At 33.6% G+C, this 55,527-nt stretch carries 66 protein-coding genes (1 of these 66 only partly in view); 35 read left to right on the top strand and 31 right to left on the bottom strand.

The features are described 5' to 3' along the window. On the bottom strand, positions 1–524 hold the start of the coding sequence (locus tag BLT46_RS09590; protein ID WP_090409644.1) for an acyl-CoA carboxylase subunit beta. It extends 1,105 nt beyond the left edge of the window; 524 of the gene's 1,629 nt are visible here — the first part of the coding sequence; it begins with the start codon at positions 522–524; its stop codon lies beyond the left edge, outside the window. 173 nt (positions 525–697) lie between these two features. Here BLT46_RS09590 and BLT46_RS09585 point away from each other — a divergent pair, with 173 nt between their 5' ends. Next, positions 698–1,342 (top strand): DUF47 domain-containing protein, encoded by a 645-nt coding sequence (locus tag BLT46_RS09585; RefSeq protein ID WP_090409640.1) that lies wholly within the window; start codon positions 698–700, stop codon positions 1,340–1,342. A gap of 19 nt (positions 1,343–1,361) precedes the next feature. Beyond that, complete coding sequence (locus BLT46_RS09580) at positions 1,362–2,459, top strand: inorganic phosphate transporter (RefSeq protein WP_090409638.1); 1,098 nt, start codon at positions 1,362–1,364, stop codon at positions 2,457–2,459. Positions 2,460–2,532: 73 nt separating this feature from the next. Here BLT46_RS09580 and prfB read toward each other — a convergent pair. Then, a protein-coding gene (gene prfB / locus BLT46_RS09575) for a peptide chain release factor 2 (protein ID WP_143021889.1) occupies positions 2,533–3,631 on the bottom strand; the annotation gives its coding sequence in 2 pieces (ribosomal slippage) (positions 2,533–3,567 and positions 3,569–3,631; 1,098 coding nt in all). Positions 3,632–3,678: 47 nt separating this feature from the next. Here prfB and BLT46_RS09570 point away from each other — a divergent pair. Together BLT46_RS09570 and BLT46_RS09565 are read left to right on the top strand one after the other, a co-directional pair. After that, positions 3,679–4,704 (top strand): threonine aldolase family protein, encoded by a 1,026-nt coding sequence (locus BLT46_RS09570; RefSeq protein ID WP_090409634.1) that lies wholly within the window; start codon positions 3,679–3,681, stop codon positions 4,702–4,704. 100 nt (positions 4,705–4,804) lie between these two features. After that, entirely contained in the window at positions 4,805–5,122 is a 318-nt protein-coding gene (locus BLT46_RS09565; protein ID WP_090409632.1) for a DUF6787 family protein, read from the top strand. Between the two features lie 63 nt (positions 5,123–5,185). Here BLT46_RS09565 and BLT46_RS09560 read toward each other — a convergent pair whose 3' ends face one another. From BLT46_RS09560 to dnaA, 3 genes are all read right to left on the bottom strand, one after another. Beyond that, entirely contained in the window at positions 5,186–5,911 is a 726-nt protein-coding gene (locus tag BLT46_RS09560) for an SAM-dependent methyltransferase (protein WP_090409630.1), read from the bottom strand. 99 nt (positions 5,912–6,010) lie between these two features. After that, positions 6,011–6,469: a low molecular weight protein-tyrosine-phosphatase gene (locus tag BLT46_RS09555; protein ID WP_090409628.1), complete on the bottom strand. Its 459-nt coding sequence runs from the start codon at positions 6,467–6,469 to the stop codon at positions 6,011–6,013. Next, positions 6,469–7,908, bottom strand: a complete 1,440-nt coding sequence (gene dnaA / locus BLT46_RS09550) for a chromosomal replication initiator protein DnaA (RefSeq protein WP_090409626.1) — start codon at positions 7,906–7,908, stop codon at positions 6,469–6,471. Before dnaA ends, BLT46_RS09555 begins: the two co-directional genes overlap by 1 nt. A gap of 188 nt (positions 7,909–8,096) precedes the next feature. Between dnaA and BLT46_RS09545 the strand changes: the two genes are divergently transcribed. The 8 genes from BLT46_RS09545 (at position 8,097) to BLT46_RS09510 (ending at position 13,230) form a co-directional block, all read left to right on the top strand. Continuing rightward, entirely contained in the window at positions 8,097–8,504 is a 408-nt protein-coding gene (locus BLT46_RS09545) for an acyl-CoA thioesterase (RefSeq protein ID WP_090409624.1), read from the top strand. A 73-nt stretch (positions 8,505–8,577) separates the two neighbouring features. Continuing rightward, positions 8,578–9,312, top strand: coding sequence for a hypothetical protein (locus tag BLT46_RS09540; protein ID WP_090409621.1), 735 nt, complete (start codon positions 8,578–8,580; stop codon positions 9,310–9,312). Between the two features lie 256 nt (positions 9,313–9,568). Continuing rightward, positions 9,569–9,784 carry a DUF6140 family protein gene (locus tag BLT46_RS09535; RefSeq protein ID WP_090409619.1) on the top strand — a complete coding sequence of 72 codons (216 nt, stop codon included), beginning with the start codon at positions 9,569–9,571 and terminating at the stop codon, positions 9,782–9,784. Positions 9,785–9,846: 62 nt separating this feature from the next. Next, on the top strand, positions 9,847–10,701 hold the full coding sequence (locus BLT46_RS09530) for a helix-turn-helix transcriptional regulator (protein WP_090409617.1): 855 nt from the start codon (positions 9,847–9,849) through the stop codon (positions 10,699–10,701). Positions 10,702–10,921: 220 nt separating this feature from the next. Next, positions 10,922–11,587: a GTPase domain-containing protein gene (locus BLT46_RS09525; RefSeq protein ID WP_090409615.1), complete on the top strand. Its 666-nt coding sequence runs from the start codon at positions 10,922–10,924 to the stop codon at positions 11,585–11,587. A gap of 5 nt (positions 11,588–11,592) precedes the next feature. Continuing rightward, a complete protein-coding gene (locus BLT46_RS09520) occupies positions 11,593–12,042 on the top strand; it encodes a hypothetical protein (protein ID WP_090409613.1) in 450 nt (149 codons plus the stop codon). A 3-nt stretch (positions 12,043–12,045) separates the two neighbouring features. Then, complete coding sequence (locus BLT46_RS09515) at positions 12,046–12,795, top strand: hypothetical protein (protein ID WP_090409611.1); 750 nt, start codon at positions 12,046–12,048, stop codon at positions 12,793–12,795. Positions 12,796–12,798: 3 nt separating this feature from the next. Beyond that, positions 12,799–13,230, top strand: coding sequence for a hypothetical protein (locus tag BLT46_RS09510; protein WP_090409609.1), 432 nt, complete (start codon positions 12,799–12,801; stop codon positions 13,228–13,230). Between the two features lie 63 nt (positions 13,231–13,293). Here the strand turns inward: BLT46_RS09510 and BLT46_RS09505 are convergent, their stop codons facing one another. The 3 genes from BLT46_RS09505 to ribD all read right to left on the bottom strand — a co-directional run bounded on the left by BLT46_RS09505 (position 13,294) and on the right by ribD (position 16,386). Then, complete coding sequence (locus BLT46_RS09505; RefSeq protein WP_090409608.1) at positions 13,294–13,950, bottom strand: DUF6266 family protein; 657 nt, start codon at positions 13,948–13,950, stop codon at positions 13,294–13,296. Between the two features lie 739 nt (positions 13,951–14,689). After that, a complete protein-coding gene (locus BLT46_RS09500; protein WP_090409605.1) occupies positions 14,690–15,316 on the bottom strand; it encodes an IMPACT family protein in 627 nt (208 codons plus the stop codon). 2 nt (positions 15,317–15,318) lie between these two features. Continuing rightward, complete coding sequence (ribD, locus tag BLT46_RS09495; RefSeq protein ID WP_090409604.1) at positions 15,319–16,386, bottom strand: bifunctional diaminohydroxyphosphoribosylaminopyrimidine deaminase/5-amino-6-(5-phosphoribosylamino)uracil reductase RibD; 1,068 nt, start codon at positions 16,384–16,386, stop codon at positions 15,319–15,321. Positions 16,387–16,430: 44 nt separating this feature from the next. On the opposite strand from ribD, the gene prmC reads away from it, so the two are divergent. Together prmC and BLT46_RS09485 are read left to right on the top strand one after the other, a co-directional pair. Beyond that, positions 16,431–17,276: a peptide chain release factor N(5)-glutamine methyltransferase gene (prmC, locus tag BLT46_RS09490; RefSeq protein WP_090409602.1), complete on the top strand. Its 846-nt coding sequence runs from the start codon at positions 16,431–16,433 to the stop codon at positions 17,274–17,276. Between the two features lie 125 nt (positions 17,277–17,401). Then, the gene (locus tag BLT46_RS09485; RefSeq protein ID WP_090409600.1) at positions 17,402–17,890 is read left to right on the top strand and encodes a hypothetical protein; all 489 of its coding nucleotides are present in this window, start codon (positions 17,402–17,404) and stop codon (positions 17,888–17,890) included. A gap of 120 nt (positions 17,891–18,010) precedes the next feature. Here BLT46_RS09485 and BLT46_RS09480 read toward each other — a convergent pair whose 3' ends face one another. The 3 genes from BLT46_RS09480 to BLT46_RS13130 all read right to left on the bottom strand — a co-directional run bounded on the left by BLT46_RS09480 (position 18,011) and on the right by BLT46_RS13130 (position 23,948). Further along, positions 18,011–19,222, bottom strand: coding sequence for an efflux RND transporter periplasmic adaptor subunit (locus tag BLT46_RS09480; RefSeq protein WP_090409598.1), 1,212 nt, complete (start codon positions 19,220–19,222; stop codon positions 18,011–18,013). Positions 19,223–19,234: 12 nt separating this feature from the next. Further along, positions 19,235–23,584 (bottom strand): CusA/CzcA family heavy metal efflux RND transporter, encoded by a 4,350-nt coding sequence (locus BLT46_RS09475; protein ID WP_090409596.1) that lies wholly within the window; start codon positions 23,582–23,584, stop codon positions 19,235–19,237. Between the two features lie 82 nt (positions 23,585–23,666). Then, positions 23,667–23,948 (bottom strand): hypothetical protein, encoded by a 282-nt coding sequence (locus BLT46_RS13130; protein ID WP_143021888.1) that lies wholly within the window; start codon positions 23,946–23,948, stop codon positions 23,667–23,669. Positions 23,949–24,233: 285 nt separating this feature from the next. Here BLT46_RS13130 and BLT46_RS09470 point away from each other — a divergent pair, with 285 nt between their 5' ends. Further along, the gene (locus BLT46_RS09470) at positions 24,234–25,634 is read left to right on the top strand and encodes an NAD-dependent succinate-semialdehyde dehydrogenase (RefSeq protein ID WP_090409594.1); all 1,401 of its coding nucleotides are present in this window, start codon (positions 24,234–24,236) and stop codon (positions 25,632–25,634) included. A gap of 95 nt (positions 25,635–25,729) precedes the next feature. Here the strand turns inward: BLT46_RS09470 and BLT46_RS13195 are convergent, their stop codons facing one another. Beyond that, positions 25,730–25,888, bottom strand: coding sequence for a hypothetical protein (locus BLT46_RS13195; protein ID WP_176770745.1), 159 nt, complete (start codon positions 25,886–25,888; stop codon positions 25,730–25,732). A 281-nt stretch (positions 25,889–26,169) separates the two neighbouring features. On the opposite strand from BLT46_RS13195, the gene BLT46_RS09465 reads away from it, so the two are divergent. Further along, a complete protein-coding gene (locus BLT46_RS09465) occupies positions 26,170–26,730 on the top strand; it encodes a Crp/Fnr family transcriptional regulator (protein ID WP_090409659.1) in 561 nt (186 codons plus the stop codon). 180 nt (positions 26,731–26,910) lie between these two features. Here the strand turns inward: BLT46_RS09465 and tpiA are convergent, their stop codons facing one another. Genes tpiA through BLT46_RS09440 form a run of 5 tightly spaced genes read right to left on the bottom strand, consistent with a single transcriptional unit; the run spans position 26,911 to position 31,035 of the window. After that, positions 26,911–27,666, bottom strand: a complete 756-nt coding sequence (gene tpiA, locus BLT46_RS09460; protein WP_090409592.1) for a triose-phosphate isomerase — start codon at positions 27,664–27,666, stop codon at positions 26,911–26,913. Position 27,667: 1 nt separating this feature from the next. Next, a complete protein-coding gene (locus BLT46_RS09455) occupies positions 27,668–28,249 on the bottom strand; it encodes a TlpA disulfide reductase family protein (protein WP_090409591.1) in 582 nt (193 codons plus the stop codon). Positions 28,250–28,272: 23 nt separating this feature from the next. Beyond that, a complete protein-coding gene (locus BLT46_RS09450; protein WP_090409589.1) occupies positions 28,273–29,349 on the bottom strand; it encodes an ABC transporter permease in 1,077 nt (358 codons plus the stop codon). Positions 29,350–29,361: 12 nt separating this feature from the next. Continuing rightward, positions 29,362–30,462, bottom strand: a complete 1,101-nt coding sequence (locus tag BLT46_RS09445; RefSeq protein WP_090409588.1) for a BT_3928 family protein — start codon at positions 30,460–30,462, stop codon at positions 29,362–29,364. A gap of 27 nt (positions 30,463–30,489) precedes the next feature. Next, positions 30,490–31,035, bottom strand: coding sequence for a DUF1599 domain-containing protein (locus BLT46_RS09440; protein WP_090409586.1), 546 nt, complete (start codon positions 31,033–31,035; stop codon positions 30,490–30,492). Between the two features lie 124 nt (positions 31,036–31,159). Between BLT46_RS09440 and folP the strand changes: the two genes are divergently transcribed. Together folP and BLT46_RS09430 are read left to right on the top strand one after the other, a co-directional pair. Further along, entirely contained in the window at positions 31,160–31,984 is an 825-nt protein-coding gene (gene folP / locus BLT46_RS09435; protein WP_090409657.1) for a dihydropteroate synthase, read from the top strand. Further along, positions 31,981–32,589, top strand: a complete 609-nt coding sequence (locus tag BLT46_RS09430; protein WP_090409584.1) for a hypothetical protein — start codon at positions 31,981–31,983, stop codon at positions 32,587–32,589. Before folP ends, BLT46_RS09430 begins: the two co-directional genes overlap by 4 nt. Before the next feature lie 34 nt (positions 32,590–32,623). Here BLT46_RS09430 and rlmH read toward each other — a convergent pair whose 3' ends face one another. Continuing rightward, a complete protein-coding gene (gene rlmH, locus BLT46_RS09425; RefSeq protein ID WP_090409583.1) occupies positions 32,624–33,097 on the bottom strand; it encodes a 23S rRNA (pseudouridine(1915)-N(3))-methyltransferase RlmH in 474 nt (157 codons plus the stop codon). Positions 33,098–33,262: 165 nt separating this feature from the next. On the opposite strand from rlmH, the gene BLT46_RS09420 reads away from it, so the two are divergent. Together BLT46_RS09420 and BLT46_RS09415 are read left to right on the top strand one after the other, a co-directional pair. After that, on the top strand, positions 33,263–33,580 hold the full coding sequence (locus BLT46_RS09420) for a rhodanese-like domain-containing protein (protein WP_090409580.1): 318 nt from the start codon (positions 33,263–33,265) through the stop codon (positions 33,578–33,580). A gap of 3 nt (positions 33,581–33,583) precedes the next feature. Further along, a complete protein-coding gene (locus tag BLT46_RS09415) occupies positions 33,584–34,198 on the top strand; it encodes a class I SAM-dependent methyltransferase (RefSeq protein ID WP_090409578.1) in 615 nt (204 codons plus the stop codon). A gap of 71 nt (positions 34,199–34,269) precedes the next feature. Here BLT46_RS09415 and BLT46_RS09410 read toward each other — a convergent pair whose 3' ends face one another. Beyond that, positions 34,270–34,566 (bottom strand): DUF6804 family protein, encoded by a 297-nt coding sequence (locus BLT46_RS09410; RefSeq protein ID WP_090409577.1) that lies wholly within the window; start codon positions 34,564–34,566, stop codon positions 34,270–34,272. Between the two features lie 191 nt (positions 34,567–34,757). On the opposite strand from BLT46_RS09410, the gene BLT46_RS09405 reads away from it, so the two are divergent. The 5 genes from BLT46_RS09405 to BLT46_RS09390 all read left to right on the top strand — a co-directional run bounded on the left by BLT46_RS09405 (position 34,758) and on the right by BLT46_RS09390 (position 38,263). Next, positions 34,758–35,159 (top strand): DUF2262 domain-containing protein, encoded by a 402-nt coding sequence (locus tag BLT46_RS09405; protein ID WP_090409575.1) that lies wholly within the window; start codon positions 34,758–34,760, stop codon positions 35,157–35,159. 700 nt (positions 35,160–35,859) lie between these two features. Then, the gene (locus BLT46_RS09400; protein WP_090409573.1) at positions 35,860–36,189 is read left to right on the top strand and encodes a nucleotide pyrophosphohydrolase; all 330 of its coding nucleotides are present in this window, start codon (positions 35,860–35,862) and stop codon (positions 36,187–36,189) included. Continuing rightward, entirely contained in the window at positions 36,189–36,440 is a 252-nt protein-coding gene (locus BLT46_RS13220; RefSeq protein WP_218127658.1) for a GIY-YIG nuclease family protein, read from the top strand. Before BLT46_RS09400 ends, BLT46_RS13220 begins: the two co-directional genes overlap by 1 nt. Then, entirely contained in the window at positions 36,386–37,372 is a 987-nt protein-coding gene (locus tag BLT46_RS09395; RefSeq protein WP_218127656.1) for a DNA/RNA helicase domain-containing protein, read from the top strand. Before BLT46_RS13220 ends, BLT46_RS09395 begins: the two co-directional genes overlap by 55 nt. Before the next feature lie 240 nt (positions 37,373–37,612). Then, complete coding sequence (locus BLT46_RS09390) at positions 37,613–38,263, top strand: hypothetical protein (protein WP_090409571.1); 651 nt, start codon at positions 37,613–37,615, stop codon at positions 38,261–38,263. 250 nt (positions 38,264–38,513) lie between these two features. Here BLT46_RS09390 and BLT46_RS09385 read toward each other — a convergent pair whose 3' ends face one another. The 4 genes from BLT46_RS09385 to BLT46_RS09370 form a co-directional block, all read right to left on the bottom strand. Then, positions 38,514–39,608 (bottom strand): hypothetical protein, encoded by a 1,095-nt coding sequence (locus BLT46_RS09385; RefSeq protein ID WP_090409569.1) that lies wholly within the window; start codon positions 39,606–39,608, stop codon positions 38,514–38,516. A gap of 99 nt (positions 39,609–39,707) precedes the next feature. Continuing rightward, positions 39,708–40,751: an SMI1/KNR4 family protein gene (locus tag BLT46_RS09380; protein WP_090409567.1), complete on the bottom strand. Its 1,044-nt coding sequence runs from the start codon at positions 40,749–40,751 to the stop codon at positions 39,708–39,710. Positions 40,752–40,831: 80 nt separating this feature from the next. After that, positions 40,832–41,557, bottom strand: a complete 726-nt coding sequence (locus tag BLT46_RS09375) for an HNH endonuclease (RefSeq protein WP_090409565.1) — start codon at positions 41,555–41,557, stop codon at positions 40,832–40,834. Positions 41,558–41,709: 152 nt separating this feature from the next. Beyond that, entirely contained in the window at positions 41,710–41,991 is a 282-nt protein-coding gene (locus tag BLT46_RS09370) for a hypothetical protein (RefSeq protein ID WP_090409563.1), read from the bottom strand. Positions 41,992–42,485: 494 nt separating this feature from the next. Between BLT46_RS09370 and BLT46_RS09365 the strand changes: the two genes are divergently transcribed. Together BLT46_RS09365 and BLT46_RS09360 are read left to right on the top strand one after the other, a co-directional pair. After that, entirely contained in the window at positions 42,486–43,031 is a 546-nt protein-coding gene (locus tag BLT46_RS09365; protein ID WP_090409562.1) for a Panacea domain-containing protein, read from the top strand. A gap of 5 nt (positions 43,032–43,036) precedes the next feature. Then, positions 43,037–43,492: a hypothetical protein gene (locus BLT46_RS09360; protein WP_090409560.1), complete on the top strand. Its 456-nt coding sequence runs from the start codon at positions 43,037–43,039 to the stop codon at positions 43,490–43,492. 36 nt (positions 43,493–43,528) lie between these two features. On the opposite strand, the gene BLT46_RS09355 is transcribed toward BLT46_RS09360, so the two are convergent. The 4 genes from BLT46_RS09355 to BLT46_RS09340 form a co-directional block, all read right to left on the bottom strand. Next, the gene (locus tag BLT46_RS09355; RefSeq protein ID WP_090409558.1) at positions 43,529–44,065 is read right to left on the bottom strand and encodes an O-acetyl-ADP-ribose deacetylase; all 537 of its coding nucleotides are present in this window, start codon (positions 44,063–44,065) and stop codon (positions 43,529–43,531) included. Positions 44,066–44,205: 140 nt separating this feature from the next. Continuing rightward, a complete protein-coding gene (locus BLT46_RS09350; RefSeq protein ID WP_090409557.1) occupies positions 44,206–44,637 on the bottom strand; it encodes a hypothetical protein in 432 nt (143 codons plus the stop codon). A 293-nt stretch (positions 44,638–44,930) separates the two neighbouring features. Continuing rightward, positions 44,931–45,746 (bottom strand): class I SAM-dependent methyltransferase, encoded by an 816-nt coding sequence (locus tag BLT46_RS09345; protein WP_090409556.1) that lies wholly within the window; start codon positions 45,744–45,746, stop codon positions 44,931–44,933. A gap of 218 nt (positions 45,747–45,964) precedes the next feature. Beyond that, the gene (locus BLT46_RS09340) at positions 45,965–46,675 is read right to left on the bottom strand and encodes a hypothetical protein (protein WP_245722973.1); all 711 of its coding nucleotides are present in this window, start codon (positions 46,673–46,675) and stop codon (positions 45,965–45,967) included. A 618-nt stretch (positions 46,676–47,293) separates the two neighbouring features. Here BLT46_RS09340 and BLT46_RS13255 point away from each other — a divergent pair. Beyond that, entirely contained in the window at positions 47,294–47,722 is a 429-nt protein-coding gene (locus BLT46_RS13255) for a hypothetical protein (protein ID WP_245722972.1), read from the top strand. 26 nt (positions 47,723–47,748) lie between these two features. Beyond that, on the top strand, positions 47,749–48,018 hold the full coding sequence (locus tag BLT46_RS13250; protein WP_245722971.1) for a hypothetical protein: 270 nt from the start codon (positions 47,749–47,751) through the stop codon (positions 48,016–48,018). A 41-nt stretch (positions 48,019–48,059) separates the two neighbouring features. Here the strand turns inward: BLT46_RS13250 and BLT46_RS09325 are convergent, their stop codons facing one another. Both BLT46_RS09325 and BLT46_RS09320 read right to left on the bottom strand, forming a co-directional pair. Then, on the bottom strand, positions 48,060–49,577 hold the full coding sequence (locus tag BLT46_RS09325; protein ID WP_090409550.1) for an RNA-directed DNA polymerase: 1,518 nt from the start codon (positions 49,575–49,577) through the stop codon (positions 48,060–48,062). A gap of 16 nt (positions 49,578–49,593) precedes the next feature. Continuing rightward, complete coding sequence (locus tag BLT46_RS09320; protein WP_090409549.1) at positions 49,594–50,097, bottom strand: hypothetical protein; 504 nt, start codon at positions 50,095–50,097, stop codon at positions 49,594–49,596. A 345-nt stretch (positions 50,098–50,442) separates the two neighbouring features. Here BLT46_RS09320 and BLT46_RS09315 point away from each other — a divergent pair, with 345 nt between their 5' ends. From BLT46_RS09315 to BLT46_RS09290, 6 genes are all read left to right on the top strand, one after another. Next, positions 50,443–50,622, top strand: a complete 180-nt coding sequence (locus BLT46_RS09315) for a DUF3853 family protein (RefSeq protein ID WP_090409547.1) — start codon at positions 50,443–50,445, stop codon at positions 50,620–50,622. Continuing rightward, complete coding sequence (locus BLT46_RS09310; protein ID WP_317040929.1) at positions 50,619–51,413, top strand: relaxase/mobilization nuclease domain-containing protein; 795 nt, start codon at positions 50,619–50,621, stop codon at positions 51,411–51,413. The genes BLT46_RS09315 and BLT46_RS09310 overlap by 4 nt, the downstream gene beginning before the upstream one ends. A gap of 3 nt (positions 51,414–51,416) precedes the next feature. After that, a complete protein-coding gene (locus BLT46_RS09305; RefSeq protein ID WP_090409543.1) occupies positions 51,417–51,767 on the top strand; it encodes a hypothetical protein in 351 nt (116 codons plus the stop codon). A gap of 109 nt (positions 51,768–51,876) precedes the next feature. After that, a complete protein-coding gene (locus BLT46_RS09300) occupies positions 51,877–52,401 on the top strand; it encodes a hypothetical protein (protein ID WP_090409541.1) in 525 nt (174 codons plus the stop codon). Between the two features lie 3 nt (positions 52,402–52,404). Then, on the top strand, positions 52,405–52,878 hold the full coding sequence (locus tag BLT46_RS09295) for a helix-turn-helix domain-containing protein (RefSeq protein WP_090409539.1): 474 nt from the start codon (positions 52,405–52,407) through the stop codon (positions 52,876–52,878). Continuing rightward, positions 52,868–53,290, top strand: coding sequence for a hypothetical protein (locus BLT46_RS09290; RefSeq protein ID WP_143021887.1), 423 nt, complete (start codon positions 52,868–52,870; stop codon positions 53,288–53,290). The genes BLT46_RS09295 and BLT46_RS09290 overlap by 11 nt, the downstream gene beginning before the upstream one ends. Positions 53,291–53,460: 170 nt before the next feature. On the opposite strand, the gene BLT46_RS09285 is transcribed toward BLT46_RS09290, so the two are convergent. Both BLT46_RS09285 and BLT46_RS09280 read right to left on the bottom strand, forming a co-directional pair. Then, the gene (locus BLT46_RS09285) at positions 53,461–54,747 is read right to left on the bottom strand and encodes an SMODS domain-containing nucleotidyltransferase (protein WP_090409536.1); all 1,287 of its coding nucleotides are present in this window, start codon (positions 54,745–54,747) and stop codon (positions 53,461–53,463) included. Further along, a complete protein-coding gene (locus tag BLT46_RS09280) occupies positions 54,710–55,318 on the bottom strand; it encodes an SLATT domain-containing protein (protein ID WP_090409535.1) in 609 nt (202 codons plus the stop codon). Before BLT46_RS09280 ends, BLT46_RS09285 begins: the two co-directional genes overlap by 38 nt. Positions 55,319–55,527: the final 209 nt, after the last annotated feature.

Raw genomic sequence — 55,527 nt, 5'->3', positions numbered from 1 at the left:
GCGGCAATTTGAGTAATCCCCATACTGCTCATAATAGCGTTGTTTCTAAATATGCGTCCGAAGTGTTCTTTATCAGGGAAAATTTCATCTTGTAGTGGTAAATAAACCCCTGCACTATCTACTAAATAGATGATTGGAAGTTTATTTTCGATGGCAATTTCTTGTGCTCTTAAGTTTTTCTTACCTGTAATTGGAAACCAAGCCCCTGCTTTTACAGTTGCGTCATTGGCAACAACGATACATTGTTTACCTTTAATATATCCAATTTTTACAACTACACCACCAGACGGACATCCACCGTGTTCTTGGTACATATCCTCACCTACGAAAGCTCCGATTTCAATACTTGAGGCTTTGTCATCTAAAAGATAATCAATGCGCTCTCTTGCAGTTAACTTTCCTTGTTCGTGTAGTTTGGCAATTCTTTTGTCACCACCGCCTTTTTTTACTTTGACTAATTTGCGTTTCAAATCAGACAATAAAAGCTTGTTGTGGTCTTCGTTTTTATTGAAGTTTATATCCATAGTTTGATCGGTTATTTCTACGCTTTTCTTTCACTTTCGCTAAAATACAAAATTATAGTTCATATAAAACATTAGGTATGATTTTTGGTCTTGACAAAAAAATAACGTCAAGGATACAGCTATAATAGTATAAATAATGTACTTTTGTCTCCGTTTTTTTATCATTATATATAATGTCGCTAAATAGTATTTTTCAGTTTTTGGTGCCAAAGGATAAAGTATTTTATCCTTTATTCGAAAAGGCATCTATTAAGATTAAGTCACTTTCACAAACATTGCACGAGGCAGTAAATGCTCCTGCAAAAGAAAGAGAGAAATTATTAAAAGATGTAGAGGTTATCAAACAAGACATCGAAGCAATTGCTCAAACGACGAGAATTGAATTAGGTAAAAATTTTATTACTCCTTTTGATAGAGAGGATATTCACAACCTAATTACAGCAGTTGACGCTGTAGCCGATCATTTATCAGATGCTGCTTCTCGTATGAGATTGTATCAAATTGATAAAATTACAAAACCATTAAGAAAGCTTACAGAAGCTAACTTAGAAGCTTGTAGTGAGGTATCTCGTGGTCTTTTAGAGTTAAAAGATATGAAGAACTTACCGGCATTGGCTGAGGTTTGTAAGAACATTTCTCGTTTAGAACGTAAAGCTGATAAGGTATTTGATAAAGCAGTAGCTGATATCTTTGAAAATGAAAGTAATGCAATAGAAATTATTAAGTATAAAGAAGTTATGTCTGCGTTAGAGACTGCTACAGATAGCTGTAGAGACGTTGCTAACGTGTTAGAGACTATCACGGTAAAATATTCTTAATTAACTATAACCATTACTTATGGAATTTTTCTATGAAATGCTAACTAATCAAAGCGGTATTATGCTGATTACGATTATCGTTTTAGCATTAGGTTTTGATTACATAAACGGATTTCACGATGCAGCCAATTCTATTGCAACTATTGTAACAACGCGTGTTTTAACGCCTGTTCAAGCTGTAATTTGGGCCGCTGCATTTAACTTCGTTGCTTATTTTATTTCTCTTTATATAATAGGGGAGTTTAAAATTGGTAATACAATTGCTAAATCCATTAATGAGAACTTCATTACATTAGAAGTGATCTTTGCTGGATTGGTAGCAGCAATTATTTGGAATTTAATGACTTGGAAGTTGGGTATCCCTTCTTCGTCTTCACATACGTTAATAGGTGGATTTATCGGTGCGGCAGTAGCTCACGCTGGTGGATTAAGTGTTGATGGAATAGATGTTATTGTTTATTCTAAAGTAGTGCCTATTTTCTTGTTTATTTTTGGAGCACCTTTCTTAGGGATGTTCTTAGCTTATTTTATCACAGTTGCTATTCTGTGGATATGTAGAAAACAAGCGCCTCATAAATGTGAGGTGTGGTTTAAACGTCTTCAGTTAGTTTCTTCTGCTTTGTTCTCATTAGGACACGGGGGAAATGACGCACAGAAAGTAATGGGTATTATTGGTGCAGCGGTTATCTTTTACCACATTAATGTAGATATGGACCCTGCTTATATGGTTAGTGGTGTTGATACATTCAAATTGTTCGTAGAACACTGGTGGTGGGTTCCTTTAGCTTCATTCGTATTCATTGGTCTTGGTACTTTATCAGGAGGATGGAAGATTGTAAAAACAATGGGATCTAAGATTACTAAGGTTACGCCTTTAGAAGGGGTAGCAGCTGAAACAGCAGGGGCAGTTGCCTTATATGTTACAGAGCACTTAGGTATTCCTGTTTCTACAACACATACGATTGCAGGTTCTATCATCGGGGTTGGGGTTACAAAACGTATCTCAGCAGTTCGCTGGGGAGTAACGATTAACCTGTTATGGGCTTGGGTATTAACCATTCCTGTTTCTGCAATTATTGCAATGGTAGTTTATTATATTATATCGCTATTTTTATAGTAGGTAGGATATATTAGATATAAAAAAACGGAGTAGTCTTTTAAAGACTACTCCGTTTTTTATTTGTACTTGCTTATTCTTCTTCTCGTTGTCCCATCATCATTAGATAAGCTTTTAAGAATTCGTCAATCTCTCCGTTCATCACAGAGTCAACATCTGTTGATTCATATTGCGTACGGACATCTTTTACAAGTTTGTATGGATGCATCACGTAATTTCTAATTTGTGAACCCCATTCAATCTTTTTCTTATTCGCTTCAATCTCATCGCGCATCGCTTGTTTTTTCTTCAACTCAATTTCATAAAGTTGCGATTTCAAAAGCTGCATGGCTTTGGTTTTGTTATCTAACTGTGATCTCGTTTCAGAGTTTTCAATGATAATTCCAGTAGGGTGGTGGCGTAAACGAACAGCTGTTTCAACTTTGTTTACATTCTGACCTCCAGCACCACTTGAACGCATTGTTTCCCATGAAATGTCAGCTGGACTAATTTCAATCTCGATTGTGTCATCCGCAAGAGGATAAACATAAACAGAGACGAAAGATGTATGTCGTTTGGCATTACTGTCAAAAGGCGAGATACGAACTAAACGGTGAACACCATTTTCTCCTTTTAAATAACCAAAAGCAAATTCTCCGTCAAACTCTAAAGTTACTGTTTTAACTCCAGCAACCTCCCCTTCTTGGTAGTTTAACTCTTTTACTTTTACGCCATTTTTTTCTCCCCACATGATGTACATACGCATCAACATAGCAGCCCAATCACAACTTTCAGTTCCTCCAGCTCCAGCAGTGATTTGCAATACAGCGCTCATACTGTCACCTTCGTCAGAAAGCATATTTTTAAACTCAAGTTCCTCAACGATTTCTCGAGTTTTATTATATTGCGCTACAACTTCTTCTTCGGTAGATTCTCCTTCAGCATAAAACTCAAGAAGTATCTGTAATTCCTCTAAATTTGCTTTAGCATTTTCATATCCTTCAACCCATTTCTTCTTGGACTTCAATGCTTTAACGATTACTTCGGCCTCTTTAGGGTTGTTCCAAAAATCAGGAGCAAAGGTCTTTTCTTCCTCGTTTGTGATCTCAATTAACTTCTTATCGACGTCAAAGATACCTCCTTAACGCACCAAGGCGATCAATAATATCCTTCTGTTGTTCTGTGGTTACCATAATTTTTAATACTTTTATAGCACAAAAATACTTATTCCTATCAATTTATGGAAATTAATTTAGTAAGTGATACAATCACTAAGCCTACGCCTGAGATGTTAAACTACATGATGAAAGCAAGGGTAGGTGATGATGTTTATAAACAAGATGGTAGTACTAATGAGTTGGAAGTAGCTGTAGCAGAGTTGTTTGGTATGGAAGCAGCACTGTTTTTTCCCTCAGGTACAATGGCAAATCAAGTTGCAATTAAGTTACATACACAGCCTGGAGATCAGTTAATCTGTGACAAAACTTCTCATATAAATCTTTTTGAAGGAGGAGGAGTTGCTGTACATAGTGGGGTTACTTGTGCTTTAGTAGATGGAGTTCGCGGTAGAATTACGGCAGATCAAGTGTTACAACACTACAATGAGCCTACTAATATTCATTTGCCAAAAACAACATTAGTAAGTTTAGAGAATACAACTAATCTTGGAGGTGGTGCTTGTTATGAAATGCAAGAGTTAGAACGCATCCGTGAGGTGTGTGATGATAAAGGATTGAAGTTGCACTTAGACGGGGCGAGATTGTGGAATGCTTTAGTGGCAAAATCACAACATCCAAGTCAGTTTGGAGCTTTATTTGATACTATTTCAGTTTGTTTTTCAAAAGGATTAGGAGCGCCGATTGGTTCTGTTTTGTTAGGATCAAAAGCAGATATTCAAAAAGCATTGCGCATCCGTAAGTTAATGGGAGGTGGAATGCGTCAAACAGGATATTTAGCAGCTGCAGCTTTATTCGCTTTAAAGAACAATGTAGGTAGATTGCAAAGAGATCATTTCAGAGCAAAGCAAATAGAGATGATTTTAAACAAGAAACTTTGGATTGGTGAGGTTTTACCCGTACAAACGAATATCGTTGTTTTTAAGCTAAAAGAACCTGTCTTAAGCAAGTTGTTTGTTGATAAGCTAAGGCAAAAAAACATATCTATTAGTGATATGGGAGGTGGATGGCTTCGAATGGTAACTCATTTAGATTACCGCGAAGTAATGCATGAGTATGTATTAGAAGCACTCTCAAAACTAGAATTATAGCATTAGAAGTCATTCCGAAAGGAATGACTTTTTTATTTAAGATAATTTAGTTTTTTACTTACACAAAATGAATTACCTTTGTTTAGAATTAAATTAAATAATGGAAAAACTTAAGCAACGTTGGGGGGTAACATCTAATTTTCAATTGACAGTTATCTTTATTGTTTTCGCAATTACTGGTTCAACATCAGCCTATATATCTAAGCCTATTTTATCATATATTGGAATAGAAAGAGATGGGATGTATCCGTTTCTTTATTGGATTTTATATTTTGTTTTGATATTACCTGTTTATAAGGTGTTATTACTTTGTATCGGAACATTGTTTGGACAACGTGTGTTTTTCTGGAACTTCGTAAAGAAAATGTTACGCAGTATGGGAATGGGCTTTATATTGCCTAAGGAGAAGAAAGAATAGGTGTTTGGTTGTAAACCACACGGAATATATACAAAAAGAGCAGCTTTTATAAGCTGCTCTTTTTTAGTTTTTATGTATGATGAAAATACACGGTCTTTTGTGTAAATCTACTTTTGTATTCTTCCATTGAGAAGCAGGTTTTGTTGAAATAAACTCTGTTTCTAATGTGATATCACAAGCTACGCAAACTAAGGTGTTTGGGTTTAAAATTTGTGCCATATCTTGTAGTAATTGGTTATTTCTATACGGCGTTTCAATAAACAATTGTGATTGGTTCTTTTCTTGTGATAATCTTTCTAAGCCTTTAAGTGCATTCTTCTTTTCTGCTTTGTCAATTGGCAGGTATCCGTTGAAAGCAAAACTCTGTCCATTCATACCAGAAGCCATTACTGATAATAAGATAGATGAAGGACCAACAAGAGGTGTTACTTTGATATTGCGCTTATGTGCTAAATCAACGATTACAGCACCAGGGTCAGCTACTCCAGGACATCCTGCTTCACTCATTACACCAATGCTTTTACCTTCTAATAATGGATTGATGTAATCTTTGTATTCACTAATCTCAGTGTGCTTGTTTAAAGGAAATAAAATAAGTTCTGATTGTTTCTTTTCTGGACAAATACTTTTAATAAAACGCCTTGCTGTTTTTTCATTTTCTACAATGAAGATGTCAAGCATTTCAATAGCGCGTTTTACTGTTTGTGGTAACACATCAAGAGGATTAGTTGTTTCTCCTAATGTAATTGGTATAAGGTATAAAGTACCTGTTGGTGATTGATTTGTCATGAATAGTGTATTCTATAAATAGTTGTACAAAGGTAAAGATAAAGAATAGTACAAAAAAGAAAAGGAAGAAAATGACTTTCTTCCTTTTACTAAATATATCTAAGATTGTAAATCTTTGGCTATTACGTTGCAAGCATCGTCTAACATTTTATAGACGTGGTAAAAACCTCCTGGACCTCCAAAGTACGGATCAGGTACTTCTTTATTTGAACCAGGGTGTAATTCATTTAATATGAGTTTTACCTTTTGTTTCGCTTCTTCATTAGGAGCTAATTTAATTACGTTGTCGTAATTTGATTGGTCCATAACGTAGATTCTGTCAAACTCAGTAAAATCAGTAATGCTAAATTGACGAGCTCTTTGGGTAGTTAAATCAATGTCATAATGCGAAGCAACTTCTATAGATCTTGGATCAGGTTGTTGTCCGATATGCCACGCACCCGTTCCCGCTGAGTCAACAAAAAAACTTTCTTTCGAAAGTTTTGATTGTAGGATACCCTCTGCTAATGGAGAACGGCAAATATTACCTAAGCAAACCATCAAAACTTTAGCTTTCATTACATACTAAATTTAAGATTAATATCGTCGTGATATTTTTTAAACTCTTTGTCTGTTTCAAGAAGATTGTCAATCGTTTTACAAGCGTGTAATACAGTTGCGTGATCACGATCTCCAATTTGAGAACCAATACTTGCTAAAGAAGACTTTGTGTATTTTTTAGCAAAGAACATAGCAAGTTGTCTTGCTTGCACAATGTTTCTCTTTCTTGTTTTAGAACGAAGTGTTTCTGTATCCATTTGGAAATAGTCAGATACCACTTTTTGAATATAATCGATAGAGATTTCTCTCTTAACATTCTTAACGAATTTCTCAACTACGTTTCTTGCAAGGTCAATTGTAACTTCGCGTTTGTTGAATGAAGACTGTGCAATTAATGAAATAATAGCACCTTCTAATTCACGGATGTTAGAATTTACGTTTTTAGCAACGTATTGAATAATGTCTTTTGGCATTTCAACACCATCGCGGTATAAAAGGCTTTCAACGATTCTAACTCGTGTTTCAAAATCTGGATGCTGAATTTCAGCAGATAATCCCCATTTGAAACGAGATAATAAACGTTGTTCGATGTCTTGCATATCAACAGGTGCCTTGTCCGAAGTCAAGATAACTTGTTTACCATTTTGGTGTAAATGGTTAAAGATATGGAAGAATACATCTTGCGTACCTGATTTACCAGATAAGAATTGAATATCATCGACAATTAATACATCTATTAACTGATAGAAATAAATAAAGTCATTTCTTGTTTGTTTACGTACAGAGTCAACATATTGTTGCGTAAACACTTCAGCAGAGATGTATAAAACAGTCTTTTCAGGGTATAGGTCTTTAATCTCAACTCCAATAGCGTGAGCTAAGTGAGTTTTTCCTAATCCTACTCCTCCAAAGATTAATAAAGGGTTGAACGATGTACCTCCAGGTTTGTTAGCTACAGCTAAACCTGCTGAACGCGCTAAGCGGTTTGAATCACCTTCTAAGAAGTTGTCAAATGAATAATTTGAATTTAATTGTGACTCAATCTTAACATTGCGAATTCCAGGAATTACAAAAGGATTTTTTAATTCCGGATTCTTATTTTGTACAGGTACGTCTAATTCTTGTGGTTTAACAGGGCTTCTTTGAGCACTTGGTAATTGCTCTGTATATGGTTGTTTTTTTCCAGATGTATTTTCCATCTGAATTTTATACAGCAATTTAGCTTCAGGGCCAAGTTGTCTAGTTAAGGCTACTTTAAGAATTTTTACATAGTGTTCTTCCAACCACTCGTAAAAAAACTTACTTGGCACTTGAATATATAAAGCATTCTCTGTAAGCTCAATTGCCTGAATGGGCATGAACCAAGTCTTAAAAGCTTGTTCTTGGATATTGTCTTTTATGAACTCAAGACAATTATTCCAAACAGATTCTGCGGACTTAATCGTATACTCGTGCATTTTAGGTTAGAATTATAAAAACAGTTACTACTTTTGGGTATATTTTAAGGGGATAAAACTACCTTTATTTGAGAGCACAAATATGTGAACAAATTTTGGGATAAAAAAACTAAATAGGCATTGTATAAAACAAATTAATTTGGTAAGTACTATAAAAAAAAGAAGAAACAAATATAATTAAAGGGAATATGAAATATTTTGATTTTAACGTCAGAGTACGTTATGCTGAGACGGATCAGATGGGGGTTGTTTATCACGGAAATTATGCGCAATACTTTGAAATTGGGCGAGTTGAGTGGTTAAGGAACCTTGGAATATCGTACAAGAAAATGGAAGAAATGGGGGTAATGCTACCTGTTGTTTCACTGACAATGAATTATAAGAAATCGGCTAAATATGATGAGGATTTGACTATCAGAACAATCTTTAAAAAGCTGACTTCCGTGAAGATAGAATTTGATTATGAATTGTATAATGAAGCAGGTGAATTGTTAACAACAGGTAATTCTGTTTTGGTATTTATTGATATGATAACAGGTCGTCCAATTGCTGCTCCTCAATATGTTGTTGATAAAGTTGCTGCAATAGAAATGTAAGTATTAAAAAAGAGTTTTTATAATTAATGGTTTTACTAAAAACAAATAATTATATTTACTAAAAACAAATAATATGAAATCAGCTTATTGGCTAATGGGTATTGGATGTCTATTTTCTGTGGGAGTTTTTGCTCAGGAAACGAAGATTATTGACGGACGTGCTCGTATGTATGACGGTAAAATAGTACCTGCTACTATTGTTAATAAAAATAGTAAGGAAGAAACTAAACTTGATGGTCGTGGTTATTTTATGATCAATACGCAAGTTGGGGATACAATTCAGTTCACTAATAAAAGAATTTCTCCTGTAGATTATGTTATGACGGCAGAGGATTTTAAATTAGGAAGAGTGAATGTGGTGTTCACTAAGCCAGGTCAGACGTTAGAAGAGGTTGTTATTTTACACAAAAATTTTGATGATGATTTGTTTGAGTTAGGAAATAAGAAAAAATTGACTCCTGCTGAAAGAAGATATAAAAAGAATAATACTGTGTTTGCTTCTACAGCAAATTACGGAATGGGTATTAGTTTAGATGCTTTAGCTAATCTTGTTTCAGGAAGAAAGAAAAAGGATAAGGCTGCAATATTATATGAAAGATTAGATATTCGTATCCAAGAGTTTGTTGAGGAATATCCTAAAAGTGATTTGTTAGAGGATATGAAGATTCCTAAAGACAGAGTAGATGCTTTCTTATACTATGTGGTTGCACAACCAGAGTATGGCAAGGTGAAAGTAGAAAGAACAGAAGAGTATCAGTTGTATTTGGCAAAACAGTATGCTGACTTTGTTGGTTTCTTAGGTTTGTAAGTTTACATAATAGAATATAGTGTAAAAGAGGTTGATGTCGCATTTTGTGGTATCAACCTCTTTTTTTGTGCTTTTTTGAGAATGTAGTTTAAAATAAACGAGGGAATTAATTTTAGAGATAATGTCTTTGTGAAATTGGGTGAACACTACCTTTTTTTGAGTGAGTTTTTTTTCACTAAAAAAAAGGTAGTGTTCGCCCTTTTTTTGTTTAGAATACTTTTAAATGTTGCTACGTTTAATTAGAAAATAAAGAATTATGGCAAGATATAGAGCTACGGTACTGCGTACACATAAAGAAGGTGAAATGTACATTGAGAAGGGAATGAGTGTTGAATTTGCATCTTTTACTCCCCCGTGGATGGTAGAACAAGGTAAACCAATACAAGAGGCTTTCTTAAGAGTATACGGTGTAGACTTGAAAAAAGGTTTTGCTTGTAGTCCTGGTTTTATAGAAGTAATAGAAATAAAATAGACTTGCGTGTTTTGACAGTGTGGTCTGTTTTCTTTGTACTGTCATTGTAATACTGTGAAAGGATGAAAGACTTGATAAGAGTTCAAAAAGTACTTGAGGCATTTAAGGTAAAGGGTGAGTTAACGGTTGATTATATATGTAGTCAACTTGGAGATGAACGTGGACCTATAAGTTATGAAACGTGGAATCGCTTGCGTAAAAAGTTGATAGAGGAACTTAATATACCAATTGTTTACAATAGGTTGATTAAGGTCTATGCTTTAAATGAGGTTGAGGAAAATGGAGAGAGATTAGACGTTTTGAGTTTAAATAAATTTATTGAAAACTATGAAGTGATTAGTCTGTTGATGAAAAAAGCAGGTGAAGATATAGATGCAATAAAGTATATCGAGTTTGAACAACAAACGTGTTTGTACAATATCAATTTTTTCAACACGCTTTTAACTGCACTACAAAGGAGGTTAGAAGTGAAGCTAACACATCAAAGTTATCGCAGTATAAAGGCAAAAGAAAGTTTAGTAAGACCATTGTATTTTAAACAATATCAAAATAGGTGGTATTTAATAGCAGAGGTAGGTGAGGAGTTTTTGAGTTTTGGTTTAGACCGTATCAAACAGGTAGAACTAACACAAAAGAAGTTTAAACCAAGATTAGATGAGGCCAAGGCTTTGTTTAGTGAGATAGTAGGGTTAAATCATAGTGATTCGGATAGACAGCGTATTGTTATTGAGTTTGCCATTTCACAAAAGCCTTACGTACTAAGTCTGCCTTTGCATCACACACAAAGTGTAATCAAGGAAGGTAAGAGTACCTTTCAAATAGAAATATGGGTAAGACCTAATTATGAGCTTCAACAACAAATACAGAAATATGGCAATTTTGCTAAGGTTGTAGAGGGAGATTGGGTTTGCCTGTGAAATGAATAAAAATTATGGCTGTACAATTTTTTCCATCATACCCGATTCAATAATTAGACGAATTAAATTATGAAGTTTTTAGAGAGAAAACATATTGTATTAATAGTCGATATGCTGAATAGGGCAAGTAACTATGAATAGTTTATGGGAGGGACAAGAGTTATAGAAAGCTTAGAGATTATTAAATAGAGTTTTAAAAATAATTAAATATAAAACAATTATGATTACACATTTTTTGATTCTTCCTTTTTTACTTTGGGGAGCTGCGGTTATACTAATAGGTGGAACTGCAGGGATCGGTATAGGATATCTCAGTGAAAAATATGCAAAAACAATGGAAGATATCACTAAAAATAAATTAGGAATTTTAGGGATGCAAGGAGCTGGTAAAACACGCTTTTTAAATTTTTTAGAAGGTAAACCTTTTTTAGAGAGTAGTACGAATAGGAAAGATTATCTTGATTTTACTTATCAATTGAAAAATGGAAAGAAAATAACTATTGCATCAGGAAAAGATATTGGAGGAGGAAATGTTTTTAGAGTAGATTATGAGTCAATATTAAAAAATAGTGATATAATTTTATTTTTTTTTAACATAAATGCTTATTTAAAGAATTTTTCAGATAGTGATAAAATTCTTTATCAGCGATCGTGTAATTCAAGATTTGAACATATTTATATAAGAGTTAAAGAAGAAAAGAAGCCTGTTGTAATAATTGCAACACATAGAGATGAGTGTTTGCTTTCAGATGAAGAAATGACGCGAAAATTTAATGAGTTAGTTCAAAATAAAAACTATACCGAGATGTTAAAGAAAGTAATTTATGTAAATTTAACTAACTCTGTCGAAACAAAGGAATTGGTTGAAAAATTAATGTTAAAATAAACAATATGAAAAGAATATTATTATCCCAACATAAAGAGAATAATGGAACAGATTATTTGATTGTAGATGGAGAATTGTTAATAGATGGCAATAGCATAGTTGAATATGGACGTTTAATTGCTCAAACAGATGAATGGCAAGAAGAATATAGAGATGAGTTTCTCGAGATTAGAAAAAAAGAAAATAAAATAATTCTTAAATCATATTATACAGATAAAGATATAGTAGGACGTGTAATTTATTATTTATATATAATAGAAGGGGTGGATGACTTCAATATCATTATGGATTATTTAAAAGAGGATTCAAAGGTGATTGATAGAACATTTGATAGAGAAAAAATACTTGGTATAGTTGAAGAAATAAATAATAATAAAAAGCTTAAAAAAAAAGTGATAGGAATAGTTCTACTAATTATAGGATTAAGTCTTTTAACATATTTAATAAAAAAATAAAAAATGAAGAATAAGTTGCCAGAAGTAGTAGTTTTTCAAGAGGATGAGAATGCATTAAACTGTAGGTTTAAAATACCTTATTCATTAGGAAATGAGATTGCAGTTAAATCAATAGAATATGATTTGGATGATTTTAAAGAAAAACATACTTTGATTGGAAATAAAAGAACTTCAGTAGGAGATGTATATTTTTTACATCCTTATAAGGATAATACATATGTAGAGCAATCTGTAATTGAAAACTATTTATTTGAAGAGAAAATAGGGTTATATGTAAGAGTCGCTGCTTTATTAGGTGCAAAAAGTATTGAAACAAATGTTTCTTTAGAGCAAACTTGTATATATGAATTAGGTGTTGATGGTAAAGTTAGTTATAAGGTTGTTGAATTAGGTGTTGATTATAAAGAAAAAGTAGAACAAAATCTCTCAAAGATTTGTAATGTTAAGGAGTATCATATTCAAGGTGAAGATTTTGATTTGTATAAAAATTTAGACGAGATTTATAAGATGATTAAAAAGTATAATCTTCACCATGAAAGATCATTAATTAATTTAATAGAGAGTCGAGATAATAGGGAATCAAAGGTGCAGTTGGTAGCAAAAAACGCAACGACTGAGCTTACTCAGGAGTTGAATCAATTATATGAACTATCTGCAAAGTTAAGTTCTCCTGTTTTTTCATTAAGTGCAGGGTTTACTGAAAAAATAAAAAAAATTAATACAATAAAAATTAGTCTTCATTTCGAATTTTAACTAATGAACAACCCATCACGCCCATATTTCAGAAAGGAGATAGACGACGTATTCAATAAAGTAAAAGCAAGACTACATGCCGATGCCCAACAAAAAGGAGGTGGCGTAGCTTTATTTACAGATTGTTATACAGGTAAAACACTTCGCGGAGGAGAAGCATATGATTACGAGCACGTACGTTCATCTGAAGAACTATTTATGAAGTACAGAGACCGTATGACAAATGAACAAATAGCAGAAGTGGTAAACTGTGAAGGAAATGTAAAGGTTACTTTGAGAACGATAAATCAATCTAAAGGAAAGCGAAGATTTGAAGAATGGATTTCATCTTCATTAATCGCTAAGTTTGAAATATCAACAAGTGTTTCTCAACGCACCTTACAAGTAGCAGACCAATCTATCCTACAAAAAGTAAATCAGATTTTACGCAGATAATACAAACACAAAAGCTGTCCAATTAGGGCAGCTTTTTTTATATATAAAACACCCAAAAACACCCTATTCCTCCTCCTTAACAGGAATTTCTAAACACCCTATATACATACTTGTACTATTAAGATTATCAGCTTCATTACTCCAGATATACCAAAGGTGAATAGAACCCTTAATCCATTTATCTGGTAGTATTAAAGAAATTTTGCCATCTTCACGATTAGCAATTCGTTCAAATACATGAAATTTTTGCATTTCCTGCATTAACGCGATGACACTTAATTTATCTTCCTTTTCAGCTAATCCCTGACAACTATTATCTTCCCATTGCAATTTAAGCTTTCCGTTTTTTAAAAACTTAACATTAGTTTTTAGAGTAGTAGGTAATACCCCTAAAGCTAAGTATAAGTGTGAATAATCAATATGAAATATCTCATCATTTTCAATATACATTTCCTTCATAAGTTTGGATAATAACAAGTCAAAACCAATTTGATTTTTGTTAGAAACAGCAATGTTTTTATTTATGAATTTACGTAGAGGGGTGAGAAACTGTGTACAATACGTTAATTTAGACTGCTGTATTAATTGTTTTTCAGAACGAGGTTTAAAAGTTTTTTTTGGCATAGAACGCATCAAGTTCTTATTTCTCCACGGAAAGCCAACTACGGTTCCTACTTTTCCCTGAAAGCCACCTAATATTCCTTCCTTAATTTCAGCCATATAGATAAAAGATTAAGATGTTGATAATCATTGTACTAATATAATATTTACTGAATTTTATAAAGTATACTTTTGGGATAAAAAATCATAAAATAATGTCTTTATGTAGAGTTAATTATCTTTTTAAGGTATTGGAGGGTAAACGATAAACAAAACATAGTCTAATGGGTTTTTGATGGTTTCCTATCTATTATTAGTTCCAAATTGAAATGCCAGTAAGTAGTAATTGTCAAACTAAAATATATTTTTAGAATTATCAGACAATCAATAGAGAGTTGACCGAGTATTCTCTGAGTATTGTCCGAGTTTATAATGCTCAGGCCAGTAATACCAAAGAGTTGACGGAGTATTGTCAGTGAATTGTCGGACAATTGTCAGACAATTGGCGGTAAAGTCTTGTAAATCCTACTATTATCAAAAGAATAGCTATATAGTATTAGCAATGTCTTTTTGTGTTTAGTTGGTTGTTTTTCAGTTGTTTAGATGTTTTTTTTTAAATAAAAAAATAATTACATCTGATGTTTTTTTAAGTAAAAACGGAAGTATTGATAGATGTTTATGTCTTAAAATGAATTTTTAATTGTCCAAATGAAGTAAAAAAAATGTTTTTGTTGTCTTTTGCAATGTATTAGCAATAAAAGGTATGGAGATATTGAAGGAGGGGGAAGGTCTAAAAAGAATAATTACACCAACACAAAATATAAACCACAAAAAAAGAGCGAAAACGCTCTTTTATATTTTAATAATCTTCTGCATCAGCTTCAATCACTTTGACTTCATAAAAAGGTACAAACGCCTCTAAAGCCTGGGGGTATTCACTTTTGCGGATAGATAACTCTATTTCACAACTCATCTCCATTGTTTGGTCTAAGATGTTTAAGTTCTTTTCCTTTATCACGCGCATTACATTATTCATGTCTTTGTATTCAAAGCGAACCTTAAACTTCTTGTCAATGGTTTTTTCAATGATGTCAGCTTCTTCCATTGCCATTTGAGCCGTTGCTCGATAAGCAGTGATAAGTCCGCCCACACCTAATTTAACCCCTCCAAAATAACGGACAACAACAATCAGTACATCTGTAACTTCAAATGACTGTATCTGTCCATAAATATGAGCACCAGCAGTATTACTTGGTTCCCCATCATCATTGGCGCGGTAGTATATTTGTTCTGCTCCCAACTGAAAGGCGTAGCACCAATGGCGTGCGTTGTAATGCACTTTTTTGATGCTTTCTAAGATTTCCTTTACTTCCTCTTCTTTCTGAATCGGAAAGGCGTATCCAAAGAATTTACTATTCTTCTCTTTATACAAGACCTCTTCCGTTGGTCGGCTTATTGTTTTATATGAATCTATTTCTTCACTCATGCTTACGGGAATACAATTCGTAGTGTATCGTTTAAAATAAGGTGTTTTTCTTCTGTGTCAAATTTACTTATCACAGGGGCTTTCAACCCCTCGTGTAAATTGGTTTCGCCTACAAATATACGCGCTTCATCCCAAAGATTGTGGTCAATGAAACTTTGCAAGGTCTGACGACCTCCTTCTACAACTAACGACAAGATGTTATGTCGGTACAGAATTGCACATACTTGAGGTAGCAATTCTTGGTCAAAGTCGGCATACTCATAAATAACATTCTCCGTTGTAACCAAGGCTTCATTAGCAGTGATGCATATCGTTTTAGCTTCTCCATTTTGAAGAGCAAAGCTGCTGTCTATTTTACCCGTTCTATCCAAATACACACGTACAGGGTTATTGCCATACCAATCTCTTGTAGTTAAAGACGGGTTGTCGTCAAGCACGGTTTGCGTACCTACTAAAAACGCCATTTCTTCACTGCGATATTGGTGTACGGTTTGTTTAGAATACGTATTTGATATCCAAAAAGGACGTTGGTTATCCCTTGTCAATGGCGCCAAATAATGGTCTGGTGTTTCTGCCCATTTCAAGATGATGTAAGGGCGTTGTTTTTGGTGAAATGTAAAAAAGCGTTTATTGCTTTCTTGACATTCCTTTTCTAACACACCAACAACAACGTCAATACCTGCTTCGCGCATTTTCTGAATACCACGACCGCATACTTTTGCAAATGGGTCCACAGTACCAATCACCACTCTCGGAATTTGCTTCGCGATGACTAAATCACAACAAGGCGGTGTTTTTCCAAAGTGACTACACGGTTCTAAGCTCACGTAAAGCGTACTTTCTTTAAGAAGTTCTTGATTTTTAACGGATGCAATTGCGTTGGGTTCTGCGTGCGGTCCACCATAAGCAGAGGTAAATCCCTCGCCTATGATTTTGTCGTTGTACACCACAACAGCTCCTACTGAGGGGTTTGGCATCGCTGCAAAGGTCCCTTGTTTAGCTAATTGTAGGCAACGAGAAATATATAATTCGTGTTTTTCCAAAATTGATAAAACTGTATCTTTGAACAAATTTAAGCTTTTTAGCTAAAACTCATTAATTTTAGTGTACAACTATGCAAATCAAGTCTTATCAAAACCGCTTTAAGGAAGTACTTTCGCCTTTATATGATGAAATGGAAGCAGAGCAATTGTTTTTAATTGCCTTAGAAGAAATAGAAGGGAAGTCGCGTATTGACTTGGTTATGAATCCCGATTTACAAACGGATAAGCTGACTACTTGGGATGAGGTGTTGGCCGACTTACAACAAGAAAAGCCGATTCAGTATATCTTTGGTCGTGCATATTTTTACGGATTGACGTTTAACGTGAATGAAAACACCCTAATTCCTCGCCCTGAAACGGAGGAGTTGGTAGAGTGGATAATCAATAGTGTAGAAGCTGATAAGCCTATTCGCATTTTAGATATTGGTACGGGGAGTGGTTGTATCGGAATTACCTTAGCAAAGGAGTTGCCTAATGCACAGGTTACTTTGATGGATGTATCGCCTAAAGCTTTAGAAATGGCAACACGTAATGCAAAGGAAAACGGTGTTGAGGTACAAGCTATTTTACAAGATGTTTTGGCATTAGAACAATTGCCTGCACAGTATGACGTGATTGTGTCTAACCCTCCTTATGTTCGAAACTTAGAAAAAGTAGATATTAAAAAGAATGTTTTAGATTACGAGCCACATTTAGCGCTATTTGTAGAAGATGACGACGCGTTGATTTTCTATCGTAAAATAGCAACTTTAGCAAATGATAATCTTCAAGAAGGGGGAATGCTTTTTTATGAAATAAACCAATACTTAGGTGCAGAAACGGTTGCGTTATTTGAATCGCTACTGTTTACAGCTATTGAATTGAGAAAAGATATGGTAGGAAACGACCGTATGATTAAAGCGATTAAAAAAGCTTAAGTAGTAAGGCAATAGATAGGTATTAAAATACTTCTATATAAAGGGTGAATCTTTCAAAAGCACACTATTCTACATTGTTTTTAAAAGCTGAATTTACTATCTTTAATTAAGTGAATCAGTTAAGTATGAAAACGCAATATCAGTATAACAATCGCGAGGTTGTTTTGGAAGTAAAGAAAGCATCTCTTATGGTTAGGATGGTGCTGTATATCTTAGTATTTTTATGTGTGGCGTTGCCAGTAGTCGGAATTGTAGGTGGTGTAGTTTCAGGAGGTGAGGGAATGTCAATTCTAAGCATTGTATTGTTTGCCTTTATTCTTTTTTTAGGGTATTTTGTATTCCGTTTGGCCCTATGGAATACCTTTGGTAAAGAGGAAATTTCTTTCGGAAAAGAGGTTATTTATTACCAAGCTGATTACGGATGGTTTAAAGACAAAAGAAAGAAATACGACGTTGGAAAGACAGTGAAATTTGCAGCTAAACAAATGGGCTATCAAGAGGACAACAAAGGTGTATTAACAGTAGAGGTTGATATGCGACCAATTAATAGTGCAGTAAAAATGCCAATGGCAGAAGTAGAGCAGTTGATTAAAGAGTTGAAGAAACTGTATTAGTTTATAGCACAATATAAGTGCTCTTTATAGCAGATAATGCAGCAAAGGAGTAGTTCAATAAACAAGATAAAACAAAAGCGGATGTATGTAGTAGGCATCCGCTTTTGTTGTGTATTAAGATTAGTGTTCGTGTCCACCACCACCTTCGTTTTTAATCAAGTGACTTTGTAAGTAATAAGCTCCTTTAACCACGATTTCTTCGTCTTTAGGAGGAGTACCAAGAATAGTTACTTGTGTGTATCCAAGCTCACTCACCCCTGTTTTAACTTCCACGCGTTCAAAGTGAAAGTGCTCACTTTCGGTTGTATTCTCGTCTTCTTTTTCTTTGTAAAAGATAAATTCTCTACCGTCTGCTTTAACAATAGCATCACTCGGAAGCACATCAACCGTATTATGACCAGTTTGTATCAACGCATTTACATATAATCCCGTTATTAGATTATCTGGAATATTGTCAATATTCGCGTGTACAGCCACTGTTTTAGTACCGGGTTCAAATGACTTGCCAATACTGAAAATAGTTGCCGTTACTTCTGTCTTGTCGATATTCGTTAGGTTAAACGAAACCTTCTGACCGATGTGAACACTTGCCAAATCTTTTTCATACACCATCAAATCCAAGTGTATTTGGGAGTTGTCAACTAAGGTAAATAGCGATTGTCCTGCCATTACATTTGTTCCAATCTTAACCGGAATAGTAGCAATGTTTCCAGAAATTGGGGCTACTATCTTTAGGGAAGACGAACTTTGTCCGGGTGTGGTATTAACCAGTTTTATGCGATTGCTAAGCGATTGGTATCTGGCGCGTTCAATGTTTAAGTCGGCTTTTGTCTTTTGATATATTTTAGCCGAGTTTACATTCTCCGCACGCAGAGTTTGTTGTCGCTGGTATTCCAATTCTAAGTACTCCAACGTGTTTTTAGAAATAAGGTATTCTTCTTGTAATTGGATGAACTCCGGACTGTCGATTGATGCAATGACTTGTCCTTTTTTTACCTTATCGCCTAAGTTTACATAGATGTTGGTAATTGTACCACTCATAAAAGAAGACACATCTGCTTGGTTCTGCGCGGGTAATTCTGTCTTGCCATTAACGCGAATAACATCGCTTAGGTTTTTTTGTTCTATTGCCCCCAACTTGATATTGGCAGTAGTGAACTGTGCTTTGTTTAACTCCACTTCTTTATTGCCTGCTTCGTTTTCAGTTGTAGTTTCAGTATTTGCAAGGGCAGTATCATTAGCTTGCTTATCTGTTGTATTTTCTTGTTTGCTATTGCAGTTCCAAAATAGGAGAGAAGCAGCAATAGTTACTATGATGAATGACTTTTTCATGTCGCTGTTTGTTTATTGGTTTACTAAATAATGGAGTGTGTTGTGACTTAAATTGTACTGCAATACAGCTTCTAAATAATTGTTTTGAATTGTAAAAGCAGTTTCTGTAGACTGTATATATTCCACATAAGAAATATCTCCATTATTGTATTGCTTTCTTGCGTGGTCTTTGATGATAGCCGCATTTTTTAAAGCATTGTCTAAATAGTAATCAATCACCTTTTCTTGTGCTTTAATGATGTCTAACTGTTGCTGTACGGTTTCCTCTAATTGCTTGTGAATGTACTCTTTTTGCATGCTTACCTGTTGTACTTCATACTTCTTAGCCTTTATTTTTGAAGATTGACTGCCAAAGAAAAGGGGAATAGAAATACCTATGGAATAACTCGGAATGCGCAAGTCCTTGCCGTAATTGCCAATAAGTTGTCCGTTGTTCTCTACTGGTCCTGCTTCAGACTCAATATTGTAAGCTAAAGTAATGTCAGGTAGTAGCGTAGCTTTCTCTAATTTGCGTTCTGCTTCAATAGACTCAATTTGCTTTGCTGCTAATTGTAAGGTGTTGTTCTGACTTAAATCTAAAGTAGAAAGCGGATTGTGTTTATCGTAATACAGTTCCGTTTCAGCAGGGATAAAGTCGTACGTGATATTGAGAAGTGCCTTTATTTTAGACTTTTCATTCTCAAGTACCGTTGCGTTTTGCGTAATCATCACATTGATTTCTTGTTCTTTTGCAATAGCTACATTACTCTCCATTAATGTGGTTTCTCCCGTGTCATATCTCAACTTGGCTGACTTAGAAAAATCTCTCAACAAAACCGCTTGTTCTTGTAATAACAGGTCTTTTGAAAGGGCAAATAAGATGTTTTCCCACGCTTGTTTCACAGCATATTCAGTGGCTATGACAGTACCTTGTTGTTGTAAAATAGCCGTTTCGTAATTTTTGTTTAACACTGCTTTTTTCTTCCCATAGGTAAACGGACTAAAAGCTTGACTAACATTAACGCTAATGTCTTTTTGCCCTTTTCCGTTGAGGTAGCCAAAGCCCGTTGTAACCTCTGTTTTCGCTAAGTCGTAACTGGTTTTAGTCATTTGTTTCTGACTTTGAACAGACAAATCAGCGGCTTTTATACCTTGGTTGTTTTCAAGGGCAATGTCTAAAGCTTGGTTTCGAGAAAGGCGTTTTACCTCTTGCGCATTTGCCCCTAAACCCACTAAAAGGAGAAGAGAACTAATGATTGCTGTGTTTGATTTCTGGCGTATACCAAACCCTTTTTCCTCGTAATAATAGATGATTGGCAAAACGATTAAGGTTAAGATAGTAGCAGAGATAAGTCCGCCTATCACAACGGTTGCTAATGGTTTTTGTACTTCTGCACCAGCACTTGTACTCAAGGCCATTGGCAAGAAACCTAAAGAAGCTACAGCCGCTGTAAGTAATACAGGTCGCAAGCGTATTTTAGTGCCTTCAATTATTCTGTCGTATAAATTCATACCCTCTACTTTTAGTTGATTAAACTGTCCGATTAAAACAATACCGTTTAAAACGGCTACTCCAAAAAGAGCAATAAATCCTACTCCCGCCGAGATGCTAAAGGGCATATCGCGCAGGTATAGTGCGGCTACTCCTCCAATAGCTGAAAGGGGAATAGCAGTGAAAATCATTAGCGATTGTTTGACTGATTTAAAGGTGAAGTACAGTAAAACAAAGATTAAAGCAAGAGCCATTGGCACAGCTACCATCAATCTGTTTTGTGCATCTACCAAATTTTCAAATTGTCCGCCATATGTAATATAATATCCATCTGGTAGGTTGAGGTGTTGGTCTAACTTGTCTTGAATGTCGTTTACCACACTTTTTACATCTCTTTCGCGCACGTTAAATCCTAACACAATACGTCTTTTTCCGTCTTCACGACTAATTTGTTGTGGACCATCTTCGTAAGCAACAGAAGCTATTTGTTCCAACGGAATTTGTTGTCCGTTTGGCAGGGGAATAAACATATCTCTTAGGTTTGTAATATCTTGACGGGCATCGTGGTCTAAACGCACCACAACGTCAAAGCGCTTTTCTCCTTCATAGACAAAACCAGCTATTTCACCAGCATATCCCGCACGGACAATCTGACTGATATCTGAGATTTTTAAACCGTATAAGGCTAATTTATCCTTGTCGTACTTAATAGATATTTGCGGAAGTCCTGTTACTCTTTCAAGTTTCGGACTAGCTACGCCGCTTACTGTTGATATCAATCCGTTGATTTCATCTCCTATACTGGCTAAGCGGTCTAAGTCATCTCCAAATACTTTGATGGCAACATCACTACGAACACCAGTCATTAGTTCGTTAAAGCGCATTTGAATAGGTTGTGAAAACTCAGTGCTCACACCTGGAATTTCCTCTAAGGTTTCTTCCATTTTAGCAATGAGTTCTTCTTTTGTCTTTGCGCTAACCCATTCTTTTTTGTCTTTTAAAACAATGATTACATCCGCAGCTTCCATTGGCATTGGGTCTGTTGGAATTTCAGCACTACCAATTTTAGAGATAACCATCTTTACTTCCGGAAAGCGCTCTTTTAATAGTTGCTCTGCCTTAGTTGTTGTTTCTATTTCTTGTGATAAGGAACTCCCAGAAGATATGATAACGTGCGTGGCTAAATCGCCTTCATCAAGGGTAGGGATAAACTCACCCCCCATACGACTAAATACAAATAACGCCAAGGTGAAAAGTCCGAATGCCACTACAAGTACCAAGCGTTTTATTTTAAAAGCACCTTCTAAAAGAGGCTTGTACCAACTGTACAATTTATCAATCAGCTTGTCGCTGAAGTTTGGCTTTTCTTTTCCTGCTTTTTTAGATAAAAACACAGAAGATATCATAGGAACATAAGTCAGCGATAAGATAAAAGCACCTAAAATAGCAAAGGCTACAGTCATTGCCATTGGTCCAAACATCTTCCCTTCAATGCCCGATAAGGCTAAAATAGGTAGGTAAACAATAAGAATAATGATTTCACCAAAAGAGGCACTGGTTCTTATTTTAGAGGCTGAACTAAAAACTTGTTCGTCCATTTCAGACTGTGTTAGTTTGCGCTTATGACCACTGTGTAGTCGGTGTACAATAGCCTCTACAATGATAACAGCACCATCTACGATTAGTCCAAAGTCAATTGCCCCTAAACTCATCAGGTTACCACTCACGCCAAACAGGTACATCATCGAAATAGCAAATAGCAAGGCTAAGGGGATTACAGAAGCAACAATAAGTCCGGCTCTCCAATTTCCCAATAGTAAAACAAGGACAAACACCACAATCAACGCTCCTTCTACAAGGTTAGTTTGAATGGTGCTCACCGTTTTATCAATCAACTTCGTTCGGTCTATAAACGGTTCGATAGCCACACCCTCAGGGAGTGTTTTCTCAATTTGTGTTATACGTTCTTTTACCAATTGAACTACCTCTTGGGTATTGGCATCCTTTAGCATCATTACCATTCCGCTTACATCTTCGCCCTTTCCGTCTTTGGTTACAGCGCCATAGCGAATACTACTGCCAATTCTCACATCAGCTACATCGCGAATTAACACAGGGGTTCCGTTTACATTTTTAACAACGATGCGCTCAATGTCTTCCAAACTACCAATCATTCCAACACTTCGGATGAAGTAAGCATAAGGTTTCTTGTCGATATAAGCACCACCTGTATTTTCGTTGTTAGCCTCTAAAGCATCAAATATCTCGATGATAGAAGTGTCCATACTTTTCAGGCGGTCTGGTTTAACGGCAACTTCATATTGCTTTAGTTGTCCGCCTAAGGTATTTACTTCAGCTACTCCTTTAACACCTACTAATTGTGGTTTGATAATCCAATCTTGTATCGTACGCAGGTCCATACTATTGTATTGTTGCTCATAGCCTTCTTTTGGGTAAACAACATATTGGTATATCTCTCCCAAACCAGTACTCACAGGAGCAAGTTCTGGTTTTCCAACACCTTTAGGAATTACTTCTTCCGCACTTTTTAATTTTTCAGATAGTTGTGCTCTTGCCCAATAGATGTCTGTGTTTTCTGTAAAGACAACGGTAATCACACTTAGTCCAAAGCGACTAATAGAGCGAAGTTCTGTGATATTTGGAATTGGTTTTACTGCTAATTCGATTGGATAAGTGATAAATTGTTCTACCTCTTGCGTAGCCAAAGTAGGCGAGGTAGTAATGATTTGTACTTGATTATTGGTAATATCAGGTTGTGTATCCATTGGCAAATTTACAGTAGCGTACACGCCTAATACCACAAGGGCAAAGACGAATATTCCGACGATAAATTTGTTGCGGATACTAAAATGTATGATTTTATCTAACATTGTAGTATGGTTTAAATTAAGGTATAAAATGGCGGTATTGTACGCTTTCAGGAGAAAGAGTAAATACGCAACATAAGATTATTTATACCATTAATTTAGGGGGCTGCCAGATAGAATAGACTAAATTATCGACCGATTTTTGGTAGATAGAATTAACTTTAGAAGTGATGAAAGTTGCCACAAAAGTCTTTACTGACGTGGGTTTGGCAACGGTTAGTGATACAGCACAACAAGAACAGGCACACAAAGGAGAACACGCATCCTGATGAGATGTATGCTCACTGTGTTGTTGTACTGTTGTTTGTGCGAAACCAAGTTCATTAGTAGAAACAATATGCTCATACTTATCTGCACACGGATACATACTAATCGCTATGAAGATAAGCGAGAGCAGTAGTGTAAGTATGTTGTTGCCTTGTTTCATAGTGCAAATGTAGAATATTTGATAAAATAAGACGATAGAAAAAATAGGTTATTCTTGCTTTTGCAATGCTGTTGCATCATATATTGTTTTAAATCGTGAATTTGTTGTCTTGTTAATACCCACGTTTTATGGATTGTACATCCCTGTTGATTATTTTTAACATTATATAGGGGATAAAGTGAGTTTAGATTAATTAAATTAGTGAATACATTAAATTAACTAAATATGAGTACACAGAATAAATCTAATATCAAAACGATAAATCCTACAACAGGAAAAGAAGAGAAAGTATTTGACGTAATGTCAGCTACAGAAATTGACCAAATCTTAACGAAAGCAGACGCAGCTTTTGATGGATGGAAAAGAACATCAATCAGTGAGCGTGCTAAGATTATTCACAAAGTAGCAGAAACTTTCCGTGCAAGAAAAGAAGAATTAGGTGCCTTAATTACTCGTGAAATGGGTAAATTATTAAAAGAAGGTATCGGAGAAGTATTGTTATGTGCAGACATCTTTGATTTCTACGCTACAAATGCAGCAAGCTTATTAGCAGATGAGAAAATAGAAACGCCATTTGGAGAAGCTTTCATCAGTAAAGAACCAATAGGTGTAATCTTAAGTGTACAACCTTGGAACTTCCCATTCTATCAAATTACAAGATCAGCAGGGCCAAACTTAATGGCTGGTAATACAATGGTATTAAAACACGCTTCTAATATTCCACAATGTGCTCAAATTATGGAGGACATCTTTATTGAGTGTGGATTACCAGTAAACGTATATACAAACTTATTTGTACCAGGATCACAAATCGAAAAGATTATCGCTGACCCAAGAGTAAAAGGAGTTGCTTTCACAGGAAGTGAGTTTGCAGGAGCAAGTGTAGCTGAAGCAGCAGGTAGACACATCAAAAAAACAACGTTAGAGTTGGGAGGAAGTGATGCGTTTATCGTTTTAGAAGATGCTGATGTTAAAAAAGCAATCAGAGGAGCTGTAGAAGGACGTTTATGGAATGCAGGACAAGTATGTGTATCTCCAAAACGTTTAATTGTAAATAAGAACGTAGCAGATGAGTTTATCGCTGGTGTTGTTGAAGCAGTTAAAGCAGCTAAAATTGGCGATCCATTAGAAGCAGACACACAAGTTGCACCATTGAGCAGTGAAAGAGCAAGAGAAGATGTTTTAGGACAAGTTCAGAAAGCTGTTGAACAAGGAGTTACTTTAGTTCACGGTGGTAAAAAATTAGATAGAGATGGATGGTTTATGGAACCAGCTATTTTAACAGGGATCACAAAAGAGATGGACATCTATTCTCAAGAGGTATTCGGACCTGTGTTTATGATTTATGTTGTTGAAAACGACGCTGAGGCAATTGCTTTAGCAAACGATACTCCTTACGGATTAGGAGGAAGTGTTTTCACGGAAAACAAAGAACACGGAATTGCAGTAGCGAGAGAGATTGTAACAGGAATGGTTTACATCAACCACGTAACAGGAATTGCTCCTGAGTTACCATTTGGAGGTACTAAACTTTCAGGATATGGTAGAGAGCAAGCGAAATATGGTATTCACGAATTTGTAAACGAAAAACTTATCCGTGTTACAGATATCGACAACGCGTATTAATTGTCAGTTTTATATACTACTTCTTAGAAAGTAGGGTAAGAGAGGTTCTCATTGTTTTTTCAATGAGAACCTTTTTTTATGTTTACATAACAACACTATTTTTTACCTCCTTTTCCTCCAGAAGAAGATCCTCCTTTTGAACCACTATTACCAGAAGAAGAACTATTGTTACTTCTTCCTCCTCCAGAAGGGTTGCCTGTTGTAGATGGCCAGCCTCCAGCATTGCCTTGTCCACTTTGTCCTGTTTTACTCATTTTAAAAAGGTTTAATTGTTTAATATAAACTACAAGATAAGCAGAATGTTTGTAATTAGTTGAAAATGTTTGTATTAGTTTTTAAAGTAGTGTGTTTTTATATTTAGTTTACAAAGGGGATATTTTTGTTTTTATAACCTTGCTAAACAACAAAACACAGTATATTCCATTGTTTTAAAATGAAAAGGCATTAAAATAAAACACCTTTGATTACCAAGATATTAAACATTATTGGTATATTAGAGTTACAAATAAAACAAGCTAATAAAAGAAAAAGTACTATGAATACACTCGTTAGGTTACTGGAACAATATGGTTACCTATCACCATTGTGTAAAGTTGCTTTAGAAGAAAATACCCAAATATTCTTTAAGCGAAAAGGAGACTTTCTACTTCAGAAAGGGCATCAATCAGATAGTTTATATGTTATTGAAGAAGGAGCTGTACGTGGTTATTATCTATATGATGGTAGAGAAATAGACGTTTGGTATGCTTTTGAACACAGTATTTTAGGGGCGACCTATCAGATGTATAAGAGCAAGCCTTCTTTGGAGTATGTACAATGTATAGAAGATTGTATTGTTTACGCTATTCCCAATCAAGTACTTTTGCGTTTTTACAGAGAATATCCTGAGTTAAATATGATTGCACGTCGTTTTACAGAGGACTATTGTATGCTTTTAGAAGAACGCGCTTATCAGTTGCAGTTAATGTCGCCCGTACAACGTTACTACCGTTTATTGCGCAAATTGCAAGAGGATATAGAACGTCTTTCAGAAAAAAATATCGCCTCATATTTAGGCATACGGGAAGAACAATTAAGTGAAATAAGAAGAATATAGTTTGGCGCAAAAGCAAAGGGCAGGAGGGAGTAAAATAAGCAGAAGTACACAGTGCAAAGAGAAGGAGAGATAATTTGCCTAAGCGCTTATAAATCAATAAAAAGGTAATATGCCGTTGAGGTGTAAAAAAATAGGCTATCTAATTACAGATAGCCTATTTTTTATGATGAATACCTACAATTAGTTAGCAGCCTCAATAATAGCAATAAAATCATCTGCTACCAGAGCAGCACCACCGATAAGACCACCGTCAACATCAGGTTTAGAGAAGATTTCTTTTGCATTACTTGGTTTCACACTACCTCCGTAAAGGATAGACGTGTTTTCAGCAACGTTTTTGTCGTATTTTCTTTCAATCTCTTGACGGATGAAAGCGTGAATTTCTTGCGCTTGTTCAGGAGAAGCAGTTTCACCAGTACCAATAGCCCAAACTGGTTCGTAAGCAATTACGATATTTTTCCATTGGTCTTTAGACAAGTGGAATAATCCATCAGTTAATTGGTTAAAGATAACATTTAAGTATTGTTTGCTTTCTCTATCTTTTAATTCCTCACCAATACAGAAAATAACACGCATATTATGTCTTAAAGCAGTGTTTACTTTATCAGCCAATACAGCGTCAGTTTCATTGAAGTAGTGTCTTCTTTCAGAGTGTCCAATGATTACCGTTTCAACCCCAACACTCAACAACATTTGAGCAGAGATTTCTCCAGTAAAAGCACCCCCTTCAGCTTGGTGCACATTTTGAGCAGCCACTTGAATGTTAGTACCTTCTAAGTGAGCTACAGCACTTGCTAAGTTAGTGAAAGTTGGAGCAACGATTACTTCAACCTCTTTTCCACTTGGAAGTTTTGTTATAAGTTCGTCTAATAGAGTGTGCGTTTCTGAATATGTTTTGTGCATTTTCCAGTTACCCGCAACGATTGTGTGTCTCATATTATTGAATTTTGTTTAGTAATTCTTTAATTTCTTCAAAGTTCTTTTCTGTTGCATTATACAAAGCGATTTTACCGTCTTTACCAACAACAATATATCTTGGGATCCAGTTTAAGTCTAACGCTTTACCGAAATCACCTTTCATACCTTTCCCTTCCATTGAGAAGTAGTGTTCTCCTTCAATTTCGTGTTTTTTAATAGCCTCTTTCCAAGAATCCTGAGTTTTATCTAACGACAAGTTTAAGAATACGACGTCCGTAAACTCTTTTTTGATTTCTTGCATAGTCGGTACAGCCTTGATACAATCAGGACACCAAGCCGCCCATACATCAATTAGCACAACTTTATCTTTGTACTGTGCTAATATTTGTTCTAAGTTGATGAATTTACCATCTAAGCCAACAAACTCTTGTTTTAAAGCTCTTTCAGCAAACACAGTTGTGTCTTTTGCTACTTCTTCTGTTTTTGCTGTGTCAGCTTGTTGTTCCACTTCATTTGTAATTTCTTCTGTCGTTACCGTTTTCTGATTACAAGAAGCGAATGAAATAGCCGCGAATGCTAAAGCGATTACTGTTTTTCTCATGGGGTTATTTCTATTTTAAAAAGTTAGTTTAATTTAACTCGAGGGTCTAAATACGCATAAATCAAATCTACTAAAATTGTAATGATTACAAAAGAAGTAGCAATGATAAGTACCGCCCCCATAATGACCGGAAGGTCTAATGTATTCAATGCATCTACAATTTCTTTGCCAAGACCATTCCAACCAAAAATGTACTCTACAAATACCGCTCCTGCTAACATAGAGGCAAACCAACCTGAAAGGGCAGTTACCACTGGGTTTAAGGAGTTTTTCAACGCGTGTTTACGGATAATTTTACTCGTGCTTAATCCCTTTGCTTTGGCTGTTCGGATGTAATCTTGAGACAACACCTCTAACAGGGTATTACGCATCAACTGAATGACAACAGCAAGGGGTCTAATCCCTAATACAATAGACGGTAGAATGGCATTTTTTAAAGCTAAATGTCGGCCTGTACCCAAGTCATCAACTTCATACAAGCTCCCTGTCATCGGTAAATGGGTGTATTTGTGTAATACATAACCGAATATCCAGGCAAATAAAATAGCACTAAAAAAAGAGGGGATACTCATTCCAAACGTACTGATAATTGCAATACTCTTGTCTATCCACGTATTCTTAAACAAGGCTGATATAATTCCTAAAAACACCCCAACCACTAAGGCAATTGCGATAGCTAAAGAAGCTAATAACACCGTATTAGGCAAGGTATCTGCCAAGATGCTACTCACTTTTTTACCACTTTTCTGAAAGCTCTCTCTCAAATAAGGTGTTTTTGCCATTACAGAATAGCTCCCTGTGTTAAGCAAGGTAACTCCAGTATATTTATCATCTGTGTTAAAACTGTAGTCATCAGCCATATTGCTGTGTACGGAAATAGGAGATAAGTCGTTTAGATACAACACATATTGTTTACTAATCGGCTGGTCAAAACCATATTTCTTTTTAATAGCCAGCAATTGTTCAGAGTTCTCATTTTGGTCAAGCATCATTCTCGCCGGATCACCTGGCAATACGTTGAACAAAAAGAACACCACTGTAACTACACCAAAAAGGGTAAAAAAAGCATAAAGCAGTTTTTTAAGGAAATAGCTTAACAAGATTGTTTTATGTTATTTAAGGGTTACTTTTTCTCTGTCGTTCCAGTGTTTTTTCTCTACAATCACACCATTTTCAAGGACAACGATACTTGGATTACCGCGTTCAATAGTCTTTAAAGTCGTACCATCACAAGAGTAGAAGTCAAAAGGCAAGTTATATTTCTTTTGAACCTCTTCCACCAAGTTTTGAGCAGAAGCAGACATACCTGCTACGATGTATCCGTTGACAATCGCTTTATTAGCAAAGTCCTTCATCGCCTCTAAACCTTTTTCGTCAGCGCGTGTTAAATCGTAAGCAATAATCCACACTAACTTAGGTTCAGCAAGCATTTCACCAAGGAAATCCTCACCATCTTTATCCATAGACAAGTCGTGAATAGCCGGTTGGAAACCTTCTGAAATAAGTTTATCTTCTCTTCTGATAAACTTAGCCCCTTCAGGCAGTTTAGTTAATTCCTTATCGCTAAACTTGCGTTCCTCACCATTTACGTCATAGTAGAATGACATCTCGTAAACCGCACGCGGTGCGTCTTCCGGAATCTCCATTCCCTTCATGATGTCAGTACCTACTTTATATGCTCTAAAGTCTTTCAAAGGCAGATGATTTAACACCCAATACCCCATAAAACCACTCAATACCAATGAAATAAATACAAGAGTACCATTCACTTTACCAGGGAATAAAGGCTGTACAACCTCTCTATCTCTTAAGATGATTAAAAGCAAGACTAACAACACCACATCTTTGGTAAACGAGCCCCAAGGCGTTAGTGCAATTGCATCTCCAAAACACCCACAATCAGTTACTTTGTTGTAATAAGCAGAGTAAAAAGTAAGGAATGTAAAGAATATAATCATTAAAAACAGCAAAGTCAAAGTCCACTTGCGCTTGTATCCTACCAATAAAGCCACCCCTAAAACCACTTCAGCAATAACCAATACAACGGCTAAAGCAACAGCATAAGGAATTAGAAAAGGTAAGTTTAAAACAGCCTCAGAGAAGTATTCTTCCAATTTATAAGAAAACCCCATTGGGTCATTTAACTTAACTAATCCTGACAAGATGAATAAAACACCTACAAATATGCGCGATAGTTGAGCAATGATTTTCATAATTTAATGATTGTTTAAAAAACGTTATTATTGATTAGCAACGTCTAAGTGAATTAAAGCAAACACAGAATAATTAAGCATATCCTGGTAATTCGCAGCAATTCCTTCAGACACTAATGTCTTTCCTTTGTTATCTTCAATTTGTTTAACGCGCAATAATTTTTGCAAGATTAAATCCGTCAAAGAGCTCACGCGCATTTCTCTCCAAGCCTCACCATAATCGTGATTTTTGTTTTCCATTAACGCTTTTGTCTCCGCAATTTTCTCATCGTACAATTTAATTGCCTCCTCACTTGACAAGTCAGGTTGCGTTGCTACGCCTTTCTCTAAATTGATAAGCGCCATAACGCAATAGTTGATAATACCAATAAACTCGGGCATTTCACCTTCATCCACTTTGCGCACTTCATTTTCTTGAATACTTCTAATGCGTTGTGCTTTAATAAATATTTGATCCGTCAAAGAAGGTAAACGTAAAATTCGCCAAGCACACCCATAATCGTGCATTTTTTTCTGGTATAAATCCCTGCAGATGGCAATTACTTGGTCAAATTGAGTAGAAGTAGTATTCATTTGAATTATATTTGTGTAATATTTTTCCAAAAATAGTAATAATACTAACCCTTTGAAAGAGGGAATGTGTTTTTGGAGCGTAATAATATATAAAAATACGAAAAAAAGTAAGGTATTGAACGGAATGACAATAAATTGTAAAGGAGAATTGGTTGATTTAAGTTCTCCAAAAATAATGGGAATTCTAAACATCACTCCCAATTCTTTTTATGACGGAGGAAAGTACAAGTCTGATGCGGCATTTCTAAAACACGCAGAAGAGATGATTGCGCAAGGGGCAGACTTCATTGACGTAGGCGCTTATTCAAGTAAACCAAGTGCTGAGTTTGTCAGTGAACAAGAAGAAATACAGCGTATCGTACCGATTGTAGCGATGTTGCAAAAGGAGTTTCCAACAACCCATTTATCCATAGACACATTTAGAGCAGCAGTAGCAAAGGCCACAGTAGAAGCAGGTGCGGCAATAGTAAATGATATTGCAGCAGGCCACTTAGACGAGGCAATGCTTGAAACAGTAGGACAGTTGCAAGTGCCTTATATTATGATGCATATGCGCGGAACTCCACAAACTATGCAATCGCTGACTGCGTATAGCGATTTGGTTAAAGAAGTAAAGCTATACTTTGCAGAACGCGTTGCCAAAGCCCGTGAACACAAAATTAACGACATCATTTTAGACCCCGGTTTTGGGTTTGCAAAAACCTTAGACCAGAATTACGAACTAATGGGTAAGATGGAATTACTATCTTCGTTTGACCTACCGCTATTAGTAGGAATATCGAGAAAGTCAATGATTTATAAACTGTTAGACATCACAGCACAAGAGGCGTTAAACGGAACCACTGTATTAAACACTATTGCGCTACAAAAAGGAGCCAATATTTTGCGCGTTCACGATGTTAAAGAAGCAGTACAAACAAGAGAAATATTAAAACAGATAATTAAATGAAAAAGCTATTATTGCTAATTCCTGCTTTGATACTATTAGGCAGTTGCAATCGAAAAGAAATGCACATTCCTCGTGCAGGTTTTACAGTAGAAGAGGGAGTGGAAGACCATTCGCCTATTTATTTTGAAACAGGAGAAGAAGGTAAGAGCTTTGAATTAATCGAAGCCAACAGAATTAGCGGTACAAATTACATCGTTTCTGTACAACGCGATTTGAATGTAAAAGACGTATTGACAGAGATTAAGCGCATCAAAGACCACAAGTACAACGAAGAAAACATGCACAAAGATGAAAAAGGAGTGTTTTTAAGCTATGCGGATACAGTGAGTAAGCACTTGTCATTCTTTCCAATTAAGGAGTTAGACTACGGATTCGTAGGACCAACAACTATGGCAAACGTGGTGTATGTAAAAGATGCAAACACTATTTTGTTTGAAGGAAATGCAGTGTCTAAAGACCAATTAGTGCAAGCAATTCAAGACCGCGATAGTGTTCAGTTAGGGTTTAATAAAGACCTGACATTTGAACAATACCTACAAACGCGTATTTTCTTAGTTGAAAAAGAAGTACAAGACAAATTTGCTAAGACAGATTTAATCTACTAAAAATACCAAAGCCTGTTGAATAACAGGCTTTTTTTTATTGGTGGTGATACGGTTCATTGCGCAAGATTGTAAACCCGCGATAAATCTGTTCTATGATAAACAAGCGAATCATTTGGTGAGAAAACGTCATACGAGAAAGCGATATCTTTCCCTTTGCATTTTTGTACACTTCTTCAGAGAAACCATAAGGTCCACCAATGACAAATACCAAAGTTTTAATCCCCGCATTCATTCTTTTTTGCAATTCTTCAGAGAAGCCAATACTGCTAAATTCCTTTCCATTTTCATCCAACAAAACCAAGAAATCAGTAGGCGTTATTTTAGATAAAATAAGTTCCCCCTCCTTTTGTTTTTGTTGCGCCTCCGACATATTCTTCGAATTTTTGATATCCGGAATAACCTCCAAGTCAAACTTGACGTAAAACGACAGGCGTTTAGTGTATTCATCCATTAATGTCTGTAGCGGTTTACTATCCGTTTTTCCTATGGCAATTAACTTGATATTCATTCGTGTATTTTTTGCAAAAGTATGTTTTTTATTTTTTTCTGTAAAATGCCATTGCCTTTTTCCGTTTAAGCAGCCAAAATGCTGTGAAACTTCCGTTCTGTGTAACCTAAGTTACACGCTATTGGAACAGGTGAGTGTATTTTTGCAATCTAAAATTGTAGCACAATGTTTGATTTTATTAAAAAAGTAGCAGGTTTTGGTTCAAATGACGAATTAGAACAATACATCAAAGGCGGAGCATTATTAGTAGATGTACGCACACAAGGGGAATTTAACGGTGGTTCTGTAAGTGGAGCAATCAATATTCCGTTAGACACTTTAGAAAGACAATTAAACAAATTGCCAAAAGACAAAGCAATTGTTGTTTTCTGCCGCAGTGGAATGCGCAGTGGACAAGCAAAGCAGGTGTTAAACAACAACGGATACAAGCAAGTAATCAATGGAGGTTCTTGGCAAAATGTAGCAAAAAGCGTAAACAAATAAACGATGAGCAATTTTTGGGACAACCGATATAAAGAAGAAGTTTATGCGTATGGCACAACACCTAATCGCTTTTTTGAACAAGCGCTAAGCGAGTTGCCACAAGTAGGCACAGTATTATTAGCCGCAGAAGGAGAAGGGCGAAACGCTGTATTTGCAGCTCAACAAGGGTGGACTGTTTCTGCATTTGATATGAGTGTAGAAGGACAAAAGAAAGCTATGAAGTTAGCACAAGACAAGGGAGTAGTGATTAACTACTTAGTATCAACTGTCAAAGAAATTGATCTTGACAGAAGAGAGTTTGACACACTGGGGTTAATCTTTGCCCACTTTCCTGAAGAATACAGACGCATATACCACCGCAAATTGGCAAAAGCTATAAAAAAAGGAGGAACGCTAATCTTAGAAGGCTTTAGCAAACAGCACAAAGCCAAGCAAGAGAAGAACCCCGCTGTTGGTGGCCCGGGAGAAGTAAGTATGTTATTTGACCTTGCTGAGTTAAAAGAAGACTTTCAAGACTTCACCTTTACCTTAGCCGAAGAGCAAGTAGTAACATTACAAGAAGGGCAATTTCATCTTGGCGAAGCAGCCGTAATTCGTTTAATCGGTGTTAAACAGTAATCCATAACTACTATTCATAAAAAAAATCCTTTTAGAGTGTTTTCTAAAAGGATTTTTTTATTGTATCTCATTTACTTTTTTAAGATGTTCTTTTTGTTCATCGTAAGCAATAAACCTACCGCCACTACTACATCTACAATATTCCACAGCGTTCTACCCAAGGCAATTTTAAAGAACGGTTGAAACAGCAACGCCAAAGCACCAAACAAGATCATTTCATTCTGATTATTTCTCTTGTTGGCCATAAAGGCTAAATATCCAAAACCGATGAAAGCGATAAAGCGCACTAATTCAAAGAAACCATACGGTAGGGGGAGTAAGCAGAGCAATAAGATAACTGCTAAAAGTATTTTGATTGTCTTTTCCATAAAAGTTATTGTTTTTAAACAAGGTTAAAGTACAATTTATAAAAGCGATAGGCAATATATCCAATGTAACTTTTAATAAGGAGAATTGTTTTTTTGAGAGAAAAGATAAAACTACTGTTTCTCACTTTTGTATTAGAAGTATATTTGCACACGTAGGAGATATAGAACGATAATTAATAAAATATATAATTATGACAATAACAGTAAAAGATTTTGAAGTAGCAGATTACGATCAAGACGTATTACAAATGGACTTAGCCCACGGAGAAGAGGAGATCACCATTGCTATTCACAATATGGATGATAATTTAGAAGGTTTATTAGCCGATGTTAATACGATTGTAAGTGATTTACAGGCATTTGATCAAAGAGGGAAGCGATTAATTGTAGATGAGCTTTACGATGCTTATTGTGAAGACGGATCTATTACGGATGAAGCATTTATGCAGGGGCTTAATTTAATTTCATTGTATTTCACGGGAGATACAGCCGTTGAGTTTATGTATGAAGGAGGCGATTTATTTGGCGGACATTTTTTAACGATAGAAATGGCTAACGGACAGTTTGACGATGGTGTTTGCATCGATGGTTAATTGTTAGTACATCATAAAATTACAAAAGCCTTTCAATTTTCATTGAAGGGCTTTTGTAATTTCTTAGTAATTTGTTTTTTTGAAAGGCAACAGAATATGAACAAGCGATAATGTTGTTATTCTTATTTGTGTTTTTATCGGGAACGAATGCACCATTGGTTAGAACTTCTTCGGAAAAGGAGGGTGTTTTCCGAAGAATTCTTGCACTATTGCAAAGCCGTTCCAAAGAAAGAAGCGAATATTATTTGTATGTTATTGATATTCAGAATTTAGGGTGTTTGTATGTAGGTAGGCTTTTATTGGTTTAAACCACGTAATAAATAGGGAGTAAACAAAATATTTTTCTTTAAGATGGTAAGAAAAAAAATTATTTGTGGGATTTATACAATGACATGAAGAGATTATGTTATTTAGGTTTCCTATTCCCTCGTCTCGTTTTATGTTTATCAATTTCTAATGATAAACAGTGTAGGGGGAAATTGTTATTCTTTCACACTGAACTTGGCATTTGGAAACAAAATAAGCAGTTTACTCAAAGAATGCTAAATGCTATTATTGAGCGTAATTGTGAAAAAATAATTCATAATAAATGGTATTTTTACTATCTATAATTGAAAAGATACTTATCTAAATAATGCGAATATTTGTTAGTATAGGTAAAAAAAGGATAGGTACATTTAGCATATTAAAACATACAATAATGAAAGACTTAGATATAATAATAAAAAAATTGATAGAGTTTAGAGATGTAAGAGATTGGAGTCAATTTCATAATTCAAAAGATTTAGCAGTAGCATTATCTATTGAAGCATCTGAATTATTAGAATTGTTTTTGTGGAAAGGTAATGAAGAATGTAATGAGGAAAGACTAAAAGAAGAGTTGGCTGATGTAATGTTATATAGTTTGTTATTAGCAGAAAAAAACAACATAGATGTTATTGAAATAATGGATGCTAAAATTAAAAAAAACAACGAAAAGTATCCAGTAGAGAAATCAAAAGGGACAGCTAAAAAGTATACAGAGTTATAATGGAAGATAAGTTTCAATTAGTTAAAAGAGATTTTAATGATACTGTAATTACAGAAATCGAGCTTATTAGTCCTAAGTTTTTATCATGGCCATTAGTTTATTTGTTAAGTGATAATAAGTCAAAGTCTGCTTATATTGGAGAAACGACTGAGGTGCAAAAACGTATGCGTGCACACTTAAAGCATAGTGAAAAAAAATGGAATCAGTTCATTTTATCACAGGTGATTATTTTAATAAGTCGGCTACATTAGATATTGAATCAAATCTAATACGTTACATAGCAGCTGATGGTAAGTTTAAGCCTATCAATGGAAATTTAGGTATTGCTAATCATCACTATTATCAACAGAAAGAAGTTTATTGGGACTTGTTTACAGGTATTTGGGATTCTTTAAGATCAATAGGAATTGCCAGACATTCCTTAGATTATATTGACAATTCAGATTTATTTAAGTATTCGCCATATAAAAGTTTATCTGGAGGACAGGTTGAAGGATTGAAAAAAATATTAAACTGTTTGCTTGATGATAATGCGAAGATTAGTTTAATCGAAGGAGGAGCAGGAACAGGAAAAAGTATATTAGCAATATTTTTATTTAAATTATTAAAAACAGAACTGTCAGATTTCAACTATAGTGATTTTGAAGATTCTGAAACGGAATTACTTGATTTGTTGGAGCGTGTTAAAGAAAGATATAGTGATCTTAAAATGGCCTTAGTTATTCCAATGTCTTCTTTTAGAAAGACAATATCTAATGTTTTTAAAAATATACAAGGATTAAATGCAAAAATGGTGATTGGACCTGCTGAAATGGTTAAGAGTCACTATGATATTTTGATTATAGACGAATCTCATCGTTTGCGACGTCGAGTGAACTTAGGTGCTTATTATGGTAAGTTTGACGAATATTGTTTGGCATTAGGATTAGATAAAGAAACAAGTTCAGAGTTGGAATGGGCCCAGTTGCAATCTGATAAATTAGTGTTATTCTATGATGAAAAACAAAGTATAAAACCATCCGATGTTTTACAAGAAGATTTTGAAGATTCAGATAGATCAATTTTTATCAGATTCTGTATTTTTTCAAATCCAGAGAGTTTAATGTTAGCAGTGAATTGTTTCCAAGACATTTTTTGTAGGCACATACCAATTTTTTCACCTAAATACATAACAGAATCGTAATGAATATGAAATTCTATTGTATCTGAAGAAACATAAAGATCAGTTTTAAACTCTTTGAATTCAAAGTCAGTTTTTATGAAGTAGTTATTAAGGTTAACATTTTTAAATTCGATATTTAAGCAGTATTTTTTCATAGTTTGTATATTAAATAAGGAGATTATGAAGATAAAAACAGGTGTTTAATAATACTTTGTAGTAGAAGTTAAATTAGCTAAATTTATTCTGTTAATTAGCTAAAATATGAATCTAATTTTAAAGAACAGTATTGAAGATTATTTGAAACAAATAAATAGCGATCCCGATCATCGTTTTACATCATGGAACCACTGCTTCCACGCATTTCAAACTGAAAAAGATACTGATATATTGGCATTACATTTAGCCTTTTATTTAGCAAGTTGGGGGATGTATAGAGGATCGAGTTCTTTGTTACAAAAGAACTACAAGGTACATATTGGCGCGGTGACTATCATCAAGAGATATCAATATTTGCAGTGTAAGCAGAATGATTTTGATGTGAGTAAGGAACAAATTACAGATATTATCAAGCTTAAAAATGAACTTAAAGAATATTATAAAAAACAGTCTTATATAAAAGAAGGTGAGAAGTTAGTTATTTCTCCAACAGATGTACTGCTTAGTAAAATTATATTGGGTACGTTGGGGTGTCTACCTGCGTTGGATAGATATTTCCTAGAAGGGTTGAAAAAGAATAATATATTCATTTCAAAGATTACGATTAAAGGCTTAGAACAATTATTTGCGTTTATTGAGGAAAATAATAGTGATATTGAAGAAATACGTAAAGAATACTTGTCGAACTCTAATGTTTATTATCCTACAATGAAAATAGTTGATATGTTTTTTTGGCAAAGAGGATTAAAAAAGTAAGAGTAACTTAAATTATTTTCTAGTATTTATGCTGAATTAATTCTGGTAAGTAATGATGTGTTTAAGACACAAGAGCGTACTCAGAATGAATTAACTGTTAGGTTAGAAAATAAACCTTTCGAAAATGATAAATAGCTTAATGAAAAGTAAAAAAAAAATGAGTTGTAAAGAATTACTTTACAACTCATTTTTTGTATTATCTTGAAGCACATTGTATTATATGTATTGTGTTTCAAGGTGTCATAAATTTTTATCCCACAACGCGATTTAAAACAAGGATCGTTTTGTTTTTAGTTGGGTGATCCGTCATTGGGTAAAATACAACAGCATAGCTGTTCTGTTTCGTTTTGTTTATACTTGAAATAGCCAGGTTTTCACTGTCCATAGGTAAGACTTCATTTGTCAGTAAATTCTTATACCCCTTTTGTCCTTTGCTGTAAAAAAACTCTAAGAGTTGATCGTTTTGTATTGTGAACCAACCGTTGCCAAACTCTCCGTTGAATTGGGTGATTGACGTGTTTTCTGATAGGCTTAGAGGTTGCCACGTATTGTAAAAAGGATCTTTTATATCGATGAGATCAATGCTTCTACAATTGCCTTGTATGTCTATTTTTTCAATGCTTACTTTTCCTTTTTTTTGTGTTATTAAATGAGAGTCTTCTGTAAACGATAGGTTGAGTATCTGGTGGAAGTTGTCTTGGGTTAACTGTAATTTACGCTGTTTTAGCTCTTTTCCTTTTTCGTCAATTTGCCTGTGTAACCAAGTGTTTCCGCTATCCGTAAGCAGGTGAATTTCATTGTTGTTAATGAATATTTTGTTGTTCCTTGGAAGTGGAATTTTGACATTATGTTTCTTTTTTATCAGGTTGTTTTTAAATTCAATCGACAGCATCTTGTCTGGTTTTGTGTCTGACCAAAAATCAACGTCATAGAAGATAGAAAACTGATTAGATACACCTATGAAATCACCTTCAAAAGGTCGGTTGCCCTTTGGTAATTCGGTATTTTCTCTATTGAAAATAGGAATGCTAATTTCTAATTCTTTAGTAGGGTGGTAGGGAACAATCGACACGTAATTCTCCTGATTAGGGCTTAAAAATAAGGTAGGTAATATGCCGTCTTCTTCTATAAAACTCTCCGTATTTCCGTTTGCGTCAATGAGGGTGTAGACTAAATTATAGGTGTCGTTTTCTTTATAAATATAATTTGCCATCAACGTTTTGTCATCTATTGAAATACTATTTTTGGTTGATACTTCAACTTCAGCTAAAAGAGTTGTAAGTAAACCAAAATCGGTTGTTTGATTCGTTATTTTGAATGGGCTTATACTGTCTATATTTTTCATAATTGTTTTTTGTTTTGCACCTCCTAATAATTAGAATAGGCGATTTTTGTTAGCGCTCATACTGTAAAATTCGTGCTTACTGCTTATCTATTATAGCGGTTATTTCCCCGCGATTTCCTTTAAAAAGCTAAGAAAACTATCCGCGTATAATTCAAACTCCCATTGCCCAGTTCCGTGCATACTTGTGTAAATAGGAGCGTCGTGGTCTGTGATTTGATTGATATCAATGCAATACGGATCAGCACCAGCGTCTGCAATGACGATATAGTTAGTAGGCCAATCGGCAATTGGTTGATTGGTTACAGGGTTAAAAGCGTATCCGTCTTGCCTGCTTAGTAGTTCGCCAGCGCCATATAGATGTAGGCCTTGAAAGTACTTTTTGTTGTCTATATACACATTTAAAGGCGAGAAGTTTTTAAGAAACAACAGGTAATTTTGGGGTAGTTGCCACTTGTTCTCAATCGTTGAAATATCTGTTTCATTGGCAATAATGAGCCAATTGGTAGGGTTTGACAAATCTTGGTGTTTGGCTCTTAGCTTTTCAAGTTTATTGTTGAGCTTAGCCGCTGTTTTGTCAAGTTCCGTTGTTGGGTATAGCAATGAAAGGTGGGTTTTAGGTTCGGCATATCCATCTCCGTCAGGACAACCGTTGTTTTGCCAAGTTTCTATTTCTGCTATTCTTAGGTTGTCTAATTTCCAATATCCAGGGTCTTTAGGCAACTCTCGGTCGAATGCTTGTTTGCTGTAAACCGCGATACTTTTGATAGCCTTAGCGCGGATAGATAGCTCAATCTGTTCGTTTTTTATCAGTTCGATTAGTGCAGGATATGCCTGTTTTCCTTTAGTTTTAAGCAATCCGTCTATTCCCCAATAGGTCAATGCGGGTTGGGTGATACACCATTCAAAAAAGGGGATGTAGTTGGTTTCACTATCACCTACAAGTTTGATAATATCAGTCAGTAAGAAGTTTCGCCAATGCACTATTTGTCCGCTTTGCACATAAGTGGTCAATAGGTTTAAGACGTATTCTCTCTCTGCTGTGGCGTATTTTTTCAATAGCTTTTGGATGAGTTTAGCGAATTTGTTTCCGTCTGTTTCGTCTATTATTTGCTGCTGTAATTTATGTAAATTCTTGTCTATCATTGGAGTGTTGGGGTTAAGGCTGCTGATGTTATGGAAGAAAAATACAGTTGTGTTCTTCTATTGTTAGGTACAGTAGTCTGCTAACTATTATCTTTTATAATTGCTTTTAAATCTTCAATTTTTAGAGGAGGATTTGTTTTATGAATCATAGAATGACAGTTTGGACAAACTGGCCTTAAATCATTTATAGGATCGATTTGGTATTCAATTCCAATTTCTGAAATTTGTTTTAAATGGTGAACATGAATAAAATCTTTACCTAATTCTCCGTATGTTTTTTCAAAATCAAAATTGCAAACTACGCATTTTGCTTTCCAATGTTCAATACATACTTTTCGTGCTTTTGGATTTCTTTCGTAACTATTAACTATGATAGTCTTTTTAATTCCCTCTGTATATGTTTCAGATTTATTGATGTCTAATTCTTCTGGCAATGTTAGTTTATCTGTTTGACAAGTTTCTTCTAATGCTGTTTTTAAGTTATCTTTTAATTGCCAAATAAAAAAGGGAGGTTCATCCCAGCCGTTAAAAAAAATGTCCCAATATTTATATTTTTTATTTTGTCTTATAGTAAAGTTGATATCGTAGTTTTTTGCAATTCTTTTGGCATATCTACCGATTTCTAAATTTAGTGACCCTGAAGTGTTTTTTCCTGTAAATCCAAGAATTTTTCCAATTTGACTTGCGGGAGCTTGATGGTTTTCAAATGCATATAAAGCTTGGAAAATATCTAAATCAAAGTTATTTGTGAGTTCTGGGTTTTGAAGAATTTCAATCCATTCGAAAGTAGATAGTTCTTTTGTCATTTTTATAGTAGTTAATAAGGTGCTGTGTTTGTAATGTCTAAACTTACAATATTGTAGGTATGTAGGCAAGAGCTTTTTATTTTTGCCAGTGTAGGGGGATAAAAAAAGGAGAAACAAGTCGTTTCTCCTTTCGGTGATATTAGTAAATCATATTATCGTTTTGCGGCTTTGATACCTGCTTTAAAACCTCTATTGTACCCATCTTGGTAACTTTTTTTACCCATTTCAGGAACTGGAGTATGTGGTGTAGCAGGACAAATAGCGTGTTTTCCTTTTACGTCTTTCCAGCCCTCACAATAGCCTTTTTTCCATCCTTCAGCATATTCTTTTCGCGTATTGTTTTCTACTGCTATCGGTGTATTAGTTTTCGCTTTTAAGGGATTAAAAACTGAAAAAGTAGAGGTGATAATTGCAAATAAAATAAGCTTTTTCATTGAGAATTAGTTTTGGGTTATAATGTAAAGGTATGCACTCTTTTTGAGTTTTGACGGCAAAGGAGAGAGGAGGAGGACGTTTTTACTTTATATGTTTTAAAAATTGAGGTGTTTGTTTTTAGAATTGTAGCGAAGTTTTGATTAAAAAGCTTAAACATTTTGATATATTTATTCAATATTTAATTTCTTATTATATGTTCAAACAAAACAAGCAGTAATCCTAAAGTTACTGCTTGTATATTTAATTGTTATACTTCGAAACAAATACAATAGGCATTAAGTTCTCTGCGGTTTAGTTTATTTCTTTTCTTTTGGTATTCATTGTTTAACTATCTCGTTTACAAAGGGCTTTTATCTTTAAACCTATGGGTAATACGAAAGCTTAGTTATTAGTGATAGTCTTGTTTTTTTAATTTTGTAGATTTTATTTTGTAACTTTGCAATATAATTTGTATAGATTTAGTTTTTGTTGAATTTATATAACAGTAATTATTATGAAAAAAACGAACTTTAATATTGAAAAAGCAAAAGCTTCGGTATTATTTATTATAAATAATATTGGAGAAACTGATTTGTTGAAAATATTTAAGATTTTATATTTCGCAGAAAGAAATCATCTGGCTAAGTATGGAAGATTCATTTTGAATGATGATTATGTCGCAATGAAAAATGGACCAGTTCCATCGAAGTTATATGATTTATTTAAAATTGTAAGAGGAGATTTACCAAAGCAAGAATCTTATAATGATTTTGTAAATGCTTTTGAAGTAAAGGATCGCTATATAGTTAGTGCGTTAGAAAAACCTGACTTTGATGAATTATCTAAATCAAATATTGTCTGTATAGAAGATGCAATTAGAGATAATTACTCTTTAACTTTTGAAGAATTATCATCAAAGTCTCATCAGTATGCGTGGAATAATGCCAATAGAGATGATTATATGAATTTTTTAGATATTGCAACAGAAGGTGGTGCAAATGAGGAGATGATTAAATATATTATTGAGAATAAAGAAAATTCGCAATTAGTTGTTGCATAGTTTAAATGGGAAGGTTATCGGATTTTTTTCCAGAAGGAATAAAGCAAGAAATAGCTAATTTTAATTTAGAAATTGGTAACGTAATTAAATGTTTTACTTCGCATACAAATCCTCCAAAAGAGAAAAGATTTGTTATTTTAGGAATAAATGATGAAGGAAATTACGTAGGATCTGTATTTATTAATACTAATGTGAATTTTAATATTATTAATAGTCAAGAATTATTAGAGTTACAATATCCTATAAAAAATCAAGCTAACGATTACTTAGACCACGATAGTTTTATAGATTGTAGTGAATTGTTCGAGTTTGATCGACAAAGTTTATATGATTTATTAATGAAAGAACCGGAAAGAGCTTTAGGTAAAGTTTTACCAGAGGATTTAGAAAAACTTTTTACTTTAGTTAAATCTTCGCCTATTATTGAACCTAAAATATTGAAAGAATATAAATTAAATTAAAGAGAGCTATTACGCTCTCTTTTTTATTCGATTAATTTATAGTGCTCTTTCTAAAGCCTCTTCAAGTATTCTGAAGTTGTAGTAATTAAAGCTGACAATGGTAATCTTTTCGATTTGGTCGTTGTTCTTTAAAAAAGCCAACATCGTATTTACAGTAATTTCAGCGGCTTCTTCTTTTGGAAAACGGTAAACCCCTGTACTGATAGATGGAAAGGCAATTGTTTTAACGCCGTTTTCAACCGCAAGTGTTAGAGAGTTGTGGTAACAGTTTCTAAGCTTCTCTGCTTCGTTATCATCGCCACCATGCCAAATAGGTCCTACGGTATGGATAACGTATTTAGCAGGCATTTTTCCGGCTGTAGTGATAACAGCCTCTCCTGTGTTACATCCGCCTTGTTTAGCAACGATTTGTCTGCATTCTTCAAGGATTTCAGATCCACCCGCACTATGAATTGCTCCATCAACTCCGCCACCTCCTAAAAGGGAACTATTAGCGGCGTTTACTATAGCGTCAACAGCCAAGGTTGTGATGTCGCCTTTTATAATTTCAATTTTACTTTTTAGTGTATTCATTTATGTAAGGTATTTAGCTTAGCAATAGTTTTTTTTGGTGCTTGAGGTTATTTGTGGTTGTTTTAAATTTTACTCAAAAGAAAGCAGTAACGTCTAAGGATAGGTTGAATTTAGTGTGTATGGTTCCGTTGGTTGAAATATTAATCTTCGTTATAAACAACCGTTAGTACACAAAGGCCTGCTCCAGTTGTTATTTGGTACAACATTTTGTTGTCATAGTCTTTCCATTCTGCTGTATCGGTTTGTACTAAGTTTTCTCTTATGTAACTTTTAAGCGTATTTATTTCTGTTTCAGGAACAAAAATTTTAAACATATAACACATTTCTGTTTTGTCGTCAAGTTCAACAAAGTACATCGCAATCGTTTGCGTGAATGTACCTCTGTCTTCGGTTTGAATTTCATCGTTATATGTAATATACTTTGTGTTGTCATTTGCAGTATGTGCTGTGTAATCGCTACCGTATTTTTGGATAATGTTCGTCTTCGTTTGAAAGATTTGCGCTGAGGCTGTTTGTAAACCCATTAAAAAGAAAGCGGCTACTCCTAAGAATAGTTTGAATTTTGTATGCATAATTTACTCGTTTTATCAATAAATACAGGTTAGTTTAAAAGCGTTAAATTGCTGTATAGTAGTCTATTTTTCTTCTAATTTACTGATATTTAATGGATAATAAGGTTGTGTTTAGTGAACTGCTTGATAATTTGAGTGAAGGGGAGTAGAGAGCAAAAAAAACAACCTCTTTGGTAGGAGGTTGTTTGTTATTTTAGAAACGTACCTTATACTTTTTGAAGCAAATGACTTTTTAGGAGATACATTTATACTGGTTTTGACGTTGTGAAAAGTCTCAACAGTACTGATTTTATCTACAAAGTATAAGCTGCTTTTTTGGTTGCTACAATTGCATAAACCATTGGAATTTTGTTGTCTAAATGGGCTATTCTATACTTATGAGGTTCAAATTCTACGGTGTGGTTGAAACAATTATAAGGCGAGTAATCAAACTCGTCAAGAGTGTTAATTTCAATGCCATTGCGGATTAAACTATTGACAACCTCGCTTAAGCTATGATTCCACATAACGTACGATTGAGAGATGTCTGCTTCTTTATCCGCATAGGTTCCGTTTTCCGTTTCGACGATGGCCCCTGAATTAAAATATCTGTAACCAATTTTGTCAAAATCATCATCAAACATCCATACCACAGGGTGAAATTCGACAAACACAAATTGTCCGTTTGGCTTTAAGAATTTGGAAATAACCTGAGCCCATTTATCTAAGTCGGGTAACCAACCAATGGTGCCGTAACTCGTAAAAACAAGGTCGAATTGTTCGTCTAAGTGATTAGGCAAATCGTAAATATCGCAGCAAATAAACTGCGTGTTAGCGTTTGTATCAGCCGCTATTTGTTTGGCACTTTCAATGGCTTTATCAGACAAATCAACCCCCGTAACCTTAGCGCCCAATCTGCTCAACGAGATTGTATCTTGTCCGAAATGGCATTGCAGGTGTAGAATCTTTTTTCCTGTGATATCGCCCAATAAGTCCAGTTCAATTTTATTTAGAGAGGTTTTTCCATTCAAGAATCCCTCAAGATTATAAAATTCAGACTTTAAGTGCGTATCCGTTCTGTTGTTCCAAGACTGTCGGTTTATTTCTAAATAATTCTGTTCTACGTTCATTTGGTATGGGTTTAATACCGGCCAACCGTTTGTATAAATAAGCACACAATCAGTAGGTTAGTGGCAATGTGCTAATGTAGTTAAAATCTTCTATTAAAAGATTAATGCGTTTGGCAAACAGTAAATTAAGTAACGTTGCTTGAGATGTAGCACTTGCTTATAATGTGGCAAGTTAGGTATATAAATGCGCTGTAAGCTATTAGTTTCTTTAGAAAGGGTTAGATTATATATTTGCCGAAATACTGCTTTAAAGCGTCTTTATTGTACTTATCCTCTCCACGCCAATAAGTAACAAAAGTCCAATCGTGTTTTCCTTTCACTGGTCTGTCATAAGAAGCAGGTTTTAAGATGTCGATACACGCTAATATTTCGATTAGTATCTGGCGTTCGTCTTTGGTTGATTTGACAACTGACGCGAGGTTTTTTTCTAACGCACTTGGATAGTCGTTTGGTTGAGAATTTTCGATAACCGTTAGTATATTTTTGAAAATCTCGATGTCCTCTATTGTCGGTTCTGGGATGTCTGCCGCTTGCAGTTGTTGAAGGTCAAACAAGGTGTAGACAAGTTCGCCGTGTCTTACGCCGCCCCATTTTATTCTTTCAAAGTTCAATACGTTTAAGTCTTTATCAACGTAGTGTTCATCGCCAATAATTCCGTATTTCAAATCTCTGCATATGCCACACGTATAGCTTATGTGTGTTACGTTTCCGTTTAGATCATAGCTTTGTCCGCTAATCGCCTTGGTGTATTTGTGAGGCGTTAGTTGCTTAGCAATGAAGTAAGAGGCTACGCCAGAGCGCCAGTCTAAGCGTCTGGTAGATAGGCTGCTTAGGAATGCTTTGGCTACGTGTTGTGTTGAGATGGTAGGGAGTATGTTGGCTATGAGGTCTAAGCAGGTATCGTGGGAAATAGTTAGGGGGTCAAACATTAGTCCTTTTGCCTTGGCATAGGCCAGATCGTCAGGGGTTGTTTGCCTATCTTTTACGTTTATCCATCCGCTTTTCCAATAGGTTTTGAATAGGATGTTTTTAGCTTTTTTGTCCATTTGTGGTGTTGGTTTTGTTTTGCTAAAATAGGGATTTGTTTGTTAGGGGTAAATGAAAACAAGATACGTTTTGGGGGGGGATTTTTAGTATAGATTGTTTACTACTCTTAAGATAGAAGAAAAAAGCCTCACATTTGGTATCTGTTATAATTAAGTAAGGCGAGGTCTTTTTGTGTAATTCTATTCTTTCGATTTTACTTTTAAATATATAGATAAATAGATTTTATCTAAGTCATGGAATCTTTTAAGATAAAAATCATTCTGATACTGTTTATAAGCGACTAACATATCAAGTTTTTGTTTTCCCAATTCACAAACAAAATTGATTAAATCGGATAATTCGCTATCAAGATTGTTTTTTATCATGGCATATGATGATTCTTCAATAAGTCTATTTAATTGTTTAGTTAATTCTAATTTAGCATTTAACGTTTTTTCTTAGTCTACGGATTTGTTTATTTGTTTTTGCATAATTAGGATTTCGTCATTTAAATCGTAAAGATGCTGTTGGAAAGAATTTTGTCCAATAACGTGATTAACAACTTCTCAAAAGGAGCTTTATATAACATCGTTTTAATTATAGACAAGCTTAATTTATTGTTTGAAGAGTATAATACCCAAATACAAAGGTTAGATTTATATAAACTATATCACAAGGTTTATATATCACATCTATTTGATGACAAGATTAAACTTGCTATTGAAGATTTAAAACATGTACAAGAAAGGGAAATTCCTTTAGAAGTGCCTAAGAATCTTAACGAAGTAGACATTGAATACTTTAAAAATGAACTAGATAAAATTAGAAATGAAAAGCTCCAATTTGAAAAGAAGAATACTCATCTACTAACTGACTATTGTAGTTTGTTAAAAGTTTTATCAGTAAAGCCAAAGGTTGGATTACCCCCTATTTTCTATAGGAACGATTAAACTTAGACGATGATATTTTTACAAGTATGCAAGTTAACCTTCTTTATGAGGAGTGTATCTTGATGCAATGCTTCACAACTAATGATTTGAGTTTTGAAGACTTCTATCTTATTTTAAATAGAAGAAAACCTAAAGCTCCTTTTACGCAGTCTTTTAAGCAAGTAACCAAGTTTGCTAAAGAGTTAAAGCCTTATACGGATAAAGTTGACAAACAAATCAAAGACCAATGGAGAGAATTTGTCTGTACTGAGCTTAATTTAAAACTCAGTACAATCAAATCTTACGGGCATAAATGATATTATAGTCTCGTTGTCAACATACATATAATCTTCTCTATTTAAAGAAATTCTTTCTTTATAAAAGAAACTTTCTTCTTTTTTAAAGCTTTAAAATTATCCGATAATTCAGTATGTGGCAATGTTTCATAGATAAATAACCAATACCTATCAAAATCATCTATTTTCAAGGACTTAGAAAGTTCTTTATATTCTTTTAAATATGCGTTTTTGTTATGTTTCTTATCATATAAGTAAGCTATCATTAAATAGATACAATCTAAAGAATCAATAGCATCTTTTTTGATCGTTGGAATTTCAAGTTTAAAATCATATTTAATAGCCCAATAAATAGCATAAGAACAAGCCTCATATATTTTCTTTTTACTTCCATATATATATAAATCGTGAGCCATATTGCTAATAATATCCTTACTTATGTCATGAGGCTCAAATACTTTACTTTCTAATATATGTACTAAATAAGGATACAATAAAACCAAATGATGAATTTGCTTTATGTAATAATTTTTCGCGTTTTTATCTAAGTGTTTATTAGAAATAATCTTAATTGCATAATTTAGAATTGAAACGTCAGAATCTTCGTTTAACATTAATTCAATAGCGAAATCAATGAATCCTTTTAGCTCTTTAACTCTAATCGCTTCTACATTATCAACTTGATAGGTATTAGTAAAATTAAAATGATTTAATTTAGTAACCCATTTTTTAACGCTTGCTTGAGGGAGAGGGATTATTTTTGATTTTTTACTATTTAAAGATAATTCATACTTTTTCAACTCTTCAGATAAGCAAAGAAAAAATCTATCGGCTTCTTCATATGAATTTACATAACATGTATAGTCATCTATATTTCTAATATAATTGAATTTTTGTTTACTAAGCTCATTGTCAACTGAGACAAGTAATATTTCAGATATCAAGTTAGAGGAATGCGGACCTATTAAAACACCATTAGTTTCTCCATGTTTTAAGTTACGTGTATTAAAATCAATTATATTAAACCATTCACTTTGGTCACTTGATTTAGACTTAGCAATACTTTTCCCCACTAAAGCCCAAGATATTGAATGGCTATATATACTTGGAAAGCAATTTGATATATCTGCTAATGCAACATATTTACTTTTTATAACAATATCTTGTTCTGGATCACCATCTTTTGAGAAATTCTTATAATTCATTTCAAACAATTCTGATCTATTCTTTAGTTTACGTAGATGAATACGACTAATTTTAAATGTATCATCTTTAGTTTTTTCAAAGAAGTAATCCTGTAATTTATCCCAATTATTGGCTAAATACTTAGCTTGATTAGCGTAAGCAAAGGGTTCCGGAATTGCCATAGGTCTAAGTATATTGATATTTCTCATGCTTGAATATCTAATAAAATCTTTAGGTTTATTGTTAATCGGAAAAGTCATTGAATTAGTAAAATCTAAAAAATCAATACTAGTTAAGAAATCTGGTATCTTTTCTGCAAAAAGACCATATCCTACCAAGCCTTCATATAAATCAATGTCGGAAATTTCATCTATGTAACTACTATAATCTCTCATTTTGATAAGCCTTAAATTAATTATCTTCTATTGTTTCAATTATAGTTCGTAAAAAACCATTTGCTGTCACAAAATTTTCTTCTTGTTGAGCGACATGTTGAATGTTTTTTATTCCATGAAAAAGATTATTTCGAAACCTATAAACAATTATTGATATCGCTAAAACTATTTCATATTGAGTATTAGTTTCTATATAAATAGGTATGTCTTTATTATTTAATAGCACCTCTGTAACAAAATCTTCTCTATTATTTCTTCTAAAATGTAAAAAACGGAATCGTTCATTAATCGTATTATCTTCCTGATTAACATAACGATTCTTGAAATACTCTAAATAAGGTAGAAAACAATTAATATCGATATCTGTGTTTTTTAATATCCTTTCTAGTTTATCAATGCTAAAACTTGTTTCAAAAAACTTACCTTCAAATAGATTCCATATTAATAAAAAATCTTTAATGCTTTGTATATTATTTTCTGTAAAAGAAGTGTCATATCTCTGATTTAACCAATTTATCATCTATAACTATTTAAAAAATTATAATTACTTTATTTTTATTATTTCAAAATCAGGTGAATTTAATCATTTCCTAACTATTAAGAGAATAAAGAGTCTATAAAACCAAAGTTTGCTAATATTTATACATATTTCTATATTAATTATAAGTTTAAAGGATCTTTAGATGCTATAAAGTCATCTTATAAAACCAATCACACATTAAAAGACTTTTAAATACACAATAATCTTAATGTCAATAAATTAATTTGTTTTTTTTATTCTTTAATCACATACTATCACAGAGTTTGATAGGTAGTTTTACAATGTTCGAACACAACAATTGTATAACCTAAAAAACTTTATAACATGTATTTAAACGAATTTAAAGAAAAGCCTGTTTGGCAAATGACAGGACAAGAGTTATTAAACTTATTAAAAGAAATAACTGTAAACGAATCCCTTCATTCTTCTACTAATCAATCAAAAGACATCCTTAGTAAACGTTACGTTTATGGAATACGAGGTATAGCCGAATTATTTGGTTGAAGTATATCTGCTGTCAACAAAATTACAATAGTAAATGTAACAACAACACAATATCGGCTGTTATATCTCCAACCATTGCAGATAGTCAAAAGATGAGTGATAGAGATTTACGAGTATTAGCAGTTGAGTTTTTACTTGGTTTACAAATCGATCCTACTAAAGCTCAATACATTGCTTTTGTTCATACAGAAAAAGAGCACAAGCATATTCACATTATCGCCAATCGCATAGATGAAAACGGAAAGGTATTAAAAGATAATTACATTGGGTTTGAAGCTCAAAGAATAGCTCACGAAATAGCACTTAAATACGGATGGACTTCAATACGACAAGAAAATAAGAACAAGAAGCAAAGAGCTAACAATACTAATTTAATAGCTAAAAACGCTATTAAATCAGCTCACAGGGAAGTTTTAAAGCAGAAGCCAAATGATTTACAAGAGTACATTCGCTTAATGTTCGAAAAAGAAATTGAGGTTAAGCCTACGATAAATAAACAGGGTAATATTCAAGGGTATCGCTTTATTCATTTACCAACGAATACAAACTTAAAAGCAAGTGAGGTTGATCGAAATATTAAGTTAAATGAGTTATTTAAAAACACTGTAAGCTCAGAGCCTAAAGATGAAATAAATAAACTATTTACCAATCAAGAATTAAGCGAACCGCAAATGCAGAATTGGAAAACAGATACATCTATTTTATTTAGTATGCTATCTGTTTTACAATTTGGCGGTAACGATGAAGATGATGAACAGAAAAAACGCAAACGAAGAACTCTAAAAAGATAAACTATGGCAAAGAACCAACCTAAACTCACGGATATGACCGAAATATTACTTCAGCAAGTCATACAATTAGAACAAACGATAAAGCAAAGTGAAAAAGCTAATTTAGATACTATCAAGGAATTGAGCAATATCAAAGTAAAAGTAAATGTTGCTGAACTTCGACAGATAGAAAAAGAACAACGACAACGATTACAGAATGAATTTGAACAATTTCATCGAGAGATAACAAAAAACAATGAAGAATTTTTAAAATTTCATAAAGCAGGCAGTTCTAATAGGTTATTGTACTTGATAATTATAATTAGTCTATTTTTAAAGATTTATATAATTATTATATTACGTTTCCCTCTTTGAAAATTTAATATAACAAAAATCATTTAAACCTTGTTTGTTTTAAATGATTTTTGTTATATTCGATTAATATTTTTTTAACTAAAGACTAATAAGCCTGTAGGTTGATTTTATGGATATAAGGTGTATCTTTGCAGAAAGATTATTTGCAATTGTAAAAAATAACAAAAAAGATATTTATACTCAAAAGTTGGATGATTGGCAAGATTTTGAGCATATTTATACAAAAGCGAAAGAAAATTCTATTGAAGAAAAAGATATTGATCAATTCTTTAATGAAATTTTCTCTGATAGAGAAAGTTTTCGTCAGATTATAAAGTGTGGGTGCGAAAGCAATACCTTATATGAAATTTTCGAAAGCCTACAGAATTATAAACAAAGAATTACTCGCTTTGAGGAATCAAAAATGAAAGTGTTTATTAAAAGCGAGAATAGATTATCAAAACTTAGACTTTATGCTTTGAGAATTAAAAATAGTTCTTTTATAATAACTGGTGGAGCTATAAAATTCACTTTAAGAATGGAAAAACATAAAGATACAACTGAAGAATTAATTGTATTAGATCAATGCCGAGATTTTTTAATTAGCAAACAATTTTTAGAAGAAGATATTATTGATAACTATTTAGAATCATAGAATATGAAAGATTTAATAAACACATCTAACTTAGATTCTTTATCTACACATTATCATGAAGAGGATTTTGACTCTGACTTAATATTAAAACATACAGTAAAAAAAATTGCTTTTAAAATTTTCTTTGAGTTAAAAAAGCAAAATTTAAATCAACAAGATTTGGCTAATCTTCTCCAAATAACTCCTCAGAGTATTAGTAAAATGTTGAAAGGAGATGATTATAAGGTTTCAACTCTTGTAAAAATAGAAGAAGTACTTAAAATAAATCTAATAAACAGAGAAATATATAGTCAAAAAGAAAGTTTATCCGTTTATATCCGTATAGATGATTATGTACAAATAAAACAAATTAATTTAACGATTAAAGATCAAAGTGGGATGAATGAACTACTGAATAGTTTTTCTCCCAAAAATGCTTTGAGTAAAAAAATGAAGTTTAACAAAATTAAACTTGAAGATAAATTCTATGAAATTTAAATTATTAAAGGGAGATATAGAAGAGTTTGCACTGTTTGATGAATTTTTTCCTGAAAATTCGAGCGAACTACAGATTCAGACAGGTATAGAAGTTAAAATTAACATTAAAGATGAGAGACTAGCACTAAGTCATAGTGTTAAGTTTGAAAATAATAGTGATATAATTTTAAAAATAAAATCAACTTTTTATTTTGGTTTTGACGAAAATACATGGAATGATTTTATTAAAGAAGAAGCTATAATTATTGAGACAGCAAAGTTATGTCGTTTAGGTGAAATTGTAGTGGGAGCAACAAGAGGTATGTTAATGGCAAAAACAGCCAATACTGAATTTTCTAAACTTATACTACCTCCTATAAAACTAGGTGAACTTTTTCAAGAAGATTTAATATTTAATAAAAAAAGTAACTAAAAATTAGTTACTTTTTTTATGTCAATTTTTATCATAATTTAAATTATTAGAGATGAATCTAAAGGTTCTTTTTTAAACTAAATATTTTCTTTTAATACTTACTCATTACTTTGCAATCTACTCGAAAAGCATTCTTTACATCTTTGCTATTAAATGTTTCGCAATGTGTTTTATTCATCACTTATAGGTACATCAATTCTATCTCTAGCAACACAAAATCCATTCTTTATAATATAGCATTCAACAAAATGCATGCCTTCAAAGTTTGAATTCTCTCTTCTCTTATTATGTTCCATATTGGAATCAATAATTCCACCTCTTAAACAATTTTTCTCTTTAGCCTTTTCTCCTTCATTTTTTACTTTCCATAACACTTCAAAAGGTGCTACAACATCGGTTTTATCAATATAAAAAATTAATTCTTTTTTCTTTCTTAAAAAATTAATTTGTCTTAATAATTCTGTTCTAAATCCGGATTGATTTACAAGACAATCTATTCTTAGAGTATTAGATATATTCAGAGGATATTTATCTTCAATATATTCTTCAGATAAAGAATAATTATAACTAACTTCTTTAATAGATTGTGGATATGGAAAGATTCTGCCAAAAACTCTACGCCAAATTTCGTAAACTGTTTTGTTATCTTTTTTCCCAATAGCTTCTTCTATATTTTTCAGAGCTTTTTTAGCTTTAGATCTAAAATTTGAATTTTTCTTAAATACATGTTGATTACTACCAGGAGCATACCAGTATACTCTGTTGTCATTTAAATTTGCTAAATATTCGAAAAAATCCTTTATTAATAAGTGGTGATATTCAAAAGTATATTCTTTGTACTTAGTATCCGATTTGAAAAAATCATAAACTAAGGTATCAATCAACAATCCACCTATTTTAACACCACATTTGTTTTTCCAAGCTCTAATATATCTGCATAAAATGATAAGATTTTTGTTACATAGATTATTGTAATTATTTATTTCTAGTGCTTCGGGAATTGGGTTTGTTTTTTTCCAAGTACCACCATTATTAGAGTCTGGAAAAGTATAACTTCCATCAGATTTTAAAAAACACGGGCATACTTCAATAAAATCATTTTTAAATTCAATGACTACAACTTGACCATCACCTCTAACTTTTGAACTAGGGTAGGTTTTTTTAATAGAATCTCTAACATCTTGTAATAGTTGACTTTGTTTATTGCCTTGTCTATCATTATATTGACTGTATAAGATATCAGGTAACACAAATATTAAATCAAGATCACTAACTCCATTTATCGCAGTAGTCCTACCGTAACTTCCAACATATATCCCATTTTCAGTCTTAGATTCTAAATTATGAAAATCACTATTTAATCTTTGAATTATAAGTCCAAATCTATTTTCAATACTTTTTTGATTATTTACAATTAAATTATTGGAAAAATCTTGAAATATTTGTTCTGTGTCCATAAATTAAGAATAGTATTATTAAGAGAAATGTTATAAAAAAAAAGATTTTTAAAGAATTGGGAATCTTATCTTTAAAGAATTTAAACTTTAATTCCTTATCTATCCAATCTATTTGTAATTCATAAAAGAACTTAAAATGAGCAAACCATTGTGACATAAACACTTGTTTACTTATAGAATTACTGTAAAATTCATTCAGAATATCTTGATATTTATTTTCATACTGGTAATAACTATAATTACTATCACTTTCTACAGAATAATACAAATCCCTTAGTTTATTAAATAACTTTGTTAATCTTACTCCTTCGCTTTCAAATTGTTCAATATTATTTCTAAATGGTTCAATATAAATAATTGCAATTCCTATAAAAATTAATAAAATTGAAAGTTCCTTGTTTAAAGGAAGATTGTCATAAGCAATTTGTATTATACCTATTGCTAGTGAAATGAATCCTATCCATGTAGGTAGTTTATTTAGTATGTCGAAAGAAGCAAAGTTTTTTTTCGCCCCAAATCCTATATCATATCCTTTTTGGGCTATAGTGTTTAGAAATTTTGATTTATCCACAGTGTCAATTAATTATATTATTTAATATCATTACTATTTTCGAAAGACCATGCATATAAATTTCGGATCAAGCACAAAAGTTGGGGAGGAAGTTGTAAAATAATATATTTGCACCATGATGGATAGCAAAGAAATACTAAAACTAATCCTACCTGAGTACTTGGTAGAGCATTTCAATATTACAAAAGTTGAAGAATTAAATAGTCGTT

This window comes from Myroides phaeus, from assembly GCF_900099675.1.
Classification (GTDB): domain Bacteria; phylum Bacteroidota; class Bacteroidia; order Flavobacteriales; family Flavobacteriaceae; genus Flavobacterium; species Flavobacterium phaeum.
The sequence above is the reverse complement of the archived record's forward strand: the minus strand, read 5'-3'. Positions and strand labels throughout refer to the sequence as shown.

Excerpts from the sequence above, each read along its gene's own strand:
- BLT46_RS09345 (WP_090409556.1), bottom strand. The coding sequence starts at position 45,746 with ATGAACGTAGAACAGAATTATTTAGAAATAAACCGACAGTCTTGGAAC.
- BLT46_RS09390 (WP_090409571.1), top strand. The coding sequence starts at position 37,613 with ATGAATCTAATTTTAAAGAACAGTATTGAAGATTATTTGAAACAAATA.
- rlmH (WP_090409583.1), bottom strand. The coding sequence starts at position 33,097 with ATGAATATCAAGTTAATTGCCATAGGAAAAACGGATAGTAAACCGCTA.
- BLT46_RS09340 (WP_245722973.1), bottom strand. The coding sequence starts at position 46,675 with ATGTTTGACCCCCTAACTATTTCCCACGATACCTGCTTAGACCTCATA.
- tpiA (WP_090409592.1), bottom strand. The coding sequence starts at position 27,666 with ATGAGACACACAATCGTTGCGGGTAACTGGAAAATGCACAAAACATAT.
- BLT46_RS09315 (WP_090409547.1), top strand. The coding sequence starts at position 50,443 with ATGTATTTAAACGAATTTAAAGAAAAGCCTGTTTGGCAAATGACAGGA.
- BLT46_RS09455 (WP_090409591.1), bottom strand. The coding sequence starts at position 28,249 with ATGAGAAAAACAGTAATCGCTTTAGCATTCGCGGCTATTTCATTCGCT.
- prmC (WP_090409602.1), top strand. The coding sequence starts at position 16,431 with ATGCAAATCAAGTCTTATCAAAACCGCTTTAAGGAAGTACTTTCGCCT.
- BLT46_RS13255 (WP_245722972.1), top strand. The coding sequence starts at position 47,294 with ATGCTGTTGGAAAGAATTTTGTCCAATAACGTGATTAACAACTTCTCA.
- BLT46_RS09570 (WP_090409634.1), top strand. The coding sequence starts at position 3,679 with ATGGAAATTAATTTAGTAAGTGATACAATCACTAAGCCTACGCCTGAG.
- BLT46_RS09380 (WP_090409567.1), bottom strand. The coding sequence starts at position 40,751 with ATGATAGACAAGAATTTACATAAATTACAGCAGCAAATAATAGACGAA.
- BLT46_RS13220 (WP_218127658.1), top strand. The coding sequence starts at position 36,189 with ATGGAAGATAAGTTTCAATTAGTTAAAAGAGATTTTAATGATACTGTA.
- BLT46_RS09480 (WP_090409598.1), bottom strand. The coding sequence starts at position 19,222 with ATGAAAAAGTCATTCATCATAGTAACTATTGCTGCTTCTCTCCTATTT.
- BLT46_RS09475 (WP_090409596.1), bottom strand. The coding sequence starts at position 23,584 with ATGTTAGATAAAATCATACATTTTAGTATCCGCAACAAATTTATCGTC.
- BLT46_RS09395 (WP_218127656.1), top strand. The coding sequence starts at position 36,386 with ATGGAATCAGTTCATTTTATCACAGGTGATTATTTTAATAAGTCGGCT.
- BLT46_RS09305 (WP_090409543.1), top strand. The coding sequence starts at position 51,417 with ATGGCAAAGAACCAACCTAAACTCACGGATATGACCGAAATATTACTT.
- BLT46_RS09470 (WP_090409594.1), top strand. The coding sequence starts at position 24,234 with ATGAGTACACAGAATAAATCTAATATCAAAACGATAAATCCTACAACA.
- BLT46_RS09535 (WP_090409619.1), top strand. The coding sequence starts at position 9,569 with ATGGCAAGATATAGAGCTACGGTACTGCGTACACATAAAGAAGGTGAA.
- BLT46_RS13250 (WP_245722971.1), top strand. The coding sequence starts at position 47,749 with ATGCAAGTTAACCTTCTTTATGAGGAGTGTATCTTGATGCAATGCTTC.
- BLT46_RS09540 (WP_090409621.1), top strand. The coding sequence starts at position 8,578 with ATGAAATCAGCTTATTGGCTAATGGGTATTGGATGTCTATTTTCTGTG.
- BLT46_RS09500 (WP_090409605.1), bottom strand. The coding sequence starts at position 15,316 with ATGAGTGAAGAAATAGATTCATATAAAACAATAAGCCGACCAACGGAA.
- BLT46_RS09545 (WP_090409624.1), top strand. The coding sequence starts at position 8,097 with ATGAAATATTTTGATTTTAACGTCAGAGTACGTTATGCTGAGACGGAT.
- BLT46_RS09440 (WP_090409586.1), bottom strand. The coding sequence starts at position 31,035 with ATGAATACTACTTCTACTCAATTTGACCAAGTAATTGCCATCTGCAGG.
- BLT46_RS09320 (WP_090409549.1), bottom strand. The coding sequence starts at position 50,097 with ATGATAAATTGGTTAAATCAGAGATATGACACTTCTTTTACAGAAAAT.
- BLT46_RS09405 (WP_090409575.1), top strand. The coding sequence starts at position 34,758 with ATGACAATAACAGTAAAAGATTTTGAAGTAGCAGATTACGATCAAGAC.
- BLT46_RS09515 (WP_090409611.1), top strand. The coding sequence starts at position 12,046 with ATGAAGAATAAGTTGCCAGAAGTAGTAGTTTTTCAAGAGGATGAGAAT.
- dnaA (WP_090409626.1), bottom strand. The coding sequence starts at position 7,908 with ATGCACGAGTATACGATTAAGTCCGCAGAATCTGTTTGGAATAATTGT.
- BLT46_RS09410 (WP_090409577.1), bottom strand. The coding sequence starts at position 34,566 with ATGGAAAAGACAATCAAAATACTTTTAGCAGTTATCTTATTGCTCTGC.
- BLT46_RS09485 (WP_090409600.1), top strand. The coding sequence starts at position 17,402 with ATGAAAACGCAATATCAGTATAACAATCGCGAGGTTGTTTTGGAAGTA.
- BLT46_RS09505 (WP_090409608.1), bottom strand. The coding sequence starts at position 13,950 with ATGGCTGAAATTAAGGAAGGAATATTAGGTGGCTTTCAGGGAAAAGTA.
- BLT46_RS09445 (WP_090409588.1), bottom strand. The coding sequence starts at position 30,462 with ATGAAAATCATTGCTCAACTATCGCGCATATTTGTAGGTGTTTTATTC.
- BLT46_RS09430 (WP_090409584.1), top strand. The coding sequence starts at position 31,981 with ATGAAAAAGCTATTATTGCTAATTCCTGCTTTGATACTATTAGGCAGT.
- BLT46_RS09415 (WP_090409578.1), top strand. The coding sequence starts at position 33,584 with ATGAGCAATTTTTGGGACAACCGATATAAAGAAGAAGTTTATGCGTAT.
- BLT46_RS09465 (WP_090409659.1), top strand. The coding sequence starts at position 26,170 with ATGAATACACTCGTTAGGTTACTGGAACAATATGGTTACCTATCACCA.
- BLT46_RS09385 (WP_090409569.1), bottom strand. The coding sequence starts at position 39,608 with ATGAAAAATATAGACAGTATAAGCCCATTCAAAATAACGAATCAAACA.
- BLT46_RS09565 (WP_090409632.1), top strand. The coding sequence starts at position 4,805 with ATGGAAAAACTTAAGCAACGTTGGGGGGTAACATCTAATTTTCAATTG.
- BLT46_RS09400 (WP_090409573.1), top strand. The coding sequence starts at position 35,860 with ATGAAAGACTTAGATATAATAATAAAAAAATTGATAGAGTTTAGAGAT.
- BLT46_RS09560 (WP_090409630.1), bottom strand. The coding sequence starts at position 5,911 with ATGACAAATCAATCACCAACAGGTACTTTATACCTTATACCAATTACA.
- BLT46_RS09525 (WP_090409615.1), top strand. The coding sequence starts at position 10,922 with ATGATTACACATTTTTTGATTCTTCCTTTTTTACTTTGGGGAGCTGCG.
- BLT46_RS09520 (WP_090409613.1), top strand. The coding sequence starts at position 11,593 with ATGAAAAGAATATTATTATCCCAACATAAAGAGAATAATGGAACAGAT.
- BLT46_RS09295 (WP_090409539.1), top strand. The coding sequence starts at position 52,405 with ATGAAAGATTTAATAAACACATCTAACTTAGATTCTTTATCTACACAT.
- BLT46_RS09300 (WP_090409541.1), top strand. The coding sequence starts at position 51,877 with ATGGATATAAGGTGTATCTTTGCAGAAAGATTATTTGCAATTGTAAAA.
- folP (WP_090409657.1), top strand. The coding sequence starts at position 31,160 with ATGACAATAAATTGTAAAGGAGAATTGGTTGATTTAAGTTCTCCAAAA.
- BLT46_RS09350 (WP_090409557.1), bottom strand. The coding sequence starts at position 44,637 with ATGCATACAAAATTCAAACTATTCTTAGGAGTAGCCGCTTTCTTTTTA.
- BLT46_RS09585 (WP_090409640.1), top strand. The coding sequence starts at position 698 with ATGTCGCTAAATAGTATTTTTCAGTTTTTGGTGCCAAAGGATAAAGTA.
- BLT46_RS13195 (WP_176770745.1), bottom strand. The coding sequence starts at position 25,888 with ATGAGTAAAACAGGACAAAGTGGACAAGGCAATGCTGGAGGCTGGCCA.
- BLT46_RS09530 (WP_090409617.1), top strand. The coding sequence starts at position 9,847 with ATGAAAGACTTGATAAGAGTTCAAAAAGTACTTGAGGCATTTAAGGTA.
- BLT46_RS09360 (WP_090409560.1), top strand. The coding sequence starts at position 43,037 with ATGGGAAGGTTATCGGATTTTTTTCCAGAAGGAATAAAGCAAGAAATA.
- BLT46_RS09375 (WP_090409565.1), bottom strand. The coding sequence starts at position 41,557 with ATGACAAAAGAACTATCTACTTTCGAATGGATTGAAATTCTTCAAAAC.
- BLT46_RS09355 (WP_090409558.1), bottom strand. The coding sequence starts at position 44,065 with ATGAATACACTAAAAAGTAAAATTGAAATTATAAAAGGCGACATCACA.
- BLT46_RS09285 (WP_090409536.1), bottom strand. The coding sequence starts at position 54,747 with ATGGACACAGAACAAATATTTCAAGATTTTTCCAATAATTTAATTGTA.
- BLT46_RS09370 (WP_090409563.1), bottom strand. The coding sequence starts at position 41,991 with ATGAAAAAGCTTATTTTATTTGCAATTATCACCTCTACTTTTTCAGTT.
- BLT46_RS09325 (WP_090409550.1), bottom strand. The coding sequence starts at position 49,577 with ATGAGAGATTATAGTAGTTACATAGATGAAATTTCCGACATTGATTTA.
- BLT46_RS09420 (WP_090409580.1), top strand. The coding sequence starts at position 33,263 with ATGTTTGATTTTATTAAAAAAGTAGCAGGTTTTGGTTCAAATGACGAA.
- BLT46_RS09510 (WP_090409609.1), top strand. The coding sequence starts at position 12,799 with ATGAACAACCCATCACGCCCATATTTCAGAAAGGAGATAGACGACGTA.
- BLT46_RS09365 (WP_090409562.1), top strand. The coding sequence starts at position 42,486 with ATGAAAAAAACGAACTTTAATATTGAAAAAGCAAAAGCTTCGGTATTA.
- BLT46_RS13130 (WP_143021888.1), bottom strand. The coding sequence starts at position 23,948 with ATGTATCCGTGTGCAGATAAGTATGAGCATATTGTTTCTACTAATGAA.
- BLT46_RS09555 (WP_090409628.1), bottom strand. The coding sequence starts at position 6,469 with ATGAAAGCTAAAGTTTTGATGGTTTGCTTAGGTAATATTTGCCGTTCT.
- BLT46_RS09580 (WP_090409638.1), top strand. The coding sequence starts at position 1,362 with ATGGAATTTTTCTATGAAATGCTAACTAATCAAAGCGGTATTATGCTG.
- BLT46_RS09290 (WP_143021887.1), top strand. The coding sequence starts at position 52,868 with ATGAAATTTAAATTATTAAAGGGAGATATAGAAGAGTTTGCACTGTTT.